Source organism: Acinetobacter sp. 102 (assembly GCF_037028485.1).
Lineage (GTDB): Bacteria > Pseudomonadota > Gammaproteobacteria > Pseudomonadales > Moraxellaceae > Acinetobacter > Acinetobacter higginsii.
In genome coordinates this window covers 1-57,671 of the sequence record NZ_JAZEZK010000001.1, presented here as the reverse complement: position 1 = coordinate 57,671, position 57,671 = coordinate 1, and the positions used below count along the sequence as shown (strand labels likewise).

Here is a 57,671-nt window from a genome sequence, read left to right as displayed (position 1 = left end):
TAGTGAATCGAGCAAAACTTGAAGTAAGCGTAAATATTCTGGATCTTGTTCAGAAAAGGGATGTTTGCGGATATGTTCGAGCAGTGCAGAAACCAAGGGTGCAGACAATAAGATACCTGCCTGCTGAGGCATGTTTTGACAGAGTGATTCATGCACGTACAAGGTGCAATGCGTGACCTCATTACGATTGATGCCACTGTGTTGTAAATGCGGTGGTAGCCAAATCCCATAAGGTGGTGGGGTTAAGTAATGAATTTGCTCAATATTGACTTCTAACACACCATCAAAAGCATAGATAAATTCTCCCCAAGCGTGTGCGTGTTGTGGGTAAAACGTCTCTGCAGGTGCGTCCCGAATCTGTAGCCATAATGGCGCAGGAATTTCATTGTAGGTCGAGATTGGCTGAAAATCTTGAATCCGTTGTGCTGATTTTTTCATAACATGAGAATTGCCTGAAAATACGCATCTATTGTCGTATTTTCACTATATCATGAAAATACGACAGTCTTATATTGGTGCTCAAACCATAAAATCAGGAGCGCGCAATGGATGAGCGTAAAGCATTAGATGCAACGGCATCGGGTCTGATGATCGTACTGTGTATGATCTGGGGACTACAACAAGTCATTTTAAAAATGGCAGCTCCTGATATTTCGCCCTTAATGCAAATCGCGCTGCGTTCGGGCCTTGCCGCCATACTGCTTTTACCCTTACTTTACCTCGATAAAACCAGTCAACTTTTCAATCGCCAGAATTTAAAAGCAGGTGCACTGGTCGCTTTTCTATTTTCTTTAGAATTTTTTTTATTGGCACAAGCTTTACAGCTAACCTCGGCTTCACATGCCGTGGTGCTGCTGTATACCGCACCGATTTTTGTCGCCTTGGGCTTACACTGGAAACTTCCTTCAGAGCGTCTCAGTCTGTTGCAATGGACAGGTATTGGGATTGCCTTTTTAGGGATCGTAGTGACGTTCTTACGTGCTAATTCAGGTGGATCGATTGCGGATCGACAGATGTTGTGGGGTGATTTGCTCGCTTTGGCAGGCAGTATTGCTTGGGCAGCGACCACGATTACCGTACGTTTATCTTCGCTTGCGCAAGCTGCCGTAACACAAACCTTGTTTTATCAATTGGCGGGTAGTTTTGTGCTGTTGTTTGGCGCGGCTCTGGTTCTTGGGCAAGGCACGATTCATTTCACCCCATTGGTGATGGGCAGTTTAGCTTTTCATACCTTGGTGGTTTCTTTCGCCAGTTTCTTGGCATGGTTTTGGTTGCTACGTAATTATTTAGCTTCCCGCCTTGGCGTCTTTTCCTTCCTGACACCTTTATTCGGGATGGCATTTGGTGTGTGGTTATTGGGCGAAAAAATTGAGCTGAACTTTGTGATTGGTTCTGCGTTGGTCTTGCTTGGCATTGTAGTGGTGAGTTTACAGGGCTGGTTAAGGAAATAAAAAAGACCTCGAAAGAGGTCTTTTAGTTACTTCTGTTCAAACAGAGTGGACAGTGGAATGGAAAGCTTGGCTGCTAAATAATCATTACTTTCAACCAAAGAAGGGCCGAGTCGTTCTATCCATTCATCATCCTGATGAATATGCTCAACATCGGGACGTAACGGGAGTGGATAAGGTAGAGCGGTGAAGAAACTCCAGAAATCCACTTGCGCCAAATTACGGACCAACACATATTCGTCTTTATCCGTGCGCATAATCAGGTTTTGGGCTTCCAGTTGCAAGATAAAAGACGGTAAGCGACCGAGTTCACCTCGACCAATAATATTTAACAACTCTTTTTCACTGACACTCTGTCCGATTTGCTGTTTTTTATAAAATAATTCCAGAATATCCAACATCATTAATATTGGATGACGCTTTTGTTCTTTACCTGAATGGAAGGCGGTGAGTGCATAACTGATTTCGACACCCAATAAGATAATGTTCCAAGACAAATATATCCACAGCAGGAAAATTGGGACCGCTGCAAAGGCACCATACACGATTTCATAACTGGTGAAGTTGCTCATCACCCAACCAAAAAAGCGTTTTAAAACCTCAAAGACTGTCGCACTAAAGCAAGCTGCGATGAAGGCAGAAAAAACAGGCACAGTTCGATTGGGAATGGTCCAATATAAAATAAAGAAACCGACAATGGTTAATAAAAATGAAATCAACCACAGAATAAAAGCACCATCGAGTTGATAACCCGCAAAGTTATTACTGAGTACATTGATTGATGCGACGGTCGAAGACAGGACAAAGGCACTGCCCAAAATAATGGGTCCCAATGAAATAATGGTCCAGTAACGCATAAAACCGACCAAGCCCGTTCGAGTCTCCTTAACGCGCCAAATCCGGTTAAATACATTTTCAATCGAGGTCAGCATCAGCACGGTGGTGACAAACAGGAACAGCACACCAATAATGGTCAGGTTACTGGATTTCTCGGTAAAAGCACTTAATGCCTTATCAATGGCAATGGTACTTTTCGGTAGAAAGTTACTATAGATCAGCTGTTGTAGTTGTTGTCTGGCAGGTTCAAGTGCTTTAATCGAGGAGATAATCACTAAAAAAACCGTCAGCATCGGCACGACTGCAAACAGGGTGGTATAGGTTAAACCTCCTGCTTGTTCCCGACAGCGATCGGCTTCAAAACGTCGTAACACAAATACAATAAATTGAAACCATGTTTCCTCTAAAAAAGGCAGTTTTTTTAGATAACGATTTAAGATCATGGGTTCTATCCTAGTTATTTTTAATAAAAATCCTGTCTAATCACAGGATTTACTACAGCTCAAAAAGTAAAAAATGTCGTATAGTGTCCTTTTTAACAAAATTCTTGAAAGTGATGCAACCTTACGTTCTTGTTCTTTATTACAGTAAATATGGTTCAACCAAGCAAATGGCGCATCTGATTGCCGATGGAATTGAAGCTGCAGGGGTGACGGCACGCATTCGTACCGTGCCGAATTTAGCCACCGTTGTGACTGAAGCGGCACCGAGTATTCCAGCAGATGGCGACATTTATTGCACTTTAGAAGATCTTAGCCATTGTTCGGGTTTGGCCTTGGGTTCGCCAACGCGTTTCGGCAATATGGCCAGTGAGATGAAATACTTTTGGGATCAAACCACTAGCCTATGGCTGAATGGTGCTTTGCATCATAAGCCTGCTTGTGTGTTTACATCTTCTGGTTCGATGCATGGTGGGCAGGAAAGCACATTGCTAACGATGTTACCGCCGTTGTTTCATCACGGCATGCTGATTATGGGACTACCTAATTCGATTCCAGCCTTGTCCAATACCAAAAACGGTGGAACACCGTATGGTGCCAGTCATGTTAGTGGGCCACGTCATGATCAGAGCTTAAGTCAAGATGAGAAAATCTTGTGTGAAGCACAAGGCAAGCGTTTAGGTGAAGTGGTGAAAGCGTTGGCCGGAAAATTTTAACTCAGCGAAAGTCGATATTTCCGCCCAGTTGCGACCAATCTCCAGAAAGTAAGATTATCAGTTGGATAGGGAATTGGAGCTAAGGCAGGATTCTGTAGTTGTATTTTTTCTGCACGTTGCTGGTCTGAGATTAAACTTGCATAGAGATAATCGAGTAGATCAACTGCGCTAAACACCTGTTTATAGGCATCTTGTAATTCGGTGTTTTGGTTGGCGAAACATACCTGATGCGGCTCATTGTCGTTGATGAAACTGAGTTCAAGTGATTTTTCGATTTTGCAGACCAGTTGCGGATTGAACTGTAGGGGAGAGAGGCTAAGAACCAGCTCATGCACTTTAAAGTGGGCGAGATGCTGACGTTGTTGCTGCATCGACTCTCTCCTGAAAGGAATAGAATCAATATACGCTGTTTTTGAAAGATTGATAAATAGCTTAAATTATTGGCCTAAAAAAGGGAGCATTCGCTCCCATTTTTATTATTTCTTTAACTGCCAGTCATAGATGTTTTTACGGTAAGCGTACCAGATCATCCACAGACCAATAATAATCATTGGGAAGCTGAGAATCTGGCCTTTGGTCATCCAGCCAAATAAAATGTAGCCTTGGTCTGCATCGGGTTCGCGGAAGAATTCCATAAAGAAGCGAGCAATACCATAGCCGACAAGGAATAGAGCTGAAACGGCCATACGCGGACGAGGTTTAGAGCTAAACCACCACAATACGATAAAGAGGATCAAACCTTCACACAGTGCTTGATAGATTTGTGAGGGATGGCGCACCAAACCGAGTGGATCTGTTGGGAAAATCATTCCAAATGGATAGCTTGGGTCTTGTACTGGGCGGCCATATAGTTCACCGCCAATAAAGTTACCAAAGCGGCCAAACATTAAGCCTGTTGGTACGCAGGGTGCAATAAAGTCCAAGGTCTGGAACCATGTTTTTTGGTATTTTTTACACCAAAACAGCATCGCAATCATCACACCGAGGAAGCCGCCGTGGAAGCTCATGCCTCCAGTCCAGACTTGGAATAACCACAATGGATTTTCTAAAAATTTACCAAATTCGTAGAACAACACATAGCCGACACGGCCACCGAGCACAACACCCAACGCGCCGTAGAAGACCAGATCTGACACCATGTCGCCTGTCCAGCCATCACGTTGTTTAGCACGATACGATGCTAAACCCCATGCGCATAGAAAAGCCAGAAGATACATCAGCCCGTACCAGTGCACTTTGACTGGTCCTAAGCTCAGCGCAACTGGATCAATATTTGGATAGGTCAGCATCGCTGCTCCTCAATTTTATATTTTGAGCAGATTGTAGCGGAATGATGTGAAAAATGTTGTACATTCAATGTGAAAGATCAATGTCCCAAAACGTGGGAGAAAAAGGACTTATGTGTATTGTCGCTTTTGCATGGCAGGTGTTGGATGAAATGCCGCTGTGTTTAATTTCAAATCGGGATGAGTTTTATCATCGACCAAGTGCTGCCTTGCATGCATGGCAAAACAGTAGCATTGTGGCAGGACAGGACTTGCAGTCTGGCGGGACGTGGATGGGCGTGACAGCATCAGGACGTTGGGCGATTGTCACCAATTTCCGTAATGGCCGCGATCAAAAAAGTTATACGACTTCTCGCGGGCATCTAATTCAATCTTTTTTGGAAAGTGATTTAGCCCCGATTCGTTTTGCTCGGCAATTGGAACAACAGCAACAGGAGTATGCGGGCTTTAATCTGTTTGTTGGAGATACTGAGCAAGCCGTTTATATGAGTAACCGAGGTGAAGCCCCACAAGTGCTTGCCAATGGCGTGTATGTGGTGTCCAATGGACTCATGTCAGAAGATTGGGAAAAAAACAGACATTTGCGTAAACGCTTTACTCAAGAATTTTTACCGATGTTGCAACAAGCACAAATTGCTGAATCCGCAATCGATGCTGCCGCTTGGGATATTTTGGAAGATGAGCGTAAAGTCATCGCCAATCTGTTACCCGATACGGGAATCAATCCAGAGATGGAAGCCTTATTGTCATCCACCTTTATTCAAAGTCCAATTTATGGGACACGATGTTCTAATTTCTTAAGATTAACGGACACTGAATGGCACTGGTTGGAGAAATCTCAACAAGGAGAGCAACAGGGACGAGTAGTTGACCTGCATGTCGACTTGAATTTTTAACTTGATATGTTATAACGTAATTATCTATATAAAACAACAAGATGAAATAATACTGTCATCAAGGTGACATAAAAGGGTCACCCAGCATTGTTATGGTGTAGCCAATCAAGTTACGTCCAAACAATACATCTGGGGATATTCTATGTTCTTATCAAAGACGGGCTTTTCCAAAAAGCTATTGGCGGTCAGTTTAATGGCAGTTTTGTCAGCTGGAATGACTGCTTGTAACGATAGTGATAACAATGAAAAAACTGAAGTACCAAAAACACCAACTGCAAAAAATGTAATTTTCTTCTTGGGCGATGGGATGGGGATTACCACCTTAACCGCATCGCGTATTTACTCTGTTGGCGAGGATGGCGATTTGACCATTGATACGCTGCCAGAAACTGCATTTGTCCGTACCTTTTCAGAAGATGGTCAAGTGACAGACAGTGCGCCATCTATGGCAGCCTATATGACAGGCGTGAAAATGAATAATGAAGTCATTTCCATGCAGACAGGCACCATCGCATCCCCACCGAAAGCAGATGGTACCAGTACCTGTGACGATGTTGCAGCCAATAAAGGCAAGAAACCAGCAGAAACATTGCTTGAACTTGCTAAAGCGCAAGGCATGGGCACTGGGCTTGTCACCACAACCCGTATTACCCATGCAACACCTGCTACGACCTATGCGCATGTGTGCCATCGTGATGCTGAGAACGATATTGCAGCACAATTGGTTCCAGCAGGTAAGGGAACAGGATGGGGTGCGTATAACACTAAATTAAACGATGGTGTGGATGTGGTCTTGGGTGGTGGCTTGCGCCAGTTTAAACCAACGACGGTATCGGGTGGTAAACGGGCAGATGGTCGTGATCTGGTCAAAGAAATGCAAGATCAGGGCTATAGCTTTGTTTCAAGCGGAAGTGATTTAACCAAAATTGATCCAAGCAAAACCAAGAAATTATTGGGCTTATTCAATGCCAGCCATATGAACTATGACTTGGATCGTACCAATAAGAAAATTGATGAGCCAAGTCTTGCCGATATGACCACCAAGGCGATTGATGTCTTACAAGCAAAAAACAAAAGCTTCTTCTTGATGGTTGAGGGGGGCCGTATTGACCATGCCCTGCATGACACCAATGCCAAGCGTGCCTTACAAGATACGGTTGCTTTTGATAATGCGATTAAAGCTGCAATTGATAAAGTTAAAAAAACCGATCCTGAGCTCAAAAATACCTTGATCGTGGTCACCGCTGACCATGATCACACCATGGTCTTGAATGGCTATGCAAAACGTACAGGTAAATATGTGAAAGGGGCAGAGACCAGTGTGCTCGGTTTAGTCAAAAACTATAACAAGGCAGGTTTCTCAACTGATGTGAATGGCAACCCATATCCAATTATCGGTTTTGGTACAGGTAAAAAGCGTTTAGACAATGACCGTATCGAAGCGCGTGGGGTATTGACCGATAACGACAGCTGTAATCCAGCCGTAGGTCCAGCGGGTAAATTTACCGATAGTCGTGGTACGGATATTGATAAAGAAGGTTGGTGTACAGGTACCGCTTCCGATGACTTCCAGCAAGAAGCTGTGGTGCAAACTGGTTTTGCGGATAGTGAAACCCATGGTGGTACCGATGTGTTTCTGGGTGCAATTGGTGTGGGGTCAGATAACTTCCACGGCAGCCTCGAAAATATCGAAGTCTTTAACTTAGTTCGCAAAGCCATTGGCCTAGATAAATAACAACAGACTGGAGAACGATGATGTTAAAACAATTTAAATTAGGTCAGTTTGGTATGAAAGCATCTGCTTTAACTGTTGCATTAGTTGCTGCAAGCACTGGTGCACAAGCTGCGGGCGAAGCCAAGAATATCATTTTTTTCTTGGGTGATGGCATGGGCCCAACCACAGTGACCGCAAGCCGTATTTATGGCTATGGTGAATCTGGCAAATTAACCATGGACACCTTGCGTCGTACTGTACGTATCAAGACCTATTCAGAAGATGGTCAAACCACCGATAGCGCACCATCAATGGCGGCTTATATGACGGGTAAGAAAACCCGTAATGAAGTGATTGGGATGACACCTGGGACGATCGCGGTTGAACCAAGTGCGGGTACAGCACCAGATGGTACTAAAGTATCTAATGCCATCAATAATTGCCCAACCCCAGGTTCGAGTGTGGCTGCGGGCAGCCCTGCAGAAACGATTCTAGAATTGGCCAAAGCCAATGGTAAAAAAGTGGGTGCGATTACCACCACAGAATTGACTCACGCAACACCTGCTGCGACCTTCTCTCATGTATGTAATCGTAATGCACAGTTTGAGATTGCACGTCAGGTGATTCCGGGTGGTGCAGGTTATAATACAAAACTGTTAGATGGCGTTGATGTATTGATGGGTGGCGGGCGCAATCATTTCACCCCTTATAATGCGACTGACAATAAAAAGGGTCGTGTTGATGGGCGTAACTTACTGAATGAATTAAAAGCTAAAAACTACACCGTAGGTGCAACCAAAGCAGAGATGGACGCAGCACCATTGAATAAAAAATACATCGGTCTTTATTCTGCCACTTCACATCTGGAATACGATTTAGACCGAGCACGAACAGCGCCAAACCAACCAAGTTTGGCTGAAATGACCGCAAAATCGATTGATTTACTACAAGCTCAAGATACTGCAGGCAAAGGCTTTTTCTTGATGGTGGAAGGCGGGCGTATTGACCATGCCCTGCATGGAACCAATGCCAAACGCGCATTGCAAGACACCATTGCTTTTGATAATGCAATTAAGACGGCATTGGATAAAATCAAGAAAACCGATCCTGAGTTAAAGAATACCCTGATTGTGGTGACCGCTGACCACGACCATACCATGACCTTTAATGGCTATACCGCGCGTACTGGAAAAACCACAACCACCAACCCGGGTATTTTGGGTTTGAGCTATAGCTATCAAGAAGCCAAAGCGACTGATGCTCGCACGCGTGTATTGGCTGACGGCAAGAAGCATGCACCGAATCTGGATGTCAATGGTAAAACCTCAACTACCTTGGTGTTTGGTAATGGTGGCGGACCACGTCCAACCTCACGTATTGATATTACTGACAATGAAGCGGCAGCAGATGATTACTTGCAAGAGGTTGGGATAAAGCTGGGCAATCCTGGTTCTGAAACGCATGGTGGTGGTGATGTATTGTTATTTGCTGAAGGTGCGGGTTCACAAGTATTTAAAGGTACACGTGAAAATGCATGGGTATTTAGCAAGTTAAAAGAAGCATTCGGATTTAAATAAACGCTTTATTGAAGATTTTCATCATATTGCAAACAACCTCAGTCACTATGACTGAGGTTTTTTTATGTAGGAAATAACATGCGTCTAGTGATGAGTGCGGTATTACTGAGCGTGGGAATGACGTCTTTGCATGCAGCCCCAGTATTAAGTGCCAATATTACCCGTGAGACCCAAACCATTGGCAATGATGGAGTGACACGTACCAGTGTGTTTCAGGAGCGCATGTATCGTAATACTCAGAATATTTGGATTGAACGTGTACTGCCTAAACATCACCAACATGGACATGAAAAGGGTGGGCATAAACATTTAGATTTAGCTGAAGCAGCCCAGCATTATTTTATTGATCAGAAAAAACAGCCCAAACTCAATTTGGTGCTGATGGAAGATAAAACCGTTGTACATTTGCAAGATGCCGATGTCGATATGTTAGGACTCAGCAACTGTTGGAACTGTGTGTATTTTTTGATTGATCCTAAAAGTTTAAAGGGAATGACCGTTAAGAAAAAAGACAGCAACAGCACTTGGTATGAAAGCCAGAATAAGAAAAATAAAATGAGCATTGAATGGGACAATCGCAATAATATTGCCAAACGGGTGGAAGTACGCAGTCTAGATGGTTTGCGCTATGACATTCTGAAAGCCAATATCCAACAGGTCAATATTGCAGAACCTTGGAAAAGCTACAGTAAATTCAGCAGCAAAGATTATTCAGACTTTGGTGATTAATTGCTAAAGCCGGATTGGCTGAATTGAGCTCCTTATTTAAAGGGGCTTTTTTATCAGAGAAATAGATCTGCTCTGTGGCCGCTGCCATTTCAATCTTTGAATAAAATAAGCCTGCTATTCGATTCGTTTTACATCAACACCAGCGCTAGCCGAATGATTAGATTGTGATTGATTTAGATAGACAAATGCCGACATGATGTCGGCATTTGTTTTTTTAATAGCGCTGAGATTTAAGCTTTTTTCTCAATTGATGGTGCAACTGGATCAGCGGTGATATAGCCGACACTTGCACTATAACCACCATTGTAGTTGGCTAATACTTTTGCTTTTAATTCAGCAGGAAGGCTTGAGCTATCACCCGCATGTTGGAAATTGCTCATGATATAGGTCCAGCCATTGACCGAATCAACTGCATGTAGACCAGTCGACTCTGCACCTGCTGGTGTAGACAGAATTCGGTCTAAAGACTTGGTCTCAACGTTATAAGCCCAAAGGAAGTTATTGGTATGGTTACCACTATCTTCACCGATGAACAAAGTACGTAAAGTTTCAGAGAATTTTAGGTTGTCTGGGCTGGCAATGTTATTGGGATCAGCCGTATTACCCAAGCTATCTACTGGAATATCTTTGCCCATCAGAACCATATGGCTTTGGTAAGGTGTCCATTCACTATTGATCACATTGTTTAAGTGGTCAACTTGGCTGCCTTTCAGGTCATGCGCAAGTACACCGCCTGCTTTCAATGTATTCTTGAATTTGACATTATGTGCAGCAACCCAGCTCGATTTACCCTCAATCATCGAGTCTTGAATATTGGCAAGTGCAGAATAAGCCACCTTGTCCTTGATATTCACGGTGGTTCCTTCCATCTTGGTGAAGGCCATACTACCGCCTTTGAGGGCTGCATAACGGTGCGTTTCGAGGAAGGCAGCAGCTAATTCGATTTCTGCTTTGCTGAAACCGTTATTGGCTTCTTTTAACTTGATCCAAAGCGTCTTCTTATCTAGGACAATCTGCGTATAACCCGTTAAGTCTGCAGGTGCCGTGGTTAAGCTCTCCATAATGTTTTCAGCTTTAATGCCGCGAACATTGACCAAGTCTTCAATGGTTTTACTGTCGGTATGACCCAGTTTGATCCATTTAATTGGCGCTGTAGAGGTTTCATTCAGCTCAGCAGTGTACTTTGCAACATATAGCGTTCCTGCAGATAAATCTTTTTCCTTATCTGCAACAAACATAAAGAAGCCGCCGTTGGTATAGTCATCGCCCATGATCACGGTACGGTTGTCTGGCATGACTTGAATTAGCTCATGTGAAATACGGCCTAAACAGTAGTGCTTAACTGCAGTACCACGACCTTTACCATCCAGAATGATTTCTGGTAAATGACCATAGTTATAGACATTGGCTGTATTTTCATTGCCATATAGATTTTTACTGTAGGCTCTTAATGTTGCTAAGGTACTACCGATTTGATCAAAGGCATCTGGTTCATATTCTTCACTTGAAAGGTGCGTATTCCAAGGTGAAAGGCTGGCGCCACAAGTAATCCATAGGCCATGAACTTTAGACATGTCGACATTGAAGTATTTTTTCAATGCAAGATGTCCGGTTTTTTGATCTTGGTCTAAAGTGAGTACGGCAATAGGAGAGGGTAACTGACCATACATACTTTGTTTGGCTAAGTTTTGTGTGGTGTATTCGAACTGAACCACATGGAAGACTGGGTTGTTGACACCGTCAACTTTTGCATCTTTGAGATGAATCATTGAAGAGCCATCTGGACAGTCAGAGAAGAATTGACGTTCTTGACCTGCAACCGATGTATCTCTGATCGCTTTGTTATTAATGTCGTAATAGCTACCTGCGATAATTTTGCCGCCGTTGATATTGTCAACTTCCATACCTGTGCGGAAAAATTCTTGATAACCTAATTTATATTCAGTGCTGGTATTGTCTTCCCAAGTCACTGTTAAACTTGATTTAACAGAAGTGGTGGCCATTTCTGCTGTGGTGGTTGGTGCCGCCATTGGCGTAAATTTGGCATTTTTAAATTTAACCAATTTTGCTGGTGGTGTAACAACGTTATTATCGTTGTCATCATTACAACCCGTTAAAGCTGCTGCTGTGCCCATTGCCCCTAGTGGTAAAAACGGAACACCCGCGAACCATTTTAAAATATCACGACGACTTGGCTGATTAGTATTGGCTGTCATAGTAAATCCGTATCTGTAATATATGGTAAATAAATCCTGATCGATTCTATGAAGCGGAGATGACAGTTTTCTGACAGTTTGAAGGCAGTTTAAAGACAATTTTTATTTTGTAAATAATTAATAAATATGGAATTAGAAAAATAATCCCTGAACTATTTTCAGGGATTATTCACCTATTTGAATTAAGCCGAGGCTTTTCTTTTTTCCAGTATTTTTCCGAGGAATAACCCTAGTTCGAATAACATCCACATCGGAACGGCCAGCATAATCATCGACAAGGCATCAGGTGGCGTCACAAACATTGCCACAAAAAAGCAGCCAACAACAATGAAACGACGCTTTTCAACCAGACTTTGGGTGCTGACTACACCAATTAAAATCAAAACTAAAGTAATAATTGGAATTTCGAAGGTAAACCCAAACACCAAGAATAATTTTAGACAGAAGCTTAGATAGCTGTTGATGTCTGTCATTGGTGCAACTGTTTCCGGAGAAACACTAATAAAGAAGTGTAAAATCGCAGGTAATGTAATGAAATAAGCAAATGCCACCCCTAAATAGAACAGCACAATACTGCCTAATAAGAGCGGAATGGCCAAATGACGCTCTTTTTCATACAGTGCTGGTTTGATGAATGACCAGATCTGATAAATGATATACGGCATTGCCAACATGAAGGCGACAAATAGATTCAGCTTAAACGGTGCCATAAATGTTGCAGTGACATCGGTTGCAATCATGGTGGAGGTTGCAGGCAGTTGTTGTCTTAATGGCTCAGACAACCATTGATAGGTGGTATTTCTAAAGGGCAATAAGCAGAAGAAAAGAAAAATCGTTACCCCAACAATCTTAAATAGATATTGGCGCAGCACAATCAAATGCTGCATCACAGGCATTTGCTGTAAGGGTTCATCAGTAGTGACTGAAGTCGATGGTAATTGGCTCATACGGCAATCTTTAATTCTGTATCAAACTGTTGAGTCGGTAGCTTCGGCTCAGGTTTGAAAGGTAACTGCTTTTGATATTCAAGACTGAAAGGAATGGTCGTTTGCTGAGAAAAAAGCGTATAGATGATCGGGGCTTTCGTCTCAGTTTTTACTTCTTCAACTTCAGAAGGCGTTTGTGTATTTTTAAGCGCGTCTAACTGTTGTTGCATCCTGCGTTCAAGTTCAGTGATTTTATCAATTTCTTTTTGCATTTCTTCGCGGAACTCAGAAAGGCGTAATTCTCGATCAATTTCGTTCTGAATGTTGTTGATAAACTTTTTAATTTTTCCATACCATTTGGCTACGAATCGTGCAGCTTCTGGCAATTTATCAGGACCGAGCACCAGCAATGCAATCACGGCAAAGCAAAAGATCTCGGTCATTCCCAAATTCAGCATAATCGTGCTCGCTTAGCTTTTTACTGAGCTTTCAGTATTTTTAACTTGAGCATCAATGGTACGAGGTTCATTTAAAGGTGTCGCAGCTTCTTCTTCTTTCATTGATTTTTTGAAGTCTTTGACTGCACCGCCAACATCTTTACCCAGGTTTTTTAGCTTCGATGTACCGAACAGTAGAATCACCACAATTGCAAAAATCAGTACATGCCAAATTGATAAACCAGCCATCATTCTATTCCTATAAAACTTTGGATATATCTCAACAGCTTGGCATGACAAAGATGTGACACTTATATTGCAGTTTTAAGACAACGCATTTACCCAATGGTAAATAGTGCTAGCATATGCAGCATATCAAGACATGATAAAAACAGATCGACATGACCTTTATTCTCCCCATCAGTGCCTTTATTTTCGGATTGTTGCTTGCTCAATTCAAAGTCGCGGAACAGGCGAAGAAAATCTTATCTTCATTATTGGCACGCTTATTTATTCCTGTGGTGATCATCTACAACATGGTGTTTTATCAGGCAGGTAGCTTTGCACTGATGGGATTTAGTTTCATTACATCGATTCTTCTATTTTATGGTTTTTTCTACTTTTCAAAGGATCGCTTACAAGCACTCTGTGTGAGTTATAGCAATATTGGTTGGTTAGGTTTTCCATTTGCCATCGCCTTATTTGGAGAGCAGGTCAGTGGAGCTATGATCGCGCTATATATCGGGGGTTCACTGTTTGGCAATATTTGGGCAGTTGCTGCCGTTTCAGAAGGGCCGACTAATTACGTTGCAACACTGCATAAAGTTCTTAAGTCACCACCGGTCTTGGCCTTGTTTGCAGCCTTAATTCTATGGTTATTGGGGGCTCATCATTTGCAGGGTAATGGGGTTGTAGAAGGACTGTATGATATTGCCAAATTTGGGATGAGCTTTGCGGGCATGTGTATTTTGGGAATGTGGCTGAGACATACCCGTGTACATATGGCTGATTTGTGGCTGAGTACTCGCACTTTAATGTTCAAGCTCTTGTGTGGTGTTGTGATCTGTACATTGACCTATTATTTTATTGCGATTCCGCAGATTGAATTATTACTCCCTTTGCTGTTTTTCTTATTTTGTTTGCCGCCTGCTGCCAATATCGTTGCTTTGGAAACGCATTATCAAGGTACAGGTATATCAGCTCGCTATATTGCTGCGGGAACCATGGTGAGCTGTCTGGTGATTGTGGTCTATGGTCTATTGCTGCATATAAAAAATGCCCTCATCTAGGAGGGCATTTTTGTGTTTTAAACCAAGCTGGCTTTAAACAGCTGCATGGCTTGACCGCGATGGCTGATCTTATTTTTCTCAGCTTTGCTCAGTTCAGCACTCGAAACATTGAGTTCAGGCAACCAAAATAGTGGGTCATATCCAAAACCATTTTCACCACGTGCTGCTTCTAAAATCTCACCTTTCCAGATGCCTTGGAAAATTTGTGGCAGTGGATCTTCTGCATGTGTGACCAGCGCCAATACGCAGACAAACATCCCTTCAATGGCTTCACCGTCTTTACGCAAAGGTGCAAGATCAGCCAGTAATTTTTGGTTATTGGCTGCATCATTACCGTGTTCACCTGCATAGCGTGCCGAGTAGATGCCAGGTGCACCGCCTAAAATAGGAACACACAGTCCCGAGTCATCTGCAAGTGCTGGTTTACCTGAAAGCTTAGACGCATGACGTGCTTTGATAATGGCATTTTCAACAAAGCTGAGACCATCTTCTATCGCATCTTCAATATCGAGTTTGCCTTGAGGAATAATCTCGACAGGAAGATCAAGTTGTTGAAACAGATGTTCAAATTCGACTACTTTACCTTTGTTATTACTTGCAAGGACAAGACTGCCTTGGTTGAGCCATGGTTGAGTAGACATGCTGAAAATCTCAATATTTTAAATAAAATGAATTGTACTCGATTTGGTGGTCTAAGTCGGTTGTATGTCTTTATGATTAAACGCCAATAATAGTGAAACCATCAACATCTTGTTCTAATCGATTGGTTAAGAAGCGTATAAGATCATCCAACATTTTGATCACATCTGTTTTGTATCTCGGATATTTTTTCTTAAAAAGTTTAGTTTCTTGTTTAAATAAAAGATGAACATTATCGTTATAGCGTAAATATTTTTTAGCTTCTAAGTAAATTTTATAGGTATTAAGTTTTGCAATAATTTGTGCTATTTCTTCTGCATCAAGATACGTATTTCCCCAATGTGAACAAGGGTTATCACTCCCTAAAAATAAGTGCTCGACTAAAGAAAATGCGATTTCATCAATGACAATTGAATGATCACAATTTGGATTTCGTTGCAAATCATAAGGAATGATTTGCATGTTAAGACCTGTATAAATTCCATCTGAATAGGGCGTAACTGTAAAAGAAAATTTCATGCTAAATTTTTTTCAAGATCAGTGTATGGAAATTCCAGAATTTCATTTTTCCGTAAGCATTTGGATGTTCTGTTCTAGTTTCTTGATTCAATAAAATTTCATAATCTTCAATGAACAGTTGTTCAATTTGCTGGCGATTAAATCCTTGCATGGTCTGAGACTGTTTTAATAACCAAGGGTCATCTTGACCTAAAAGTTGTATTAGTAAAATGCCGCCTTGAGGCAAGGCATGTTTCATCTTTGCGAGTACATGATCAATTTGGCTAGGGGCACAAAAGAACAGACTGAATAGGGCAACGATAATACTGGCTGACGGATATGAATAGTCTTCAAAGATATGATTTGAGAAAAAGAATTTAGGATGATTTTTAAATCGATGCTGACACACTTGTTGTGCTGCTTCAGAAGGGTCAAAAGCGTAAACCAGATAATCATGCTTGAGTAAGAAGGCGGCTTCATTACCTGCACCACATCCACAATCAATAGCAACACGAGGAAGGGTCGAATCAACATACGGAAGTGCATATTCCAAGATCGGACGATGTGGCTGATCTTGAGTGAGTTCAGCAAATATCTGAGACATGAGCGCTAAAAAATGAAGAATGTAATATAAATAACAGTTTAAGTTCTTCTTGTAAAAGTGAAAATTGGACTATATTTAAATCAATTTAGAATAAAAGCAATAAAAAACCGACTCTCACAAGTCGGTTTTTATATCACTCAATAGATCTAAACAAGATTATTGTGCTTGAATCCATTTATCAGCACGGTCACGTGCAGTACGAATCTGATCTTGAGTTAAGTTTGCAGCCAATGCTGTTTTCTTACCTTCAGAAAGACTGATCACTTTGGTATCCAACATACCATCACGGGTTGAAAGCTCATACCACTGATAAGCACCAACAAAGTTTTTCTTCTGCTCTTCCATCATCGCAAGATTGAAGCTGGCACGGTTGTCACCATTGCTTGCTGCTTTCTCGAAATATTTACGCGCTAAAGCATCGTCTTTCTTTACACCAATACCATCGGCATACATACGACCAACATTCAATTGTGCTGCAGATAAACCTTGATCTGCTGCTGCTTTGAATAAAGAAAATGCTTGTTTTTCATCTTTAGCAACATCTTTACCAAACTGGTAACGGGTTGCTAAGTAAAACTGTGCCCCAGCTTGACCAGATTTTGCCGCGCTTTGCAATTCATTGATACCCATCACTGAATAACGTGCTGCCTGTGTTGCAACCGATTGTGGTTGAGCAACATAGTCAGCATGCGCTTGTATACTGATCAGACCAAATAAAAATGTGCTGATTAATGTCTTTTTCATAGAGCGCTCACTCGATAAATTGCGACTTCACCAAATAGGTTCGGCATATGCTTACTGAGCATACTACCTTGTTGGTCACCATTAACGGCAAGTCGATTAATAATTTTAATCCGATTCTCAGCACATAAGGCTTCAAAGTCACGGAAAGTACATAAATGAATATTCGGGGTGTTATACCACATATAGGGTAAAGCTTCCGAAACAGGCATTTTCCCTTTCAAGGCAAGAAAAGAACGTGTCTTCCAATGCGCAAAGTTTGGAAAAGTAATAATGGCCTGTTTGCCGACACGCACCATATCACGAAGTAATACATCGGGTGCATCTACAGCTTGCAAAGCTTGTGCCATGACCACAGAGTCAAAAGACTGGTCGGCAAAACGACTTAAACCAAGGTTTAAGTCCTGTTGGATAATATTTAACCCCCGACTGATGGCAATTGCAATCTTTTCTTGATCAATTTCTAGACCATAGGCACGAATATTGTGCTGTTTGCTCATATGAGCTAGCAATTCACCATCACCACAGCCTAAGTCTAGCACGCTAGAGTTCGGGTTAATCCATTTTTCGGCGAGTCGTTGATCTATACGCATTAGTGCTGCTCCTGCGATGTCGATTGCAACTGTTGTTCTCCACCTAAAAATGCGCGTAGCGTTTTTACATACAGTGGAATAGGAAATAAGAACGAGTCATGACCTTGTTCAGCATCAATATCTAAGTAGCTGACAGGCTTATGATTATCAATCAAAGCATCCACCAGTTCTTGAGAACGGCTTGGACTAAAGCGCCAGTCTGTAGTAAATGAAATCACCAAAAATTGGCACTTCGGTTGACTCATTGCCTTCGTCAAAGAATGTTCATATTCACGCGAAGGGTCAAAATAATCCAAGGCCTTGGTCATAATCAAGTAAGTATTTGCATCGAAATTGCGGCTAAATTGTTCGCCTTGGTAACGCAAATAGCTTTCCACTTGGAATTCGACATCAAAACCATACATAAATTTGCCCGATTTTAAATCGCGACCAAATTTCTGTTTCATGGCTTCTTCTGACAAGTAGGTGATATGACCCACCATACGCGCCAAAATCAAACCACGTTTTGGATAACTGTCATTTTCTAGATAACGTCCATGATGGAAATCAGGATCAGATAGAATCGATTGGCGTGCAACTTCGTTAAAGGCAATATTTTGGGCTGATAATTTGGGTGCACTAGCGATGATGGCGCATTTTTGTAATCGGTCTGGATAATCCAAAGACCATTGTAGAGCTTGCATGCCGCCCAGAGAGCCGCCAATCACAGAATACCAAACTTTAACGCCTAAACGGTCAGACAGCATTGCTTGAGTTTTGACCCAGTCACGCACTGTGACTAATGGGAAGTCAGGACCGTAAGGGCGATTTTCATTTTCAGGATTGGGTGAAGTCGGGCCAGTTGAACCACTGCATCCACCGATATTATTTAAGGAAACAACAAAGAAGTGATTGGTATCAATCGCTTTTCCAGGGCCAATACAGCTGTCCCACCAGCCTGCCTTCTTATCATCTTCATGATGATAGCCTGCAGCATGGTGATGTCCTGACAGCGCATGGCAAATCAGAATGGCATTGGATTGATCTGCATTGAGGGTTCCATAGGTTTCAACCATTAAATCGAAACGTGGCAATACGCGGCCACATTCAAGTTCTAAGGGTTGTTCAAATTGAAACTTTTGTGGTGTGACTAAACCCACTGAATCCGATGGAAAAGACACTGGAATGATTCGCCCTATAATAAATCATTAATAATAAAAGGATACCAATTCAGGTATCCTTTCAAAAGTCATTTTTTCTGATATTACAACTCAGCTTTACTGACGATTATGTGATATTTCACCTATCTAAACGGCTGCAGCAGCCACTTGATCGGTGGTTAATACACCTTGTTCAATTAAACGATTGGTACATGCAATAATGGCTTCGATTGATGAAGTCACGATGTTGTCATGTACACCCGCACCAAATGCGCTCTTACCTGTGCCTTTCACTTGAAGCTCAATCAAGGCAAGTGCTTTGGCATTGGCACCTGAACTGATACTGCGCTCTTCATAGTTCACCACATCAATTGGTAACTGTAAGGCATTCAACATAGCTGAGATCGGGCCATTTCCTTCTCCGCGGAGACGTTGAATTTCACCGTCAATTTCAACGTCTAATTCAATGATTTGTGTACCATTGATATCCGACAATTGATAATGTTTGGTTTGATAATGGCTGTTCTTCACATCGACATAGGTATTTTCGAATAAAGTCCAGATTTCATGTGCACTGATTTCTGTGCCATTTTCATCGGTATGCTGCTGTACGATCTGACTGAATTCGATTTGGACACGACGTGGTAAAGCAACGTTATAATTCGATTCCAACAAGTAGGCGATACCGCCTTTACCTGATTGGCTGTTGACGCGAATCACCGCATCGTAGTCACGGCCCAAGTCTTTTGGATCGATTGGTAAATATGGCATATCCCAGATGTCTTCGTTTTTCTGGAATTCGAAGCCTTTTTTAATCGCATCTTGGTGTGAACCAGAGAACGCGGTAAAGACTAAATCACCTGCATATGGATGACGAGGATGCACTGGTAAACCTGTACATTCTTCAACTGTTGCAATGATTTCATTGATATTTGAGAAGTCTAAGTTTGGTGCAACGCCTTGGGTATACATGTTCAAGGCAATCGCAGCAACGTCCACATTACCAGTACGTTCACCATTACCAAATACACAACCTTCTACACGGTCAGCACCCGCCATAATCGCCAATTCAGAGGCTGCGATACCACAACCACGGTCATTGTGACAGTGAACAGAGATAATCACGCCATCACGACGCGCCAAGTTACGGTGCATCCATTCGATTTGATCGGCATAGACATTCGGTGTAGACACTTCAACTGTTGCAGGTAAGTTCAAGATGACTTTATTGGTTGGTGAAGCTTCCCAAATTTCAGTCACAGCATCACAGACATCTTTGGCAACTTCTAATTCAGTTGCAGAGAAACATTCTGGGCTGTACTGGAAAATCCAGTCTGTAGCAGGATATTGCGCCGCATATTCTTTGACTTTTGTTGCTGCGTTAATGGCAAGTTGCTTTGAACCATTGGCATCGACGTTTAAGACTTTCTGACGGAAGGTTGGAGAGTTTGAATTATAGATATGCACAATGGCACGCTTTGCATTAACCAACGCTTCAAAGGTGCGTTCAATCAAATGATCACGTGCTTGCACCAACACTTCGATATACACATCGTCAGGAATCAAATTTTCTTCAATCAATTTACGAGTAAAATCGAAGTCAATTTGAGAAGCTGATGGAAAGCCAATTTCGATGTGCTTAAAGCCGATTTTAACCAACATGTGGAACATTTTTAATTTTTGATCCATATCCATCGGTTCAAAAATCGCTTGGTTCCCATCACGAAGGTCGGTACTCATCCAAATCGGTGCTTGATTGATTTCATTATTCGGCCATTGACGATCGGGTAAATCCACTCGTTGATACATACGGCGGTATTTTTTGCTTGGGTCAGCCAACATCATGAGAAAACTCCTTGTCGTAGCATGGTTGCTGAGTCAAATAAAAGGCAACGTGCTACAGATATATATGGTGTCTATAAGAATTAATTTAAAGCGAATTCGGGGATCGAGCGCCTAAAAATGTAGGCGAAAAATTTATACGCGCGCGAGGCGCAGCATCAGGAGAAGTGCAGCGAGATGTGTTGTATGAGACGGGTGGGTAAAGCCGCGATTTGTTTTCATCATCTACCATTCATATTGGGTATTTAATTTTGCAGTTATATTAGCCATCTAACGATATTCAGTCTAGGCGAAAATACAGACGACTGCAAAGGTCTATAAAACATTTTAATTGGAATGGATGGAAAATATTTCCCTGTTTTTTGCACTATTTAAATTTTAATGGGAAAAATTTCCCGTAATTTTATCAATTAGAGATAAAAAAGTTGTTTTTATCTCTAAGCTTTGAAAAGTATCCGAATTATAGCTCAGCCCACTTTCGCATGAGGTTGTGATAAAGATTGGTCATTTTAATCACTTCTTGATGAGTATCACCAAGCTGCATACGCAGATTTTGGATCGTCTGATCCAGTGTAAATAACATATTACGTTCAGCATCATTACGGATCATGCTTTGTACCCAAAAGAATGAAGCCGTTCGACACCCGCTGCTGATTGCAGTCACTTCATGCAGACTAGATGAAGGGTAGAGCACCATATCGCCCGCAGGTAATTTGGCTTCATGATAGCCGTAAGTATCTTCAATGACCAACTCACCGCCTTCATATTCATCAGGTTCTGATAAAAACAAAGTGCAAGATAAATCGGTACGTAAGCGTTCTTTCGTGCCACGAATTCGACGGATTGAATTATCAACATGGAATCCAAAAGATTCCTGATTTTCATAACGATTGAAAAGCGGAGGGATAATATCCAGTGGTAAAGCGGCTGAGAGAAATAGGGGGTGTTTGCCCAGTTCTTCTAAAATGATGTTACTGAGATGGTGGGTTAAAGGATGATCTTCAGGCAGTTGCTGATTATTTTTCACGGTAGCAGACAGAGTGCCTGCCGTAACTTTTCCATTGGTCCATTCGATTTTATCCATTTCTTCGCGAAAGTACTGAACTTGTTCTTTGCTTAATACATTTGGAATATGGTGGATCACGATAGCTACCTTTGTGGAAACAATGAATGATAAAAAATAGCCTCATTATGAGGCTATTTTTGCAATAAAATCCATAATTAAACTATGGGTTTTATTGAGGGTTAGTATTTGAAGTTGACAGACAATACTGCACTGCGTCCTTCCGCTTCAGTTGCATAGTGCGATGCATAGGCTTTCGTGAAATAACGTTTATCCGATAAATTATTAATGTTTAGTTGTAGGTCAACATTTTTATCAACGTTATAACGAGCCATTGCATCGTAACGAACATAGCCTGGAACCCATTTGGTATTCGCTGCATCACCATAGACTTTATCCATCGCTACTGCACCAGCGCCTAAAGTCAGCTGTGGTAAAACTTTATAGGTTGTCCAAAGTGTTGCTGAGTTTTTCGCAACGTTTTGAACTTGGTTACCATTATTTGGACTTGCTACATATTTACCACTGCTGTCCTTAACGAAGCCAGCATCTACGATTTCACTATCTAAATAGGTATAACCAGCCGATACCGCCCATTTATCTGTGATATAACCATTCGCACCAAGCTCAATACCATCAACACGTGTTTCACCAATGTTTCTGGTGAAACCATCCGTATCTAAGGCACGTGTATTCTCTTTTTCAGTACGGAAAATAGCAGCAGTTAAATTCAATTTATCATTCAATAAATTCCATTTAGTGCCGATTTCATATGTTTTAACTTCTTCAGGTTTTAGGTTGTTAATCGCACGAGACTGTTCATCCGTTGTATTTCGGCCGGGTACGCTAATACCTTCTGAACCGTCACCCGCATCAACACCGACAGGGTTTGCAGAGGTTGCATAGCTGATATAAATCGCACCGTTTTCAGCTGGTTTGAATGTAAGGCCAGCTTGATAATTGAAGAAATCATGACTTGAATCGTACTTTGTTCCAGCTTTGATTGAACCTGAATCCTTGTTGTACTTCATATCAGTTTCAAATTTGTCCCAACGTACCCCGAGGTCAAGTAACCATTGTGGGGTAAGGGTGATATTGTCTAGAACATACACTGATTGCGTTTTTGAGGTGATATTTGTGACATTAGGATTTGCTTTGATATTACCTAACCATGCATCACCTGCATGAGGGTTGTTTAGATCGGTACACCAACCATTGGAACTGCTTAACGAACAAGCATTATTTGCACCGCTACCACCAATTTTTGCAGTGTTTGGATCAGTAACAATATTGGTTCCACGATCTGAATCTTGCTTAGAATATTCAACGCCCGTATTGAAACTATGTTTAAGTGAACCTGTATTGAACTTACCCGTTAATGCCAACTGATCTGTAAAGGTATCTGTATTGGTTAAATTGGTATTGACTCGGCGCCAAACTTGACCATTTACAATATTGCCTTGGCTGTCATCTGGTTGAGTCCATAAATAATCATTTTTAGATTTGCTATAGACGGCTGTATTACTTAGGGTTAAATTTTCGGTTAAATCATGTTCTAACTTGATGGTACCGATCTGATTTTCTTGTTTTTGGAAATCACGATCTTTCCAACCGTAATAGATACCTTGCTTAACATCTACAGGTTTACCAGCAGTTGCTTTTTTGGTCGTATCATATTGATATGGAATACCAGAATCTGGTTCATCATTAGTTTTTAAGTAGTAATAACTTAAGGTACCACGTGTCGCTGTATCTAGACCAAAGCTAATGCTTGGTGCGATACCTGCACGCTTATATTCAGCACCCTCATGTTGCCCAGCTTTTTCATTTTGGTGGCCCATGACCACAACACGGCCTGCAACACCATTACCAAAATCTTTATTCCCGTCTAAAGTAATTCGGGCATAGTTGTCTGTACCACCAGAAATCGAACCTTCTAAAGCATCGCCTTTTTTAGCAACTTTAGAAATCATGTTGATGCTACCGCCTGATGTACCTGCACCACCTAAGGCAGACGCAGAACCTTTGGTTACTTCTACTTGTTCAACTGCAAACATTTCGCGGTTTTGAGATGTTGAACTACGAACACCGTCAACATACATTGAGCTTTCAGAGTTATAACCACGAATAAATGGGCGGTCACCGTTTGGGTTACCACCTTCACCTGCACCGAGTGTAATACCTGGAATAGTACGTAATGCATCACTTAAGGTCGTAACCTGAGTGTCTTCAATCAGTTGTTTAGAAATCACAGAAACTGATTTTGGAGTATCAAGTAGAGGAGCAACAAATTTAGTATTTGCAGATTTATCTACTTTTAGACTTTGTTCTTTTTCAGCTTGAGCATGAATTGTTGGAAGCTGAACTGCCTGATCTTGTGCAATCGCTGGTACTGCAATTACTGAGAGTGAAGATGCAATTGCAGAAGAAACGAGTTTCTTCCGTGATTTAATAAAAGACATGGGGCACGCCTAACAGTGTAAAAATTTATGCAAAGGATAATCATTGTCATTTCTATATTCATTTGTTTTGGATTGTTTTTTTCAATTGTTTCTAATTATTACAATGGAAACTTAAATAATTTTTCATCCTTAATTGTTCAATAATGTTGTTAATTTGTTGATTTTTTTATTTAATCTAAAAAAACGATTGTTTTTTAAGGTTTGACTTTTAATTTGGATAAGTGTTTCACTAGCCATTAGATGATTTCTAATGACTAGTGAAAAGATTGTGTTTAGAAAGAGAAAGTTGTACTTAATTGAACGCGACGACCTTCTTGGGTATTGCTGTAGCGGTTATAATAGCTAGTACCAACACGCTCATAGTCATTGAAATTCTTATCAAAAACATTATACAACGCAACGCCCAAGTTCCAGTTTGGTGTGATATTAAAATTAGAGCCTACATGTAATAAGGCATATTCTTTATAATCACCTAAAGCATCGTAAGCATTTTTTTCTGCAGTGCTCATATTTTGATAAGTTTTGAGGTAGCGAGCCCTTTCACTACGGTATTCACCACGAGCCCAAAGTTGAATATTGTCATCTGCCTGCCATTTAAGTGAAGCATTTGCAATATGTTCAGGCGTATCGTTAAGTGGTGGATTTCCAATGCTCTTATCTTTAATCTCTGTGTTTGTCCACGTGTAGTTGATACCAAATTTCCAATCAGGTACAAACTCCCAGTTAAATCCTGTTTCTATTCCATAAATTTCAGCTTTTTCAGCATTGGTTGGCCGTGTAACGTTCCATGAGCGAGTACCTGTATCTCCATTTTCCATTAGCCAAGGTGTGCCAACGCTTGCCATAAAGTTTTCACAGGCAACTTTTCCTCCGAAAGCATCACTACTGGCAGCATCACAAGTTCTTTCAATTGCCCCAGTTACGATTTTGTCTTTAACTTGGCTATAAAAAGCCGTCATATTGGCATCAAAATTAGAGTCATTACTAAAATATGTTCCGATTTCGAAGTTATTACTTTTTTCAGGTTTTAAATTTGGATTTCCAAAGAGAGGAGTTCGGCCTTGTCCACCAACGTTATAGATACCATCAGTTAAACGCTCAAGTCTTGGTGCTTTGTAGCCCTCGTTATATCCACCTTTAAATGTCCAGTTGTCATTCGCATTCCAGACTAGATAAGCACGTGGAGTCCAGAAGTCTCCAAAGGTATCATGGTCGTCGTATCGTAAACCAAGTGTAAGTGCCAGACTATCTGTGATTGACCATGTATCTTCAGCGAAAAGACCTAGCTGTTTAAAGGAGATTTCTTTATTGGCACGTAAACCATCTTTGATATTAGCTTCCCACCATTGGCCACCTAGAGTGATTTTATGACCCGAGAAATGTTCAGTCGTAAATTTGGTATCAAAAGTTGTATCTTCACTTTCTAGAAGTCTTGGAGTAATGGCTTTAGATCCGTTTTGCGCGCGAGAAGGAATTAGACGACCAATAGTTTCGGTCTGAATATTACTAATACTGGATTCTAAATTACCAAAATCGCTTCTCCATGTATGCGCTAAAATATATTTTTCACGATTATATTTTTGAGACTCTGCATAGCCTCCATTGGCACCTAAAGTACCCAGTTGTCCCTTGCTGTTATCGTACCATTGCTGTGTTTGCTCGTATTCCACTGATAAATCATGGTTATCTGTCGGGGTAAGAGTTAAGCGTGCACCAATGGTTTCAATATCGGATTTGGTTGGGTTATTTCCCATATTCAATGATTCATCAGTTGACTCATCATCCTTTCTAACAACATTGGATTGGTCTCTCTCCGCCTTTCTGCCTCTTAATTGTAAACCTAGTAGATTTTTTATAAGTGGACCCGTAATAAATGCATCGACAGAGCGTTGATTACCAAAATCAGATGAGTTAGGTAGAATTGTGCCTTCTAAAGTTACTGAGCCTGTCCATTCATCAGTTACTTTTTTAGTAATAATATTGACTACGCCACCCATAGCATCAGAACCATAAAGTGTAGAAGCAGGCCCTCGAATTACCTCGATTCGCTCAATTGCAGATATTGGGGGAATAAAACTGTTATTGGATTCACCAAAACCATTTGGCGTAATGTCGCCTGTACTGTTTTGTCTTCTACCATCTACTAATACAAGTGTGTATTCAGAATCCATTCCTCGAATACGGATATTCAAACCACCTGTTTTACCTGCTGTTGGGCTGATATCAACGCCTTCTACATCAATTAATGCATCTGCAATGGAATTAATTCTTTTATCTTTCAAATCTTGAGCAGTAATGACTGTGATACTTGCTGGTGCATTTTTAATATCTTGTTCAAATCCAGCGGCAGATACCACAATAGTTGCAAGTTGGTGTGTGTTGGTATTTTCAGATGCTGTCGTCGTTTCTGCGAAAGCGGATGTGGTCATTGCCCCAAGGAGTGCAAATGAAAGGGGATTCAAATTAAATTTACTCATAACTAGAGTTCCAAAGCTGGACGAGAAAAACAGAACAATTGTTCAAAAAGAATGCAAAGTATAGTGATAATACTTATCACTAACAACAAAAAATAACGTTTGTTTTAAGATTCATTTAAGAAAACTATGATTTTGGTTAAAATAAGAAATATATTTGCTTTTTTAGCATCCGATTTTGTATATCCAGAAAGTTGTCATATAATGTGGCACTTTAAAAATTGTTATTACTAACTAATATCGAGGAAGCCATGCAAGTAACGACTGAAGCGGTTTCGGGCGTTGCCCGTCGTTTAAATGTTTCTGTACCGACGAGCCGTGTTAACGAGCAGTTTGAAGCTCGCTTACAACGCACTGCCAAAACTGTGAAGATCAACGGCTTCCGTCCAGGTAAAGTGCCTTTGAACGTTGTTCGCCGTGAATATGGTGCGGGCATTTATCAAGAAGTTGTGAATGACATCATTCGCGACACAGTATTTGAAGCAATTCAACAAGAAAAAATCAATGCGGTCGGTATGCCGAACATTGAAAAAGTTGAAAACAAAGATGATGCTTTAGTTTTTGAAGCGACTGTTGAAGTTTATCCAGAAGTAGAAGTGAAAGCTTTTGCTGACTTGGAAGTTGAACGTAAAGCATCAGAAATCAACGACAAAGACGTTGATGTCATGATCGAAAACTTGCAAAAACAACGTCAAACTTGGGCTGTAACTAAAGGTATGGCGAAGAAAGACATGCAAGTAACTTTCGACTTCGAAGGTACTGTTGATGGTGAGAAGTTTGAAGGCGGTGCTGCTGAAGACTTTAAACTTGTACTTGGTTCAGGTCGTATGATCCCAGGTTTTGAAGACGGTATCGTTGGTATGAAAGCTGGCGAAGAGAAAGTTATTGATGTGACTTTCCCAGAAGATTACCAAGCTGAAAACTTGGCGGGTAAAGCTGCTCAATTCAAAATCACTGTGAAGCAAGTTGAAAAAGCAAAACTTCCAGAAATCGATGCTGAATTCTTAAAAATCTTTGGTTTAACTGAAGAAGAAGGCTTAGACAAGTTAAAAGCTGACGTTCGTAAGAATATGGAACGTGAAGTTCGCAACGGTCTTCGTAACCAAGTTAAACAAGCTGCATTTGATGCGCTTGTTGCTGCTAACGAAATCGAAGTTCCTGCTTCAATGGTTGCTCAAGAAATTGACCGTCAACGTCAACAAATGATCCAGCAATTCACTCAACAGTTTGGTGCTCAAGGTGCAGGCGCATTTGACAGCAGCATGCTTCCTGATGAATTGTTCAAAGAACAAGCTGAAAAATCAGTTAAGCTTGGCGTATTGGTAAGCAAAGTATTGGCTGACGCTAAACTTGAAGTTGATCAAGCACGTGTTAATGCTTACATCGATGACATGGCTTCTTCTTATGAAGATCCAACAGAAGTTGTTGAATACTTCAAAAATGACCAACAGCAACGTGCTCAAATCGAAGCTGTTGTGTTAGAAGATCAAGTTGTTGATCACATCTTAGCTGCAGCTAAAGTGAAAGATGTTGCGATCAGCTATGAAGACTTATTGAAAGAACAACAAGCTCGCCGTGGCTAATCTTTTAAAAAGTTGATTCAAGAAAAAGGCGCTTAATGCGCCTTTTTCTTTAGGGTTTAGAATTTTGTATTTCATTCTGATTTAAAACAGTAAGACTTTGGCTTGCAGAGCTTTAAGCATAGGTGTGAAATTCCATAAACCATGCTGTGCATCATCAGAAAATCTCCCTTGCTTAAAGTATCGATGTAAAGTCTGCAAACCCTCTGTTAGCAAAGTGTTAATTTGTCGAAAAATTGCCAGATTTTAGTCTAAATAATCGAATATTTCAGATTGAACCTTTTGCAATTTCGTTGATTATCCCTCATATTGTTGGCATAGATCGAGTCACAATAATTTAGGAATAAGTAAACGTATGTATGTTCCAACAATTGAAAATGCTTTAGTTCCTGTTGTCGTTGAACAATCATCTCGCGGTGAGCGTTCATTCGATATTTTTTCACGTCTATTACGTGAGCGTGTTATTTTCTTAACGGGTGAAGTTGAAGATAACATGGCGAACTTAATCGTTGCGCAGATGTTATTTCTTGAAGCAGAAAATCCAGAAAAAGATATTCACCTTTATATCAATTCACCAGGCGGTTCAGTAACTGCTGGTATGGCGATTTACGATACCATGCAGTTTATCAAACCAGATGTTGTGACCTACTGTATGGGACAAGCAGCATCAATGGGTGCATTCTTATTGAATGCGGGTGCAAAAGGCAAACGTTACTGTCTTGAAAATGCTCGTGTGATGATCCACCAACCACTTGGTGGTTTCCGTGGTCAAGCTTCTGATATTGAAATTCACGCACGTGAAATTCTGTTCATTAAAGAGCGTTTAAATCGCTTAATGGCTGAACATAGTGGTCAAGATTACGAGACCGTTGCACGTGATACAGATCGTGATAATTTCATGACGGCACAAGCAGCCAAAGAATATGGTTTAGTCGATGAAGTGCTAAGCAAACGTCCCTGATTTTTTAGGACCTAAGTTTAAGATTTAAGTTGTGGAGTAAATATGTCCGAACATCCTCAAGGACAAAAACATTGTTCATTTTGTGGTAAGACGCAATCTGAAGTTGGAAAATTGATTGCTGGTGAGGACGCATATATTTGTAATGAGTGTGTAGATGTCTGCTTAGATCTCGTTCAAACCAGTCAACAAGTTGAAGCAGGTGATTGGGCAACTAAAGCCCTGCCAAAACCACACGAAATACGTGCTGCCTTGGACCAATATGTGATTGGACAAGATGTTGCGAAGAAAACCTTATCTGTTGCGGTCTATAACCACTATAAGCGTTTAAAAGTAGGCCAGTCGACGCATGGGCATCAAGAGATTGAAATCGCAAAAAGTAATATTTTGCTGATCGGACCGACAGGTTCAGGTAAAACATTACTTGCACAAACACTTGCGCGTTTGCTTGATGTTCCATTTGCGATGGCAGATGCAACCACTTTAACCGAAGCTGGTTATGTGGGTGAAGATGTTGAAAACATCGTGCAGAAGTTATTGCAAAAAGCTGATTATGATGTAGAAAAAGCGCAAAAAGGCATTATCTATATTGATGAGATTGATAAGATTACCCGTAAATCTGAAAATCCTTCAATTACCCGTGATGTATCTGGTGAAGGCGTACAACAAGCATTATTAAAAATGATTGAAGGTACGGTTGCCTCTATTCCACCACAAGGTGGTCGTAAGCACCCGCAGCAAGAATTCATCCAGATTGATACAGCCAATATTCTGTTCATTTGTGGTGGTGCATTCTCTGGTCTGGAAAAAATCGTACAGCAGCGCCAAGAGAAAGGTGGGATTGGTTTCACTGCAGATGTGAAGAATAAAGATGACAGTAAAAAAGTCTCTGAGTTGTTCCGTCAAGTTGAAGCAACGGATCTAGTTAAATTCGGTTTGATTCCTGAATTTATCGGTCGTTTGCCAGTGATTGCAACTTTGGAAGAGCTGGATGAAGAAGCATTAATGCAGATTCTGACAGAGCCTAAAAATGCATTAACACGCCAATATCAATACCTATTCACCATGGAAAATGTAGATCTTGTCTTTGAAGAGTCTGCATTACGTGCCGTGGCGAAGAAAGCACTTGAACGTAATACCGGCGCGCGTGGTTTACGTTCTATTCTGGAAAACGTATTACTTGAAACGATGTATGACTTACCAAGTCGTACGGATGTGGGTACTGTTATTTTGAATGAAGCTGTCATTAATGGTACGGCTAAACCAACATTCAAAGCAGAGCGTTTACCACAAGTGGGTACGCCAGAAGCAACTGAAAAGAAGGATTTGAAGGTGATTGATTCTAAATCAGCCTAATTCTCATTCATCTAAAAAAGCATGAAAGGCTTGGCTTTTCATGCTTTTTTTATTTGCAATTAGGCGTTGAGATGTTAATCTTAAAAAATTGAAAAAATGTGCATAGTTTTGCGCTGTTAAAAATAAATCCAAGAAAACGCCTTGAGGGATGTCATGCGTTATTTAATATTGTCATTATGTTGTGCTGGGGTATTGGCTGGCTGTCAAAGTCATAAGACAGTTGAAGAAAAACCAACCGCACTGACTGCAACCTTACCAGCTGTCGATACTGAAAAAGAACCAGGTCTATTTGATCAATATCATGTGGGTGGCTTCTCTGTTGGTGGTTGGGTTAATCAAAAGTTAGGCCAATATTACGCACCAATCAAACCGCAAAATGAACAAGCTGCGGTGGTCTATTTATATCGTCCAGATACACGTTGGAACCGTCAGGAAATTGCTGCGGCCAATTTATTTATCAATGGGCATCGTATTCCGAGTTTATTACATAATCATTATTACTGGGTTGAACTGCCTGCTGGAACTTATCGTTTGAGTGTAAGCCGTCCATTGGCTGGATTACATTTCCAAAAGCCGAAATATCTCGACTTTACAGTGGATGCTGCACAGACCTATTTCATCAAATATGATGAGGAAAATAAGATTTCTCGTAGCGAGCATACAGGCCCATTTATGATTACGCCTGACAAGGTGGCGCATCAGGAAATCGCATTCACACGGTTAAAGTCTTCCAGCTATAACTTTGTCGCTCAAGATGCATCGGGCAAGGTTCGTTCAAAACCTCAAGAATTAAAACCAGAAAAGTACGATGAAAAGTCAGAAGTGCATTTGGTTAAGCCATTTAAGCTTTGGAATCCATTGACTTGGTAGGTTTGCTTGAGCAGTTACTCATCTTGAATTAAAGGTTTAATGATGGTGAGGAACTGCTCTTTTAATTGCGAGCTCTGTTCTGGATCATTTAGGGTTTTTTGGCTTAAATTACTCATGTACTGAAAAACATGGGTACTGATTTGCAATGTTTTTTGATTGATCGATTTACCTTCAGGTGTTTTTAAGAATTTCAAATAGGCTTGTATTTCTTCTTCGCTCAGGGTGTCTGCATAAATCTTCTCTATTGCCCGAATAGTCTCGGGGCGAGCAAAGACTTTTGAACTGGTTTCTTTTAATAATTGGCTCAATTCCAACACAGCAAGATGTTCTTGTGTTGTGGTGAGTGCTTCTTTTCCTAAGACTCGTAATAAAATATTTTCAGCTTCAAGATCAAGTGTCGGCTGCATTTCATCGAGTGAGGTATTTAAAACATTTTCGAGCTCGCTCAGTTTGATCAGTTCTTTGACGGATTTACTTTGGGCGGGAGTTGCAAAAGCACTTTGTATGCTACCGAGAAGGCAAAGTCCAATCATTAGGTTGAACATGTATTTATTCATCTATAGACCGCCTTATTGTTCTCGTCTTTTTTATAATTTAGCAGAAGCAGTAGGCAAAAAAATAGCCAAATACGATGATTCGGCTATTTGAATTGTATGAATATTATTTATGACGCAGCTGCATCAACCACTGGAATCTTACCGATTTTTGCTTGCCAGATTTTTGGTGCAGTGGCATGGATTGAAGTACCATTGACATCAACCGCAACAGAGACAGGCATATCTTCAACCACGAATTTGTAGATTGCTTCCATACCTAAGTCTGCAAAAGCAACCACTTCAGCCTCACGAACTGCTTTAGACACGAGGTAAGCAGCACCACCCACAGCCATCAAATAAGTTGCTTGATTGTCTTTGATCGCTTCAATTGCAGCAGGACCACGATCCGCTTTACCAATCATACCGAATAAGCCAGTTGCTTCTAACACTTGACGAGTGAACTTATCCATACGGGTTGCAGTTGTTGGGCCTGCAGGACCAACCACTTCATCACCCACTGGATCAACTGGACCCACGTAGTAAATGAATTTACCTTTTAGATCGACTGGAAGTTCTTCACCATTATTTAACATGTCGACCATGCGCTTATGTGCAGCATCACGACCTGTATAAATCGTACCATTCAATAATAATGTATCGCCTGGCTTCCAAGCATTCATTTCTTCTTGAGTAATGGTATCCAGATTTACACGCTTCGATTGAGAAGAATCCCACGTTACAGCAGGGTAGTCTTCAAGTTTTGGTGCTTGAATATGTGCAACACCAGTACCATCTAACTGGAAGTGCGCGTGACGGGTCGCAGCACAGTTCGGAATCATACCCACTGGCTTACCTGCTGCATGACATGGGTAATCCTTGATTTTAATATCAAGAACTGTGGTTAAACCACCAAGACCTTGTGCGCCAATACCCAACGCATTCACTTTCTCGAAGATCTCGATACGGAGTTCTTCCATTTTGCTTTGTGGGCCACGACGAAGTAATTCGTCCATGTTGATTTCTTCCATAAGTGCTTCTTTTGCAAGCATCATGGCTTTTTCAGCAGTACCACCGATACCAATACCGAGCATACCTGGTGGACACCAACCTGCACCCATGGTTGGAACAGTTTTAAGTACCCAATCCACGATTGAATCAGATGGATTGAGCATCGCAAGTTTAGATTTATTTTCTGAACCACCACCCTTCGCTGCAACGGTAATATCAACTTTATTACCAGGAACGAGTTTGTAGTGAATCACGGCAGGCGTATTGTCTTTGGTATTTTTACGACCAAAAGCTGGATCTGCTAAAACAGAAGCACGCAGTACGTTTGAGTTCTCTAGGTAACCTTGGCGTACACCTTCGTTGACTGCATCATCCAAGCTCATGCTTAAATCAAATTTAACATCTAAGCCGACTTCAAGGAAAACGTTAACGATCCCTGTATCCTGACAGATTGGTCGGTGACCTTCAGCACACATACGTGAGTTGATAAGGATTTGGGCAATAGCATCTTTTGCAGCTTTGTTTTCTTCACGATCATAAGCACGGCTCATCGCTTGGATGAAGTCTTGTGGGTGATAGTAAGAAATAAACTGCAGGGCATCCTTGATTGATGTAATCAAGTCATCTTGTTTGATGATCGTTGTCATATCAAATTTCTCTTGAGCGGGCGATTAGCTGGCGGGCTAAATTATATGACAAAAAGGAATGAATGTGGGAGTTTTAGCTTAGATTTGGCTAAAGGTCTAAAGTGATTTTTCGATCTAAATTGCAGCAACAAAAGATGTGCTTTGGATTTTAGTTTTTTCTCAGTTGAGATGGGCTATAGCCAAACTGTTTCTTAAAGCGATGGCTAAAATGGCTGCTTGAGCTAAATCCATATTGCACTGCGATCTCAGTCAGATTCGCTGCGGTCTGTTCAAGTGCTTGATGAGCACGCTCAAGACGGCGTTGCATCACATATTGATGCGGTGGCATCTGCATCGATTGTTTAAACATATGCGCAAAATGATATTCACTGAGTTGCGCTTGCTGAGCCAGATCAGATAAGGTCAGACTCAAATGGAGATGTTGATCAATCCATTCTAATAACTGCTTAAGTACATAAGGCGAGAGCCCCCCTTTGACTTCAGGTGCTTGCCATTGCGCATGACTATAATTTTTAATTAAATGGTTGAGTAATAGCGTTGTCGCCGTACTCATTTGCAAATGGTTTTCACGTTCTTGCCATGCACCATTGAGTAAAAAATGCCGATAGATCATGGAAATTTGTGGGTCAGCCACAAAAATTTGTGGGTTTAAAATGATTTGGCTCGGTTCCCGATCCCAAACTTGTTCCGCCACACGTTGTAAGTGCTGTTCAGTATAGTAAAGATGTACAAAGGTGAGTGGATCACGTAAGTCCCAAGTGGACTCGAAATCTTGTGGCATCAGGCACATACGGTCAGGGCCACCGCCATTGTGCCAGCCTTGCTGGGTTTTTTGATAGCTTTCATAACCGCCCTGAATATACATACTCAAAGTGTGGTGATTGCTACAGACGCTGACACGGTCTTGGTTATTGTGCCACATGGCCAACTGCATACCCGAACCCAGTTCTACCGAGTCGAGCAATTGCGCTTTATATTGCTGTAATTGATCTAGAATCTGATATTTCATCTTCTATACGCAGTGCCAAATATGATCCAGTTTAGTGTAGAACTTTCAGCCAGTTTTGTCATCTGGTCAAAAAAAATCTAGAAAAACGCAAATCCATGACAATCACCGCAAGATGGTGCAAGTAATCATGACCGCAAAAGCAGCAAAATAGTCGTCGAGGTAATTGAGTTTGGTTCTAATGATATGAATGCGCTGTTATATGCTTTGGTTGTGGTGATTTGGGGCACCACATGGATTGCGATCAGTCTGCAACAACAAAGTGGGATATCAGCCAGTGTTGCGGTGTTCTGGCGTTTTTTTATTTCTGCAATGGTACTATTTGTTTTCGTCGCTTTGAGCCGAAAGTTGCAGAAACTAGCAGGCAAAGATCATCTGTTTTGTATGTTACAGGCCTGCTGTATTTTTGGCTTTAACTTTGTCTGTTTTTATTATGCGGTGCAATATATCAGTAGTGGTTTAGAGGCCGTGATTTTTTCCATGGCGGTGATTTTCAATACCATCAACGCTAAGCTCTTCTTTGCCCAGCAAGTATCAACGCGCTTTTATCCTGCGGCATTATTGGGGGTGCTCGGGATTATTGCCTTGTTCTGGCATGACGTGGTGGGCACCACTTTAAACAGCAATACATTGATTGGTATTGGACTATGTATTTTAGGGACTTATGGTTTCTCTTTGGGCAATATGATCAGTACACGCCATCAAAAACATGGGTTGGATATTTTTACCACCAATGCTTACGGTATGTTGTATGGCTCACTGCTGATGGCCTTGATCTCATGGTTTAGACAGGATGAGTTTTTTCCAAGCATGCAATTCAGTGCAATCAGTGCTTTACTGTATCTCGCGATCTTTGGTTCGGTGATAGGTTTTACCGCCTATTTCTATTTGGTCGGACGGATTGGTGCAGGTAAAGCGGCCTATAGCACCTTATTATTTCCTTTGGTCGCACTGGTGATTTCGACGGTATGGGAGGATTATCACTGGCACATGAATGCGGTGATCGGGGTGATTTTGATCCTATGTGGGAATGCGATTTTCTTTGTAAAAGGACCGCAAACCAAGAAAATTCAGACATTAAATAAGCCAGAATCTTGTTAAGATTTTGCTCAATCGCTTTAAAAAAAGAATGACTCATAATAGGCAATGACATGGTACAGGAACATCTAGCGCAGCATATTATTGAACTCTACCAGAAGCATGCTCGTGAATGGATTGAATTACGAGGAAAGCTTCTGTCTGAGAAGGTCTGGCTCGATCGTTTTCTCAGTCTGCTGCCAAACTCGGCGCATATTTTAGATTTGGGCTGTGGTTCAGCGCAGCCGATTGCTGCCTATTTTATTGCTCAAGGACATCAGGTAATAGGTGTTGATGCTTCGGAATACATGATTGAAATGGCACGGCAGTCTTTCCCTGAACAGGTCTGGGTGCAGCAAGATTTTCGGGAGTACTTTACTGAACACAAGTTTCAGGGGATTGTTGCGTGGGATAGTTTCTTCCACTTCACCCAAGATGATCAACGTAAGATGTTTAAACGTTTTGCCGAATATGCACAATCAGGTACTGCTTTAATGTTTAGCAGTGGGCCTGCACAGGGCGAGGCAATTGGTGAACTCAGTGGGGAGCCACTGTACCATGCCAGTCTCTCAGCAGAGGAGTATCAGACTTTGCTGCAAGACAATGGGTTTAAGCTGATTAAAATGATTGCTGAAGATGTTGAATGTACCGGACATACGATCTGGTTGGCTCAATACCGCTAATGAAAAAGCCCTTTCAATCTAAAGGGCTTTTTTATTTCAATCGAATAGTGAATTTAATCCTGCTGCTTCGCCTGAATCGCAGTCAAGGCAATGGTGAATACAATATCATCGACCAAAGCACCACGAGACAAGTCATTCACAGGTTTATTTAAACCTTGTAGCATTGGGCCGACACTCACCACATTGGCAGCACGTTGTACCGCTTTATAGGTGGTATTACCTGTATTTAGATCAGGGAAAATAAATACATTGGCACGTCCTGCTACTTGCGAGTCCGGTGCTTTTTGGCGACCGACACTTTCAACCGAGGCAGCATCGTATTGTAATGGCCCATCGATGAGTAAATCTGGACGACGTTGTTGTGCGATTTTAGTCGCTTCAGCTACTTTCTCGACATCTGCACCAGTACCAGATGTGCCAGTAGAATAGCTGATCATGGCAATGCGTGGATCTAGACCAAAGGCCTTGGCTGAATCTGCCGATTGAATCGCAATCTCAGCAAGTTGTTCTGCATTCGGATCTGGGTTAATCGCACAGTCACCATAGACATAGACTTCATCAGGCAACAACATAAAGAAAATGGATGAGACTAGTGAGTAATTCGGAGCGGTCTTAATCAGCTGGAATGCTGGGCGTACGGTGTTGGCAGTGGTATGAATCGCACCAGATACCAAACCATCGACTTGATCGAGTGCCAACATCATGGTGCCGAGTACCACGGTATCTTGCAATTGTGCTTTGGCTTGTAGTGCATCAAGCTTACCTTTACGCAGTTCTACCATCGGTTCGATATATTGATCACGAATAGTATCCGGGTCAATAATTTGTAAATCATCGGGCAACTGAATACCGCGTGCTTTCGCCACTTCGGCAACCGATTCAGGCTTTGCCAATAAAATACACTGTGCAATGCCGCGGGTTTGACAAATCACAGCCGCTTGTACGGTACGTGGTTCATCACCCTCTGGCAGGACGATACGTTTTTTTGCAGCAATGGATTTCTGTACCAACTCGTAACGGAACGCTGAAGGCGATAAGCGCGGATGTAGGTTGTTCTGGGTATGTTGATCCAGCCAATTGCTATCCAAATGACTCGACACGAAACGGGTGACTTGCTCTGCACGTTCAGTATCATCAATTGGAATTTCATTGCCAAAGCGATGCAGCAGTTGTGCTGTTTCTAAGGTATCTAAAGGCGTGTGTAAGATTGGGAGCCCTTGCTTAATCGCACTTTGGCAGAACTCAAGCACATTGCTTGCTGGCGCAGCTTGCTCGGTTAAAACCAGACCCGCGAGCGGCGTACCATTACTGCTGGCAAGACTGGCTGCCAAGATCGCATCGGTGCGTTGTGATGCGCTAATAATCAATTCACCCGCAACGAATTTATGCAGTTCAGACTCGATATTCGAGGCAATTAAACTGGTATGCAAAATACGCCGTTGCTTCGCTTCACCTTGATGTAACCATGTACCATTGATGATCGAAGCAATATCTAAACTACGTGGCACGCTGAGGGTATTGCTGAATGGCACCAATCCAATAATCGGGAGTTCATCGGTGCCCATAAAGCGGTTATAACGTTGTAATTCTAAGGCAAAAGCATCGATGTGCTGGTCTAGGCGTAGACTTGGATCAAGTGTGACCGGAATTTCGGCCGTGCCCTCAGGCAAGCCTTTGGTTCGCATAAACAACACGCCTGTGGTGCGTGCCGAAGCTGCACCACCAAATTGACGTAAATGTGCATCGACTCTTTCTGCGGTTTTACGTGGATCAGCTAAATCTGCGGTGCTGACCAAAACCACTTGTGCATCCAGTGCTTGTGCGAGTGCAGCATTGATTTCACTGACAAAATGATCTTGTCCATTCGGAACCAAACCTTCAACGATAATCACATCATGATCAGCTGAAATTTGACGGTGTAGTGCAACGGCCTCCTCAAGGAGCTCATCTGTTTCGCCCAAGGCAATCAGTTGAGTCAGTCTTTCGTAGGTGATTGGCTCGGCAGATTTATGCTGAAATAAATGACGATAGAGTGTCGTGGTACGGTCAACCGTAGTGTCTGCTATTTGAGAATAGGGTTTTAAAAAACCCGCATTGATCCCTTTGCAATCTAGTGCATAGATCATACCTAAGCAGGCTGAAGTTAAGCCAACACCTTCACCTGTGGGGATGAGTAAAATCGTATTCATAGTGACCTTAAATTTTTTTAATAGGTTGATTAAGCTGTTGGTTCAAGTACTTGACGGGTTTCTTTGGCAATACGACCTTCTTCATCAGTCGGAATCACCCAAATTTGTGGACCTGTACCATCGTCGATACGACCTTCACTACCGCGAGCCAAGGCATCATTTTTCTCTTTACTAAATTGAAAACCGAAATGTGCTAAATAGCCTAAAGTCTTTTCACGGACATAAGCCGAATTTTCACCAATACCACCTGTAAAGACTAAACCATCCAGATGGGGTAGACCGCAACTCATCGCTGATAACGATTTGGCGAGGCGATAGCAGAATACTTCAATGGCAAGGGTTGCACCATCATGACCATTTTCAGAGGCTTCAACCAAGGTGCGCATATCATTGGATAAACCAGATAAGCCCAATAAGCCACTTTCTTTATTGAGCATGCTGTCAATTTTTTGGATATCCCAGCCGAGGTTACTGGCAAGGAATAAATGTAAGCTTGGATCGACATCACCGCTACGCGTACCCATTACCACACCTTCAAGTGGCGTCATACCCATAGAAGTATCGACACTATGACCATTCCATACTGCACAAGTCGAACTGCCATTGCCCAAGTGTGCACTGAGCCAGCCACCTTCATTTTTATGACCTGCCAATTCGCTGGCACGTTCGGTCACATAGGCATGGCTAGTGCCATGAAAACCATAGCGACGAACTTGGTGTGCTGTATATAAAAATTGTGGTAGGGCATAGCGATAGGCACGCTCAGGCATGGTTTGGTGGAAGGCGGTATCGAATACAGCAACCTGAGGCAATTGAGGGAATAAGCGCATGGTGGCTTCAATTCCAATCAAATGGGCTGGATTGTGCAGTGGTGCAAGAGGTGTCGCTGCTTCAATACGCTCAACCAGTTCTGGCGTGAGTAATTCTGCTTTGGTGATGTCGCCACCGTGAACCACACGGTGTCCAATCGCCTGCGGGTTATAGTTCGCTAAACGAGCCAATAATGTTTCAAGGGCTTTGGCGTGATCTGCATAGGGAATTGAAAGTTCCAGTGGTTCGCCACCCAGTGTAACCCCTTTAATACGGGCATCTGCAGCGCCCAGGTTTTCTGCCAAACCATAAATACGGTCTTCACGACGTTCCGAGACGAGCGCGTATTTGATTGATGATGAACCACAGTTAATTACTAATACAGATATAGCCACGTTTGAACACCTAACAGATTTTAAATTTTATGATGAACACTTTGATCTTGCTGCAACGCATGAGGCAGGGGAATCAAGCGCAATGTTTTAACATGGGATGTCGTCTTGGCGAAGATAGACTTTAGCCTATACGACCCGTTTATAAATCAACCTATTCAGTATAATTAGGAAATGAGTCGTTGTTTTGATTGATCTGTTGGTTTTATCATTATTTTTGTATGCAAATATATAAAAACACGATAAAGATCAAGTGAATGGCCTTTATCGTGTTGTTGTGTTCAAGTCGTCAATGCTGTTATTGACGGATTTGACCATCACCAAAAACGATCCATTTCTGTGAAGTTAAGCCTTCTAGGCCAACTGGACCACGGGCATGGATTTTATCGGTTGAAATGCCGATTTCTGCCCCTAAACCATATTCAAAGCCATCAGCGAAGCGGGTTGAAGCATTGATCATCACCGAACTTGAATCCACACGCGCCAAGAACTCACGGGCTAGACTAAAGTTTTCAGTAATAATCGCATCGGTGTGGTGTGAACCATACTTATTGATATGCTCAATCGCTTCATCCATACCAGTGACCACTTTAATCGCAAGAATTGGACCGAGATATTCGGTATACCAATCCTCCTCTGTCGCCGTTTTCACGGATACACCTAAAATACGTTGGGTTTCAGCGCAACCGCGTAATTCAACCTGTTTTTCAGCATAAAGTTCGGCAATGCGTGGCAAGAATTCCTCAGCAATCGCTTCATCGACCAATAAAGTTTCCATGGCATTACACACACCATAGCGATGCGTTTTGGAATTGAGCGCAATCGGTAAGGCTTTTTGCAAATCCGCTTGTGCTTCAACAAATACATGGCAGTTGCCATCTAGATGTTTAATGACTGGAATACGTGCTTCATTGCTGATTCGTTCGATCAAGCTTTTACCACCACGGGGTACAATCACATCCACGAATTCAGTCATGGTAATCAGGTGACCCACTGCCGCGCGATCAGGGGTATCAATCACTTGAACCGCATGTTCTGGCAAGCCTGAAATCTGTAGACCATGTTGGATCGCAGTTGCGATGGCCTTATTGGATTCAAGTGCTTCTGATCCGCCACGTAAAATAATCGCATTGCCTGATTTTAAAGCCAATGATGCTGCTTCAAGGGTAACGTTCGGTCTTGATTCATAGATCATGCCAATCACGCCTAAAGGCACACGCATTTTTCCAAGTTGAATCCCTGACGGACGATAGGCAAGATCGGTAATCTCTCCAATCGGATCAACCAAGGCAATCACATCTTTGAGCCCTTGCAGCATACCTTTAAAACGAGCAGGGGTAAGTTCTAAACGATCGAGTAAAGCAGTGTCCAATTGACGTTGGCGACCACTGTCCATATCGATTTGATTGGCTGCTAAAATTTGTGCTTGATTATTTTCCAAAGCCGTATAAATTGCAGACAAGGCGTGGTTTTTCAAATGGGTCGATGCACTCGTTAAAACACGAGACGCTTGACGCGCTTGAGTACCAACCTGTTGCATGTAGTCTTGAATAGAGTCTTGCATAGCATTTTGATATTTGCATGTATTTATAAAGATAGTAACAGTCAAATGCTGAACAATGAATAGGCTGAACTGACAATTCAAAAAATTATCAAGCGTTAATTGGCACAAAAGTTTTTATTTTAGTGCGATGAAGATATTGAATATAAAGCCAAGATTACATATTTTGCAAAAGATTAGTGCTTTAAACAAGATAAGTGGTTAAGGAAATGATTGCGTATAAAACGTGCATATGTATAGAATGAAAAAGTATAGGATAAATGTAATACAAATTTTATAAATTTGTTAACTTGCAAGTTGAATTCGCTGAAAATGAGATGCTTGCAACAAAAAAATAAACAAGGATGGAGGAAGGACATGAATTCCATTATCCAAATGGACTCGGATATAAATCATACCTACACAGGCTTTGGTTTTTTCGACATTTACAATAAAAACAGTTTTAAACAGCCAGCGCGTACCACGTGGATCGATGGTTGGAAAATTGAATATATGGCAATTGCAGATCCGAAAACGATCTACAACACGCCGATTGTAATTGTCGGGGGCGCATTTCAAAATTTTAACTCTTATAAGTATTGTGTTGAGCAACTCTTTGAGAGTGGTCCCGTTATTCTCATCGATTTACCGTCAATGGGAGCGAATCAACAGATTCGTAATGTTGATACAGGTGAATCTGCTGGAATCTTGGAGCTGCCTGAATTATCTAAAATGCTTGGTCAATGGCTCGATATTGTTGGACTTGAGAAAGTTTCAATGATGGGGATGTCGCTAGGTTCGGTGGTTGCATCGTCATTTGCACACCAACGTCCCGAATTGATTGACCGTATGGTATTGATGGGTGTGATGCAGAAGACGCGTAAAAGTTGGCGGATGCTGCTGGAAGAATCATTGCATTTAATGCGCGAAGATCGCATGGATGAGTTTGGTCAAGCGGTGATCCTATATTTAGTGAATCATGCCAAGCTTGATAAAACTCGCATGTCGCCAACAGCAAAGCGTTTATTCTTTAGGCAAATGGCAGAATTTAGTGCAACTGAACGTGAGCGTTATGAAATTAACTGCAACCGTTTATTGCGTTTAAGTGATGTGCCAGTACCCCAATGTAAAACTTTGGTGGCTGCTGGACAGTACGACAGTTTTACTTTACCGCATGAAAATGCTGATTTTGCTTTGCAATGCCAAGACATGCAGTTTGCTTTAATTGCAAATGCAGATCATGTACCACAATTGCAGCGCCGTAAAGAAACCATGAATTTGTTTACCTCATTTTTGAAAGGGGAATCTATCGATAATCTGGATGGTATTATCCCGATGACGCGTGAACAAATGCAAAAAATTGAACGTCGGGGTGAAGAACGTATTGCTGTGTTGCAACCACAGACTAAATTGACTCACCGTCATTTAGTGACTGAAGTGGCAGTGAATGTTGTCGATATCACCTTCTTTGGTGTTTATTTAAAACTTAATGATCTTGAACAGCTTGATTTTGTTCGCCAACATCCTCGTGATTTAGCACTACATTTAGCTGATGAAGAAGGTGAGTTTAAAATTGAATGTTTAAACTTTGATGCAACTGAGCAAGGACTGCGCATCTTGTTTAAACATGGCAGTTTTGAGATTGCTGATCGTTTAACGCGTTTTATTGAGCGCCAAAAACAAGCTTAATGAGAACCTAAGATTTGAAAAGGGAAGTGGTGATTAACCACTTCCCTTTTTTATGATCCCTATTTATTGCTCGCCTGAATCACCCAGACCAAGTCACCTAAATGCTGCTGCGTATTTTCTAAAGTTGCTTGTTCAAAAAATTGTTTCGGTTGCAGAACTTCAACTTGATTAAAGCCTGCTTCTTGAAAGAAATTCTCGACCTCGGCTGGGTTTTTAAAATGAAAACTAAATGCACTGCGTGACATCCATTTTAATAAACGGCTGCTGTTCCAGATGATCGTTGCTAGTTTGTTTTGGGTGGGTTCTGGGTAGATGTCTGTTAAATAATGCAGCTCTTTAAAGTTTTGACCGTAGTTGGCAATGGCTTGAATGAGTTGCTGTAACATTGGTTTTTCAAAGTAATTGATGAGTCCTTCACTAATAATCACCAATGGGCGTTGAGGATCAAATACTTCAAATGCAGCAGCAAAGGCATCGGTAAATAAGTCGACAGACAGAACTTCATCCACATGACTTTCAATTTGTTGTAGTGCAGCTTGTTTGGCCGCTGCCATATCGGGTAAATCCAGTTCACGGTATGTGATATTTGGATAATGTTGTCTAAACCACCAACCGCGTGGCGATAGACCACATGCAATTTCAAGCACTTGTAAATCAGGATGTTGCTCAATTAATTCTTTTAAGTGGCTATCCAACATGCGGTGTCGTTGTTTTAGTGTGGTACGCATGCTACCGCCGACATATTTTTCTGCCCAGCTTTCAATTGGATGAACTAAGGCTGCCAGTGTTTTTCCTTTTGCTGTTGCCAGTGCTGGGTGTGAGATCCCCATTTGATACCAGATATAGCCAGTGTAGTGTGCGGTAAATGAAATGTGGCGATGTTTCGAAAGTTGTTGTGTCATCTGTCCTAGACTCTATTTTTCCTAATTGGGATATATAAAGTTAATCTCTTTTTTAAAAATTGAGATTTTTCTACTAAATCCGATTTTAGGTTTGTTATTTACTACCGTAGGGCGGCATGGATGCCGCCGTTGGGCTGGGGTTACAAGGATGTACCCTCAGCCTAACAAAGGATTTTTGCTTACTTTTCATCCCTGAAAAGTAAGTCGAGCCGAAGGCAAAATCTTTCAATCAGATGAGCACTCGGCAAGATTCCATTATGCTAATAAAATAATGAAAAAATCTAAGTAAAGTTAGAACGAATTTTTAAACTCTTCAATGACTTTTCTGACGCTATGCCAGTTTTCATCGTCTAAAGTCAATGTGGTACCGACCTGAATATTTGGAATTTTACCGCGCATACGTTCTAAACGTTGTTGGTTTGGTAACGCTAATGTTTGGATTCCATCTAACGCGGTACATGCAGCTGCACGGTCATTGCAGACTAAGCCCATATCACAACCTGCATTTAAAGCGGCTTGAATACGTGCATCGGCACCACCTGCAACACACGCAGCTTGCATACTCAAATCATCTGAGAATAGTACGCCATCAAATTTAAGCTGCTGACGTAAGATTTCTTGTAACCAGAACGGTGAGAAGCCTGCTGGATTTGGATCGACTTGATCATAGATCACATGGGCTGGCATGAGCGCATCAAGCTGAGGCATCAACTTGATAAAGCTTTGCATATCTTTGTCATAGATGTCTTGATAAGAGCGGCTGTCAATTGCTGCTGCAACATGCGAATCCGCTTTGACTGAACCATGCCCAGGGAAATGTTTGCCCGTCGTTGCCATACCTGCTTTTTTCATACCACGCATAAAGGCATCAGCTAGTGGCACGATGTCTTGCATGTTTTTGGCAAAACCACGATCACCAATCACATCACTCACGTCATTCAGGTCCAAAACAGGAGCAAAGCTAAAATCAATCCCGACTGCGAGGACTTCAATCGCCATTAACCAGCCACATTGTTCAGCCAGTTCAATCGCTTGTTGTGGTTGACTTAGGTAATGTTCACCTAGACGTCCCATCGCTGGAAGTAAGGTAAAACCTTGTCTTAAACGTTGTACTCGGCCACCTTCCTGATCCACCGCAATGAGGATCTCAGGACGAATTTGACGCATATGGTCGGTTAAGGCACGGACTTGTTGAGGGGATTCAATATTCCGTGCAAATAAAATCATGCCGCCGACTTGCGGAGCTTGTAATAGTTCAATATCTTCTTGAGTAAGTTCTGTGCCAGCAATATCTAGCATCAACGCGCCGATCATAAGGATTCCGTTAGAATTTTGATGAAAAATTTGGTGAAAAAAACGATAGCTAAATTGTGCAATGATTTGCTACATTTTGTCAGTACAGAATATGATAAAACTACATGATATTGATGATAAGTGCTTGTTGGTTATTTATTTATAATGACCGATGAGTTTTACCTGTAGCGAAGTGGTTGAGTGAAATATATTCATCTTAATCACATCTGCATGTAATAATTGCCATATCCAAGGAAGTACCAAAATTTTATGAAACTTCAAATGATAGCGTGTGCAGTTGCAATCGCGACTGGTGGTTTATTTTTCTCTCATACCATAAATGAGGCATTTGCGGCGACTGAGGCACCTGTCGTTTCAACGGTAATCAAGCCATCACAAGAGCAGGCATTGGTTGCACGTCAGTTAGCCACATTGGTAGATCGTCAACACTATTTAAATATGCGCCTAGACGCAGCAACTTCAAACCGTGTTTTGAATATGTATTTGGATAGTCTTGATCCAGATCATTCATTATTTCTAAACGGTGAAGTTGAAGAATATCAAAAGAAATATGGTTCGAATTTTGGTAGTTCGTTAAAAGCGGGTAACTTAACTGGACCTTTCGCGATTCATGCGCAATACCGTGATCGTTTGAAACAATTTTATGAGTTTATGTTGGCAGAGTTGAAAAAGCCGCAGAACTTAAATCAAAAAGATGTCTATCTCGATACCGATCGTGAAAAAGCACCGTATTTCAAAACAACGGCTGAGCAACAACAACATTGGCAGCAAATGCTAGTGTCGCAGTTGATCAATTTAACCATTAGTAAAGAAGAAGAGCAGGCGAAGCAAAAAGCTTTAAAAGCAGATCCATCGCTGGCGAATGGTCAGGATTTGACTGGACCTGAAGATCTAACACCAGTGCAAACCTTAACCAAGCGTTATACCCGTCAGTTAGAGCGTATTGGGCGTGTGAAAAGTGATGACGTGTTAGAGAAAACATTGAATGCAATGTTGGCGACTTACGATCCGCACAGTAACTATTACCCACCGATTGATGCGATGGAGTTGAATCGTCAGACTACACTACAATTAGAGGGAATTGGTGTTTCGATCCGTCCTGAACGTGGTAATGAAGACTACACCAAAATTGAGACCATCGTTGAGGGTGGGCCAGCCAGTAAATCAGGTCAGGTGAAATCAGGAGATCGTATCATTGGCGTCGCGCAAGATGGCGAGAAAATGGTGGATGTGATTGGTTGGCCGAGTTCGGAAATCGTCGGGTTAATTCGTGGTAAACGTGGTACCAAAGTTGTGGTCCGCTTATTGGGTGCGGGTGCATCGATGAGTCAAGCACGTAATGTGACTTTAACCCGCGATATTATTCAAGAAGAAGATGCGGGTGTGCGTTCACGTACGGTTGAAATCACCCGTGATGGTAAAAAACATCTGTTTGGGGTGATTGAAATTCCATCGTTCTATTTTGACTATCGCTCTCGTCGTGCAGGTACTGAATACCGTTCAGTTTCTGAAGATACAGCCAAAGCATTAGATTCACTTAAGGCACAAAAAGTAGAAGGTATCTTGGTTGATTTGCGTAATGACCCAGGTGGTTCTCTAGAAGAAGTTGCGCGTATGCTCGGTCAGGTGATCAAGTCTGGTCCTGTGGTGCAAATCCGTGACGGCAACGGTAATGTCAATGTATTTGAAGATACCGATGGTGGTGAGCAAATCTATGCAGGCCCAATGGCGGTATTGGTTAACTTAGCATCGGCTTCTGCAAGTGAGATTTATTCTGCGGCGATTCAAGATTATGAGCGCGGGATTATCATTGGTAGTACCACGACAGGTAAAGGGACAGCACAAGTTCAATTAGACTCTTTGGCTTATGGTCAGGCAACATTGACGCAACGTAAGTTCTATCGCATTACGGGTGGTAGTACCCAAAATAAAGGTGTGATCCCAGATATCAAGTTGGTTGATATTTACAATGAGGAGTTTGGTGAGCGTAAAGCGAAAAATGCCTTGAAGTGGGATACCATTCCAACAGCACCATTCAAACGTGAAGGTTCAGTGCAACCGTATGTTGCTAAATTGGCTCAATCATCTGAACAACGTGTTGCGGCAGATTCTCAATTTAAATATTTAGAAGCACGTAAAGCAATTGCCAAGAAAACTTCGGATCAAAAGAAAGTGGTGCTCGATATTAATCAGCGCCGCGCCGAGTTGATTGATCTTGAGAAACAAACCTTGAATGCAGAAAATCAACGCCGCACTGCAACAGGTTTAGCACCGTATGCAAACTGGGAAAGTTATCAGGCATCTATTGATGCATTGGTTGAATCTCGTGCCAAAATGAAAGCACATTTGCGTCCACCATTGCCTGAAGAAGAAACCTTCATCAATGAAGCGGCAAATGTCTTGTTAGATTATTCGAAGTTGCAAGGTCGTTAAGCCCTTCATCATTCAATCAATAAAAAGCCCTGTATAACAGGGCTTTTTATTTTTGTATCAACTTAATTGACCCGAATCCAGATTTGGCTACGGCCAAGTACAGAGACGCCAACATAGCCACGTAAATGTAAGCGTTGCCCATTGCTACTGAGTTTTGCAGTCAAGCTATAGACACGACCACTGTTCGGATCCAAGATTTTCCCACCTGTGTAGGTGAGGTCCTTTTTATGTTTTAGCTTGGTAATCGCATTTAAACCTAAAATTGGCTTATTGGTATAAGGTGCAGGGCAGCCCGTACATAATTCTTTGGGGGTATAGCCTGTACGTGGGGTAATTTTGATAATTTTACCCGTATAGGAGCCATCGGCTTCTTGTATGATTTCAACCTGTCCTTTGGGGGCACCTGTTACATCATCAACGCTTTGCCAAATCCCAGCAATGTCTTGAGCAAAAGCAAAATGACTGAGTGTAAATAAGAAGAGAGAAGAGATCAATTTTGTCGACATGTTCATGTTAAAGCCTCCTTGCTGCCATGGCTGTCCTGCTATTATTTCGGATTTCTAATTCGAGATTCAATCATTATTTTACGGTTGTATATTTTTAATATTTGAAATTTCAATTATTTTTTATGTTGAAATTAAAAAAGCTTCTTCACGATATGAAGAAGCTTTTAGCTAGAACCGAGATCAATTTGATCAGAGAGAAGTGCGTCTAATGGCTCTAAATTTTATTGATTTTACTCAGCACGAATCCAGATCTGATTACGACCCAATGCCGATACACCGAGATAACCACGTAAGTGCAAACGCTTACCATTGGCGCTGAGTTTGGCTTTCATACTATAAATTTTGCCTGAATTTGGATCGAGAATACGACCGTTGGTATAGTTCAAGCCTTCGCTATATTTCAAACCTGTTACCACGTCTAAACCAATGATTGGCTTATTGGTATAGGGTGCAGGACAATCCACACAGGTTTCTTTAGGTGTATAACCTGTACGTGGCGTAATTTTAACTACTTTGCCCGCATATGTTCCATTCGTTTCTTTACGAATTTCAACCAATGCTTTAGGCGCCCCCGTCTTGTCATCAATACTTTGCCAGAGCCCCGTAATATCCTCTGCAAAAGTAAAACTGCTCACCGCAGATAAAAGTAACGCACTTAATAATTGTTTGCCCATCATTAAAAATCCTTTTAACGTTTAAGCTTACATTATGGCGGATATATGACAACTAGTTCAATCTTTATGTGATATCTGCGGCAAATTTTAAGATAAAGATAGAATAAAGGTCGGTAGCCAAATGGCTGTAAATACACCATTTACTGCCATACCAAAGGCTGCATAACGACCTGTGACAGGACCGCGTTGCCATGCTTGAGCTGTACCAATTGCATGCGCAGCTAAACCTAGCGCCAGACCAGAAGCACGTTCGTCATGGATATGTTTTAAAATCCAAGGGGAGAATGCCGCACCAATCACACCTGATAAAATCACAATCAGTGTCACCATCATCAAAGGAGCATGCAGTAGGGTTGCGATGTTCAAGGCAATTGGAGTAGTCACAGCACGCGTTGCAAAAGCCATAATAGTTGGCTCAGACATGTGCAGTAAATAGGCCAGTCCCATTGGTAGGGCAACCGCACTAATACTGGCAAAGCATAAAATCCCAATCATCGATTTTAGCGGTAGATCATCATAGCGCATTGCGGCTAAGGGAATTGCCAAAGCAACCGTGACATAGCCGAGTAGATGGTTGAAAACGCCATTCACGTTATCCATATACTGTTGGTAAGGAATGCCGAAGATTGCCAAGAAAGCAATCACAATAAACATGCCAAACACAATCAGTGGAATTTGTGGGAATTTTTGATTCAGTGGTTTGGCAAGAAGATAACTAACGAAGGTAATGATGAAGCCATAGATAACCATTGACATAGATCAGCTCCTTATAACCAACGTTTCGCCATTTTGGCATAAATCCATAATGGCAATAATGTACTGAAAGTTAGAATAAATAAAAATGCAGGAATTTCTTTGCCCATATGTACCAGCATGATTAATGAACCTGCACAGATCGGTAGAAAAGCAAATGCACTTTCTTTTAAGATTTTGTTGTTGGTATCAATCAGGCGATTGGAGATTTTTCTAAAACGTCTCCAGATTAACAATGTTGCTAATAAGCTAATCAGCCCAGCCAGATTGCCCAATTCAGGATGACCAAAAGCTTGCGTGATTGCGACAGCTCCTTCACGATAGACGATAATTAATAAAATCGTGCCAAACCAAGCTGTCCAATCAATATTTTTCATTTTCTTTCTAACTCTCGTTTATCGGAACGATGGCTGATCGTAATTATAGGGACGGATGATCTATTTCAAATTCTTCCAAAGGGCGTTGAAATAAGGAAGCTTTTTTTCCAAGAATTTCGTCTAATGGTAAATGGGCTTGTTTAATGATTTGTTCCAGTTTATGAGGGGCAATACACACCGACAAATGCAGATCACCTTGCTCATCATACTGTTCCGATTGAATCACGTTCAGCGTATAAAGTTGTGTGCGTAATTTACCGTAAGCGGGTTTTAGCACTAAGTCAAACTGTTGTAATTGTCCCATCAGACATTGTTGTACGGCTTGACTGAGTAATTCAAGTCCTTGAGCTGAATGGGCGGATACATAGACACGATCAGGGACGTCAGATGTTTTATAAATGATTTTGGCGGCATCACCGCTGAGATCAATTTTATTGTAGACATGCAAAATCGGGGCATCGGCACCGATTTCTTTCAGTACTGATTCTACCGCTTCAATCTGTTCAGGCATATTCGGACTGCTGCTATCAATGACGTGTAGCAGCAAGGTCGCTTCTAATGTTTCTTCTAAGGTGGCTTTGAACGATTCCACCAAATCATGTTGCAGGTTACGAACGAATCCAACGGTATCTGCCAGCACAACGGTACCAATACCGTCCCAATCTAAGCGACGTAAAGTGGGATCGAGGGTCGCAAACAGTTGATCGGCAGCATAGACATCGCTTTTGGCTAAAATATTAAATAAAGTCGATTTGCCCGCGTTGGTATATCCCACTAGCGAAATTGTTGGAATGGCAGCTTTTTGGCGTGCGGCACGTCCCTGTAAACGAGTTTGCTGTACTTTAACCAGTTTGTCTTTGAGTTGAGTAATACGCACTCGAATCAGTCGGCGGTCTGTTTCCAGTTGTGATTCACCAGGGCCACGTAGGCCGATACCACCTTTTTGTTGTTCTAAATTGCCCGTAAAGCCACGAATTAAACGGGTGGATAAATGTTTAAGTTGAGCTAACTCAACCTGTAATTTCCCTTCATGGGTACGTGCGCGGAGCGCAAAGATATCCAGAATCAAACCAGTACGGTCAATCACTCGACACTTGAGAATTCGTTCTAGATTACGTTCTTGCGCGGGCGAGAGTGAATGGTCGAAAATCACCAATTCCGCTTCGAGACTCTCGACTAACTCGGCAATCTCATCGACTTTCCCTGAACCGATAAAAAATTTCGGGTCAGGCTTATTACGTTGCACAATGAGATGTTCAAGGATTTCAGCGCCAGCAGATTGAGCGAGCAATCGAAACTCTTCAGCATCAAGATCGTCGAGGAGCTGGACAGACACACTGACTAAAATTGCCCGTTCACCGCTTTGACGCTGCTCAAAATTTTCCACGTGCTTATGAAATCCTTATATTTAAAGCCTTATTCTAGAATAAACTTTAACTAAAGGGCAAAGCCTTCGCGGATTTATATGACATTACGACGGATCAGCTCAATGAATCCGACTAATGTGCCCATATACAAAATAGACCATCCCAAAAACATTCTTAAAGCATAGCCATAAGGAATGGTGGTTTGGGTTTCAGATGTCGTGCTTTGCGGGTTCATCACATCACCTTTTAATCTGTAAATTCGATTTATTTATAATATTTGATCTGATAAATCTTTTAAAATTGAAAAAATTTATGCTCACATTCGTTTTTTGTTATCAAGGAAACTTCTATAAGGCAATATCGACATGATATAACAGAGTTAATTCAATGCACATGTGCATCTATGCGTACGGTTTTAAGAATTTATGACTCAACAAGCAACAGCAGTAAATAACACACCTTTAAGTTTGTTTTCGAAATTCAGTTTATATAGTAAAAAATTAGCCGCAGGTTTAGAAACCATTGGTGAGGGCTTCTATCTTATTTACCGTCATGGTTTATATAAAGATCCAAATAATCCTGTAAATACCCGTTATGTGCAGTATTTCTGTCGCCGTTTGTGTGAAGTCTTTAATATTGAAGTCCAAGTTCATGGCACCATTCCTCGTGAGCCTGCCTTATGGGTGAGTAACCATATTTCTTGGTTAGATGTGGCTGTGTTGGGCTCGGGTGCACGCATCTTTTTCTTGGCCAAAGCCGAAGTTGAAAAATGGCCTATTTTAGGGAACTTGGCAAAAGGCGGTGGCACTTTATTTATTAAGCGTGGTTCAGGTGATTCGATTCGCATTCGTGAGCAAATTACTGAATTCTTAAAACAAGATATTCCTGTACTGTTCTTTCCTGAAGCAACCACCACCGATGGCAGTAAAGTCAAAAAAGTACATGGCCGCTTATTAGGTGCTGCAATTGAAGCGCAACGACCTGTGCAGATTTGTGTGATTTGCTATGTGAATCAACAAGGTGAACTGGATTTGGTTGCGCCGTTTATCGGTGAAATGACATTTGCGGAGCATGTGCAACGTGTTTTGGAGATGCCTCAAGTCACCGCACATTTAATGACATTACCTGCCATTCCAGTCGAAGGGCATACGGTAGAAACGCTAACCAAGGAAGTCGACCGCCAAATGCGTGCTGGTCTAGAGCGCTTACAGCGAAAAGTATTGTCCGTACTACCAGAAAGCGTGGAAACTACATAAATCCTTCAATCGGGAGCCATGAAATCACTTTCATGCCTGCTCTTTGCCACCATTTCATTTTGGGTTCTTTAGTATAAATCAAAGGACCTTGTGGTGTTTCACGTTGCCACGTAATTTTCTTGTTGGCATCTAAAACCAAGCGATAGGCGTAAGTCTTTAGGTTCTGATCCATGGTCGCATGTACTGCTTGTGCCAATGGCGGGCTATTCAGTAATACGCCAATCTCGGTGTTCAAATAAGCGGAACGCGGGTCAAAATTAAAAGAACCAATAAAGACCTGTTTTTCATCGAGTGCCATCAGTTTGGCATGTAGACTCGAACGACTTAAACCTTTGATATTGACCTTGGCTTTTTTGGCCAGCTCTTCAGTGTGTTTATCTAAATCACTTTTATCAAGTGCAGGTAAAAACTCATATAGTTGTACGCCATTTTCCAGCAGTTCTTGGCGGTATTTCCCATAAAAAGCATGTACCACTGCTACGTCATTGGCTTTAAATGAGTTGGTCAATACTCTGACTTCGATACCATCTTTTGCCAAATCACTTAAAATTTTTGTTCCTTTCTTTTCAGGAACAAAATAAGCAGAAATTAAATCGATATTTTTTTCTGGTTGTTCGAGGTGGTTAATTAACTGGAAGTTGAGATGTTCTTCTTTTTTAGCTTTAGATTTGATTTTATCAGGTGAGTCTTTGACCACTTCTGCTTTGACCCAATCGAGTGAAATATCCCGATCCATGAGTGCGTCGACGGCTTGAGAGTGGCTGGTTAAATCAACATAGTTTTGTACCGTGATTCGTTTATAGTGCTCATCAAGTTGCTCTTTTAAACTTTCATAGCTTAAACGGTGAGTACTTTGTTTAACCACTTCTCGGACATCGTAGGCATATTCATGATTCCAGTAATCATCAAATGATTTGGAAATATCATTTACAGCGGTACCGAATAGCATCACATCCACGTCAGAAAACTGATAGGTATCACTGACATTGTAGTATTGGTTGGTCATATTGCGCCCACCAATCAAAGCCACCTGATGGTCGGCAATAAAGCTCTTATTATGCATACGACGGTTAATGCGCTTTAGATCCAGTACCATATCAATTGCACGATATTTTCGGAAACGGTAAGGATTGAATAGTTTTACCTCGATATTGGGATGTTGTGCCAAAGCTAAAAAAATACCTTCGGTATGCTTGGCATTATTATCATCAATCAATAGTCGAACGCGAACACCGCGATCTGCAGCACGGATCAGTGCATGCAAGGCCAAAGCCCCAACTTTGTCATTGTCCCAAATATAGTATTGTAAATCTAAGGTTTTTTCGGCTTTATCAATTAAACGCAGTCGAGCTGCGAGTGCTTCTAGTGGCTCATACAAAACGTGATAACCCGTGAGCTCGGGGTGCTGTTCTTGTAGGGGGCGAATCACTTGTGCTAAAGATGTTTGTGAGGTGTCGATTTGTGTGGTTGTTTGAATGACAGGTTCAATTTTATGTTTAGGTAAGGTACTGCAACCTGTAACGGTCAGTGCAATTGAACAATAAATCGCAACCATACTTTTATTGTAAGTACTTGTACTTATCTTTGTATGTTTGCTATTTAAATGAGAAAATTGCGTCATAATCGTTACTGATTAAAAGTTGGGCTCGAGTATACCACTTCATCGAAAAAGATAAATATAAGATGAGATGTATGTCCCTAAGGTAAAGTTAATGAGGGCTGTAATGTCGAATTCGGATACTATTATTTTTGGTTTTTATCTTATTTTTGCCGTTCTGGCATTTTGGGCATTGATTCAAGCTTGGGTTCATCAAGCACGTACAGAAACCATCCATCCATTTAAAGCCTTTGTACATTTATTGGCGTTTTATCTGTCTTATTTATTAGTCCCACTCTGGTTTTTTAGTATTTATGCTGGCTGGGTTGGATATTACAGTCTTCATCAAGCAGGATTTGTATTTTTACTTAGCAGTGTGTTGATCTATGCGCGTTTTATTGAGCCACACAAAATTCATCTTCAACATCATCAGTATCGACTCAATTCAGAACGTGAATTTACCCGACCGATTAAAGTCGCTTTAGTTGCTGATATGCATGTGGGTTTATTTTCAGGACATGAGCGACAATTAAAAAGCATTGTAAAGAAACTCAATCAAGCGCAACCTGATTTGGTTGTGGTTGCTGGTGATTGGACCTATGAACCTGAAAATCGCTTGATACAGGAGCTTGAGGTTTTAAAGCAAATTCAGGCACCTGTTTATTCGGTACCAGGTAATCATGATGAACAATATCCAGGTCCTCCAATTCAGGCATTATTGAGTCAGGCACTCGAACAGAACAATGTCATAGATATTGAAGGGAAAATTGTTGATTTTGATGAGTTCCGTTTGATCGGGATTGGAGATTTGTGGGCAGGGAAGGCGAATATGCGTTTTATGCCAGATTTACCACAAGATAAGCCTTGGTTGATTTTGTCACATAATCCCGACACTGTAGATATGGTGCCTGAGTTACCAACGCGCCCATTAATGCTATCGGGACATACACATGGTGGGCAGATCGAATTACCGTGGATTACCAGTTATATTATGAAACGCGTTTCAATTTTGGGACACAAGAAAGGTTTCTATACCCATGAACATGCGGATGTTTTTGTCACGGTTGGAACGGGGATGGTTGGTGTACCTTTTCGATTTCGGGTGCCACCAACGATTGATATCATTGAACTGATTTAAATAAAAAAACCGACTTAATAAAGTCGGTTTTTTTTCGTGATGAGCATTTATGGGATAATGATGACATTCACTCGACGGTTGCTGGCACGGTTTTCATCTGATGTATTGGCTACAAAAGGTTGGCTTGAGCCGCGACCCACTACAGTTAGGTTATTTTGCTTAAAGCCTTGAGCGACAAAAATTGTTGAAACACTTTGAGCACGTTCTTCAGAGAGTTTCTGATTGTATTCTGGATTACCAATATCATCGGTATGACCAACAATTTTTAATTTTTGTAGGTCATATTTATTTAATTGCGTGGCCAAACGAACAATCTCTTTTTGATGTTCAGGTTTGATCTCTGCCTTATTAAAATCAAATAATAAACGTTCAGGTAGGCCCAGTGTCCAGCCTTCATCTGTCAATACGAAACCTTCTTTCTTCAGCATCTTGACCTGACGATATTTCAACGGGCCAAAACTCAAGCAGCCAGCCAATGTTAGGCAGAGCAACGCAATAAATGAAATTTTAATGGTGTGAGTGCGCATAACATGTCCTAAATTTCTGGTTTATAAAGAAACCAATGTGGGTTTAAATTTTTAGCTTTATACATGGCTTGATCGGCTTGCATAATTAAATCCTCTGGATTCTCTGCAAACTGAGAAAAAGCAACCCCTAAGCTAAAACCGAAATGAATCATTTGTCCGTTAAACGCTAAAGGCTGCTCACAACTTGCGAGAACGCCTTCAGCGATTGTTGTTAAATGATCAGTGTGATGGATTGCATGTAGAATGATGGCAAACTCGTCACCACCTAAACGCGCAATAAAATCCTCATGGCGGACCGATAGCCTTAAACGAGACGCCATTTCTTTTAAAACCGCATCACCGGCTAAATGCCCATACTCATCATTAATCATTTTAAACTTGTTATTGTCGATAAATAATAAGGCCGAGTTGTGACGATATTGCGGGTTTTCGAAGATATTGAATAATTCTTGATAAAAATAATGACGATTTGGCAAGCTCGTCAGTTGATCATGGTGGGCTTGGAATGACAGTTGACGATTTTCTTTTTGCAAATGAGTATGCCAAATTTGGATTTCTTCTAACAGTTCATTAAATACGGTATTTAAATTTTGAAATTCGTGAATATGGTTGTTGGGGAAGCGTAAGTTATAGGCCTTTTGATCACTGACCAATTGTGCAATATGGGTGAGTGGCTTTATTGCTTGCATAATTTGGCGATAGGTAATATTCACCGACCACAATAAAGCAATCACAATGAAGAACATTGAAATTGCAAGACCAATAATAATGGTCTTTAAAAAGTGCAAAATATTCTCGGAGCTACCATAGAGCACCAGTTCGCCTACTTTTTTCTTATGATGGACTACCATGAGTTTAACGGGATCATGTAAAAACCAACGATCCATTAAATCTTGCATCACTGATGTATGTGCAACTTTTTTGGTACTTTCAGCCAATAGTTGTTGCTGTGGATCATAAACATGAATACTGCGGATAGCATGTTCACTGGTGTAATCATCAAGGATCTGATCAATTGCACCTTTATCTCTAAACACCACTGCAGGTTGAACACGTTCCAGAACCGTTTGGCTTAATAACTGTAAATTTTGTTTCGCATAGGTTTCCATAGTGAACATGGAAATTGTGGCGAATGTAAAAGAACAAATTACGAAAGTAATTGCAAAGATCGCAAACTGCGACTTACGGAATAAAGCGTGTAAGGACGTTGATTGATATAAATTAGAAATCATCCTGTTCACCCTGCATTCTTTGCTAAAAGTAAAACACGAGGATCAATATGCACTTTGGAATAACTTAACGCATCCAAATTTACCTTAAAAGTAGAAAAGGTCTTCTTGTTATATAAACAGAAAATACTGCCAATTTCACAGGCTGGGTTATTGGTACTCAATGAAAGCAACGATCGGGACGGATAGGCTTGAATCAAGTTTTGCTGTTGTTGCGGTGACGTTGTTGTGAAATAGGCAACATGACATTCTGTTTTCGGGAAGTCTTTAGCGCTGACTGCCTGAACTTGATATTCATAAGCAAGCTGACGAATATTGCTTTGGAACTGATTCGCAGCATCTTGATTGTCTATGACACAAATGGTTGGCCGATTTGTATTCGACCATTTGCTATAACTTAATATTGATAAAGCCAATTCATAGAAGTTATGCGTTGATATGGCATAGCAAAGCGGGCTCGCAGCAAAAGATGCAGCAAGCAATAAATATCGAGCCTTTTTACCAGCAAACCGTATTTTCAATCAAAAGTGCCAAAAAATGTGAAGCAAGAGACATATTCTACTGGACTTAATTGTTTAAAAAAAGTTCTTAAACACAAAGGAAAAGCATTAAAAGTAACTGTTCAGTTCAAAAAATAGGCGGTCGAAGCAATAATTTAAGATAATTTGAAAAATGGGGTTGTGTTGGGTAG

General features: G+C 41.4%; 53 protein-coding genes (1 of these 53 running past the window's edge). 17 read left to right on the top strand and 36 right to left on the bottom strand.

What is annotated here, in order from left to right:
- Positions 1 to 438: the 5' portion of an AraC family transcriptional regulator gene (locus tag WA352_RS00265; RefSeq protein WP_033134141.1), read on the bottom strand. It extends 363 nt beyond the left edge of the window; only the first 438 of its 801 coding nucleotides appear in the window; the start codon lies at positions 436 to 438; the stop codon falls past the left edge of the window.
- Between the two features lie 107 nt (positions 439 to 545).
- Here WA352_RS00265 and WA352_RS00260 point away from each other — a divergent pair, with 107 nt between their 5' ends.
- Positions 546 to 1,451, top strand: a complete 906-nt coding sequence (locus tag WA352_RS00260) for a DMT family transporter (RefSeq protein ID WP_033134140.1) — start codon at positions 546 to 548, stop codon at positions 1,449 to 1,451.
- Positions 1,452 to 1,477: 26 nt separating this feature from the next.
- Here the strand turns inward: WA352_RS00260 and WA352_RS00255 are convergent, their stop codons facing one another.
- A complete protein-coding gene (locus WA352_RS00255; RefSeq protein WP_033134139.1) occupies positions 1,478 to 2,728 on the bottom strand; it encodes a YihY family inner membrane protein in 1,251 nt (416 codons plus the stop codon).
- 113 nt (positions 2,729 to 2,841) lie between these two features.
- Between WA352_RS00255 and wrbA the strand changes: the two genes are divergently transcribed.
- Positions 2,842 to 3,441 carry an NAD(P)H:quinone oxidoreductase gene (gene wrbA, locus WA352_RS00250; RefSeq protein ID WP_033134138.1) on the top strand — a complete coding sequence of 200 codons (600 nt, stop codon included), beginning with the start codon at positions 2,842 to 2,844 and terminating at the stop codon, positions 3,439 to 3,441.
- Here the strand turns inward: wrbA and WA352_RS00245 are convergent.
- Positions 3,438 to 3,812 carry a hypothetical protein gene (locus WA352_RS00245; protein ID WP_033134137.1) on the bottom strand — a complete coding sequence of 125 codons (375 nt, stop codon included), beginning with the start codon at positions 3,810 to 3,812 and terminating at the stop codon, positions 3,438 to 3,440. The genes wrbA and WA352_RS00245 overlap by 4 nt on opposite strands.
- 105 nt (positions 3,813 to 3,917) lie before the next feature.
- Positions 3,918 to 4,730, bottom strand: a complete 813-nt coding sequence (gene lgt, locus WA352_RS00240) for a prolipoprotein diacylglyceryl transferase (RefSeq protein WP_004657788.1) — start codon at positions 4,728 to 4,730, stop codon at positions 3,918 to 3,920.
- 110 nt (positions 4,731 to 4,840) lie between these two features.
- Here lgt and WA352_RS00235 point away from each other — a divergent pair, with 110 nt between their 5' ends.
- From WA352_RS00235 to WA352_RS00220, 4 genes are all read left to right on the top strand, one after another.
- Complete coding sequence (locus tag WA352_RS00235; protein ID WP_033134136.1) at positions 4,841 to 5,623, top strand: NRDE family protein; 783 nt, start codon at positions 4,841 to 4,843, stop codon at positions 5,621 to 5,623.
- 142 nt (positions 5,624 to 5,765) lie between these two features.
- The gene (locus WA352_RS00230; protein WP_033134135.1) at positions 5,766 to 7,358 is read left to right on the top strand and encodes an alkaline phosphatase; all 1,593 of its coding nucleotides are present in this window, start codon (positions 5,766 to 5,768) and stop codon (positions 7,356 to 7,358) included.
- A 20-nt stretch (positions 7,359 to 7,378) separates the two neighbouring features.
- The gene (locus WA352_RS00225; RefSeq protein WP_033134134.1) at positions 7,379 to 8,914 is read left to right on the top strand and encodes an alkaline phosphatase; all 1,536 of its coding nucleotides are present in this window, start codon (positions 7,379 to 7,381) and stop codon (positions 8,912 to 8,914) included.
- Between the two features lie 78 nt (positions 8,915 to 8,992).
- A complete protein-coding gene (locus tag WA352_RS00220; RefSeq protein WP_033134133.1) occupies positions 8,993 to 9,643 on the top strand; it encodes a hypothetical protein in 651 nt (216 codons plus the stop codon).
- A gap of 230 nt (positions 9,644 to 9,873) precedes the next feature.
- On the opposite strand, the gene WA352_RS00215 is transcribed toward WA352_RS00220, so the two are convergent.
- The 4 genes from WA352_RS00215 to tatA form a co-directional block, all read right to left on the bottom strand.
- Positions 9,874 to 11,859 (bottom strand): PhoX family protein, encoded by a 1,986-nt coding sequence (locus tag WA352_RS00215; RefSeq protein ID WP_033134132.1) that lies wholly within the window; start codon positions 11,857 to 11,859, stop codon positions 9,874 to 9,876.
- 182 nt (positions 11,860 to 12,041) lie between these two features.
- Positions 12,042 to 12,806: a twin-arginine translocase subunit TatC gene (gene tatC / locus WA352_RS00210; RefSeq protein ID WP_033134131.1), complete on the bottom strand. Its 765-nt coding sequence runs from the start codon at positions 12,804 to 12,806 to the stop codon at positions 12,042 to 12,044.
- Positions 12,803 to 13,243, bottom strand: a complete 441-nt coding sequence (tatB, locus tag WA352_RS00205) for a Sec-independent protein translocase protein TatB (protein ID WP_033134130.1) — start codon at positions 13,241 to 13,243, stop codon at positions 12,803 to 12,805. Before tatB ends, tatC begins: the two co-directional genes overlap by 4 nt.
- A 12-nt stretch (positions 13,244 to 13,255) precedes the next feature.
- Positions 13,256 to 13,471: a Sec-independent protein translocase subunit TatA gene (gene tatA, locus WA352_RS00200; protein ID WP_004678519.1), complete on the bottom strand. Its 216-nt coding sequence runs from the start codon at positions 13,469 to 13,471 to the stop codon at positions 13,256 to 13,258.
- A 152-nt stretch (positions 13,472 to 13,623) separates the two neighbouring features.
- On the opposite strand from tatA, the gene WA352_RS00195 reads away from it, so the two are divergent.
- Entirely contained in the window at positions 13,624 to 14,511 is an 888-nt protein-coding gene (locus WA352_RS00195) for a permease (RefSeq protein WP_033134129.1), read from the top strand.
- 17 nt (positions 14,512 to 14,528) lie between these two features.
- Here the strand turns inward: WA352_RS00195 and rdgB are convergent, their stop codons facing one another.
- The 10 genes from rdgB to WA352_RS00145 all read right to left on the bottom strand — a co-directional run bounded on the left by rdgB (position 14,529) and on the right by WA352_RS00145 (position 26,569).
- Complete coding sequence (rdgB, locus tag WA352_RS00190; RefSeq protein ID WP_033134128.1) at positions 14,529 to 15,152, bottom strand: RdgB/HAM1 family non-canonical purine NTP pyrophosphatase; 624 nt, start codon at positions 15,150 to 15,152, stop codon at positions 14,529 to 14,531.
- Between the two features lie 76 nt (positions 15,153 to 15,228).
- Positions 15,229 to 15,669: a hypothetical protein gene (locus WA352_RS00185; RefSeq protein WP_033134127.1), complete on the bottom strand. Its 441-nt coding sequence runs from the start codon at positions 15,667 to 15,669 to the stop codon at positions 15,229 to 15,231.
- 1 nt (position 15,670) lies between these two features.
- Positions 15,671 to 16,252, bottom strand: coding sequence for a class I SAM-dependent methyltransferase (locus tag WA352_RS00180; RefSeq protein ID WP_033134126.1), 582 nt, complete (start codon positions 16,250 to 16,252; stop codon positions 15,671 to 15,673).
- A 156-nt stretch (positions 16,253 to 16,408) separates the two neighbouring features.
- Positions 16,409 to 16,996, bottom strand: coding sequence for a tetratricopeptide repeat protein (locus tag WA352_RS00175; protein ID WP_004804208.1), 588 nt, complete (start codon positions 16,994 to 16,996; stop codon positions 16,409 to 16,411).
- Entirely contained in the window at positions 16,993 to 17,586 is a 594-nt protein-coding gene (metW, locus tag WA352_RS00170; protein ID WP_016651551.1) for a methionine biosynthesis protein MetW, read from the bottom strand. Before metW ends, WA352_RS00175 begins: the two co-directional genes overlap by 4 nt.
- A complete protein-coding gene (gene metX, locus WA352_RS00165) occupies positions 17,586 to 18,746 on the bottom strand; it encodes a homoserine O-succinyltransferase MetX (RefSeq protein ID WP_004804212.1) in 1,161 nt (386 codons plus the stop codon). The genes metW and metX overlap by 1 nt, the downstream gene beginning before the upstream one ends.
- A gap of 126 nt (positions 18,747 to 18,872) precedes the next feature.
- Entirely contained in the window at positions 18,873 to 20,570 is a 1,698-nt protein-coding gene (gene leuA, locus WA352_RS00160) for a 2-isopropylmalate synthase (RefSeq protein ID WP_033134125.1), read from the bottom strand.
- Positions 20,571 to 21,027: 457 nt separating this feature from the next.
- Positions 21,028 to 21,711 (bottom strand): Fe2+-dependent dioxygenase, encoded by a 684-nt coding sequence (locus tag WA352_RS00155; protein ID WP_033134124.1) that lies wholly within the window; start codon positions 21,709 to 21,711, stop codon positions 21,028 to 21,030.
- A 101-nt stretch (positions 21,712 to 21,812) separates the two neighbouring features.
- Positions 21,813 to 24,092: a TonB-dependent receptor gene (locus WA352_RS00150; protein WP_033134123.1), complete on the bottom strand. Its 2,280-nt coding sequence runs from the start codon at positions 24,090 to 24,092 to the stop codon at positions 21,813 to 21,815.
- A 272-nt stretch (positions 24,093 to 24,364) separates the two neighbouring features.
- Positions 24,365 to 26,569, bottom strand: a complete 2,205-nt coding sequence (locus tag WA352_RS00145; protein WP_033134122.1) for a TonB-dependent receptor domain-containing protein — start codon at positions 26,567 to 26,569, stop codon at positions 24,365 to 24,367.
- A gap of 248 nt (positions 26,570 to 26,817) precedes the next feature.
- On the opposite strand from WA352_RS00145, the gene tig reads away from it, so the two are divergent.
- The 4 genes from tig (at position 26,818) to WA352_RS00125 (ending at position 31,330) form a co-directional block, all read left to right on the top strand.
- Positions 26,818 to 28,149 carry a trigger factor gene (tig, locus tag WA352_RS00140; protein WP_005318089.1) on the top strand — a complete coding sequence of 444 codons (1,332 nt, stop codon included), beginning with the start codon at positions 26,818 to 26,820 and terminating at the stop codon, positions 28,147 to 28,149.
- Between the two features lie 352 nt (positions 28,150 to 28,501).
- Complete coding sequence (gene clpP, locus WA352_RS00135; protein ID WP_004775790.1) at positions 28,502 to 29,107, top strand: ATP-dependent Clp endopeptidase proteolytic subunit ClpP; 606 nt, start codon at positions 28,502 to 28,504, stop codon at positions 29,105 to 29,107.
- A 42-nt stretch (positions 29,108 to 29,149) separates the two neighbouring features.
- The gene (gene clpX / locus WA352_RS00130) at positions 29,150 to 30,460 is read left to right on the top strand and encodes an ATP-dependent Clp protease ATP-binding subunit ClpX (protein WP_004804224.1); all 1,311 of its coding nucleotides are present in this window, start codon (positions 29,150 to 29,152) and stop codon (positions 30,458 to 30,460) included.
- Positions 30,461 to 30,613: 153 nt separating this feature from the next.
- On the top strand, positions 30,614 to 31,330 hold the full coding sequence (locus WA352_RS00125; protein WP_033134121.1) for a DUF2846 domain-containing protein: 717 nt from the start codon (positions 30,614 to 30,616) through the stop codon (positions 31,328 to 31,330).
- Positions 31,331 to 31,344: 14 nt separating this feature from the next.
- Here WA352_RS00125 and WA352_RS00120 read toward each other — a convergent pair whose 3' ends face one another.
- The 3 genes from WA352_RS00120 to WA352_RS00110 all read right to left on the bottom strand — a co-directional run bounded on the left by WA352_RS00120 (position 31,345) and on the right by WA352_RS00110 (position 34,530).
- The gene (locus WA352_RS00120) at positions 31,345 to 31,887 is read right to left on the bottom strand and encodes a DUF2059 domain-containing protein (protein WP_033134120.1); all 543 of its coding nucleotides are present in this window, start codon (positions 31,885 to 31,887) and stop codon (positions 31,345 to 31,347) included.
- A gap of 107 nt (positions 31,888 to 31,994) precedes the next feature.
- Entirely contained in the window at positions 31,995 to 33,521 is a 1,527-nt protein-coding gene (locus tag WA352_RS00115; RefSeq protein WP_033134119.1) for a fumarate hydratase, read from the bottom strand.
- A gap of 148 nt (positions 33,522 to 33,669) precedes the next feature.
- Positions 33,670 to 34,530: an AraC family transcriptional regulator gene (locus WA352_RS00110; RefSeq protein ID WP_033134118.1), complete on the bottom strand. Its 861-nt coding sequence runs from the start codon at positions 34,528 to 34,530 to the stop codon at positions 33,670 to 33,672.
- Between the two features lie 183 nt (positions 34,531 to 34,713).
- On the opposite strand from WA352_RS00110, the gene WA352_RS00105 reads away from it, so the two are divergent.
- On the top strand, positions 34,714 to 35,628 hold the full coding sequence (locus WA352_RS00105; protein ID WP_033134117.1) for a DMT family transporter: 915 nt from the start codon (positions 34,714 to 34,716) through the stop codon (positions 35,626 to 35,628).
- Positions 35,629 to 35,678: 50 nt separating this feature from the next.
- Positions 35,679 to 36,287, top strand: coding sequence for a class I SAM-dependent DNA methyltransferase (locus tag WA352_RS00100; RefSeq protein ID WP_033134116.1), 609 nt, complete (start codon positions 35,679 to 35,681; stop codon positions 36,285 to 36,287).
- A 53-nt stretch (positions 36,288 to 36,340) separates the two neighbouring features.
- Here WA352_RS00100 and pta read toward each other — a convergent pair whose 3' ends face one another.
- From pta to WA352_RS00085, 3 genes are all read right to left on the bottom strand, one after another.
- A complete protein-coding gene (gene pta, locus WA352_RS00095) occupies positions 36,341 to 38,476 on the bottom strand; it encodes a phosphate acetyltransferase (protein WP_005201102.1) in 2,136 nt (711 codons plus the stop codon).
- Positions 38,477 to 38,505: 29 nt separating this feature from the next.
- Complete coding sequence (locus WA352_RS00090) at positions 38,506 to 39,681, bottom strand: acetate/propionate family kinase (RefSeq protein WP_033134115.1); 1,176 nt, start codon at positions 39,679 to 39,681, stop codon at positions 38,506 to 38,508.
- Between the two features lie 295 nt (positions 39,682 to 39,976).
- The gene (locus tag WA352_RS00085; protein ID WP_033134114.1) at positions 39,977 to 41,242 is read right to left on the bottom strand and encodes a glutamate-5-semialdehyde dehydrogenase; all 1,266 of its coding nucleotides are present in this window, start codon (positions 41,240 to 41,242) and stop codon (positions 39,977 to 39,979) included.
- A 354-nt stretch (positions 41,243 to 41,596) separates the two neighbouring features.
- On the opposite strand from WA352_RS00085, the gene WA352_RS00080 reads away from it, so the two are divergent.
- Positions 41,597 to 42,907 carry an alpha/beta fold hydrolase gene (locus WA352_RS00080; protein ID WP_033134113.1) on the top strand — a complete coding sequence of 437 codons (1,311 nt, stop codon included), beginning with the start codon at positions 41,597 to 41,599 and terminating at the stop codon, positions 42,905 to 42,907.
- A 59-nt stretch (positions 42,908 to 42,966) separates the two neighbouring features.
- On the opposite strand, the gene WA352_RS00075 is transcribed toward WA352_RS00080, so the two are convergent.
- Positions 42,967 to 43,809 carry a class I SAM-dependent methyltransferase gene (locus tag WA352_RS00075; protein WP_033134112.1) on the bottom strand — a complete coding sequence of 281 codons (843 nt, stop codon included), beginning with the start codon at positions 43,807 to 43,809 and terminating at the stop codon, positions 42,967 to 42,969.
- Positions 43,810 to 44,100: 291 nt separating this feature from the next.
- Positions 44,101 to 45,123, bottom strand: a complete 1,023-nt coding sequence (nagZ, locus tag WA352_RS00070) for a beta-N-acetylhexosaminidase (protein ID WP_033134111.1) — start codon at positions 45,121 to 45,123, stop codon at positions 44,101 to 44,103.
- 249 nt (positions 45,124 to 45,372) lie between these two features.
- Between nagZ and WA352_RS00065 the strand changes: the two genes are divergently transcribed.
- Positions 45,373 to 47,556: a carboxy terminal-processing peptidase gene (locus tag WA352_RS00065; protein WP_033134110.1), complete on the top strand. Its 2,184-nt coding sequence runs from the start codon at positions 45,373 to 45,375 to the stop codon at positions 47,554 to 47,556.
- A gap of 62 nt (positions 47,557 to 47,618) precedes the next feature.
- Here WA352_RS00065 and WA352_RS00060 read toward each other — a convergent pair whose 3' ends face one another.
- The 6 genes from WA352_RS00060 to WA352_RS00035 form a co-directional block, all read right to left on the bottom strand.
- Positions 47,619 to 48,068 carry a DUF2147 domain-containing protein gene (locus tag WA352_RS00060; RefSeq protein WP_033134109.1) on the bottom strand — a complete coding sequence of 150 codons (450 nt, stop codon included), beginning with the start codon at positions 48,066 to 48,068 and terminating at the stop codon, positions 47,619 to 47,621.
- Positions 48,069 to 48,292: 224 nt separating this feature from the next.
- Entirely contained in the window at positions 48,293 to 48,739 is a 447-nt protein-coding gene (locus WA352_RS00055) for a DUF2147 domain-containing protein (RefSeq protein ID WP_171248670.1), read from the bottom strand.
- Between the two features lie 84 nt (positions 48,740 to 48,823).
- Positions 48,824 to 49,492, bottom strand: a complete 669-nt coding sequence (locus WA352_RS00050; RefSeq protein WP_005201086.1) for an LrgB family protein — start codon at positions 49,490 to 49,492, stop codon at positions 48,824 to 48,826.
- An 11-nt stretch (positions 49,493 to 49,503) separates the two neighbouring features.
- On the bottom strand, positions 49,504 to 49,866 hold the full coding sequence (locus WA352_RS00045; protein WP_005201085.1) for a hypothetical protein: 363 nt from the start codon (positions 49,864 to 49,866) through the stop codon (positions 49,504 to 49,506).
- Between the two features lie 43 nt (positions 49,867 to 49,909).
- Positions 49,910 to 51,253 carry a ribosome rescue GTPase HflX gene (gene hflX, locus WA352_RS00040; protein ID WP_033134106.1) on the bottom strand — a complete coding sequence of 448 codons (1,344 nt, stop codon included), beginning with the start codon at positions 51,251 to 51,253 and terminating at the stop codon, positions 49,910 to 49,912.
- Positions 51,254 to 51,327: 74 nt separating this feature from the next.
- A complete protein-coding gene (locus WA352_RS00035) occupies positions 51,328 to 51,468 on the bottom strand; it encodes a hypothetical protein (protein ID WP_164467929.1) in 141 nt (46 codons plus the stop codon).
- A 190-nt stretch (positions 51,469 to 51,658) separates the two neighbouring features.
- Here WA352_RS00035 and WA352_RS00030 point away from each other — a divergent pair, with 190 nt between their 5' ends.
- Positions 51,659 to 52,489: a lysophospholipid acyltransferase family protein gene (locus WA352_RS00030; RefSeq protein WP_033134105.1), complete on the top strand. Its 831-nt coding sequence runs from the start codon at positions 51,659 to 51,661 to the stop codon at positions 52,487 to 52,489.
- On the opposite strand, the gene WA352_RS00025 is transcribed toward WA352_RS00030, so the two are convergent.
- A complete protein-coding gene (locus WA352_RS00025; RefSeq protein ID WP_374755512.1) occupies positions 52,482 to 54,044 on the bottom strand; it encodes a phospholipase D family protein in 1,563 nt (520 codons plus the stop codon). The two genes, WA352_RS00030 and WA352_RS00025, sit on opposite strands and share 8 nt — an antisense overlap.
- 169 nt (positions 54,045 to 54,213) lie before the next feature.
- On the opposite strand from WA352_RS00025, the gene WA352_RS00020 reads away from it, so the two are divergent.
- Positions 54,214 to 55,224 (top strand): metallophosphoesterase, encoded by a 1,011-nt coding sequence (locus WA352_RS00020; protein WP_033134103.1) that lies wholly within the window; start codon positions 54,214 to 54,216, stop codon positions 55,222 to 55,224.
- A gap of 47 nt (positions 55,225 to 55,271) precedes the next feature.
- On the opposite strand, the gene WA352_RS00015 is transcribed toward WA352_RS00020, so the two are convergent.
- The 3 genes from WA352_RS00015 to WA352_RS00005 are packed head-to-tail and all read right to left on the bottom strand — an operon-like array spanning position 55,272 to position 57,462.
- Positions 55,272 to 55,751 carry an OmpA family protein gene (locus WA352_RS00015; RefSeq protein WP_004804266.1) on the bottom strand — a complete coding sequence of 160 codons (480 nt, stop codon included), beginning with the start codon at positions 55,749 to 55,751 and terminating at the stop codon, positions 55,272 to 55,274.
- Between the two features lie 8 nt (positions 55,752 to 55,759).
- Positions 55,760 to 56,983: a diguanylate cyclase domain-containing protein gene (locus WA352_RS00010; protein WP_004804267.1), complete on the bottom strand. Its 1,224-nt coding sequence runs from the start codon at positions 56,981 to 56,983 to the stop codon at positions 55,760 to 55,762.
- Between the two features lie 5 nt (positions 56,984 to 56,988).
- The gene (locus tag WA352_RS00005) at positions 56,989 to 57,462 is read right to left on the bottom strand and encodes a YfiR family protein (RefSeq protein WP_004804270.1); all 474 of its coding nucleotides are present in this window, start codon (positions 57,460 to 57,462) and stop codon (positions 56,989 to 56,991) included.
- Positions 57,463 to 57,671 lie beyond the last annotated feature (209 nt).

Coding starts and splice junctions, on each gene's coding strand:
- WA352_RS00060 (WP_033134109.1), bottom strand. CDS start 48,068: ATGAACATGTCGACAAAATTGATCTCTTCTCTCTTCTTATTTACACTC.
- WA352_RS00105 (WP_033134117.1), top strand. CDS start 34,714: ATGAATGCGCTGTTATATGCTTTGGTTGTGGTGATTTGGGGCACCACA.
- WA352_RS00050 (WP_005201086.1), bottom strand. CDS start 49,492: ATGTCAATGGTTATCTATGGCTTCATCATTACCTTCGTTAGTTATCTT.
- WA352_RS00215 (WP_033134132.1), bottom strand. CDS start 11,859: ATGACAGCCAATACTAATCAGCCAAGTCGTCGTGATATTTTAAAATGG.
- WA352_RS00255 (WP_033134139.1), bottom strand. CDS start 2,728: ATGATCTTAAATCGTTATCTAAAAAAACTGCCTTTTTTAGAGGAAACA.
- WA352_RS00015 (WP_004804266.1), bottom strand. CDS start 55,751: ATGCGCACTCACACCATTAAAATTTCATTTATTGCGTTGCTCTGCCTA.
- rdgB (WP_033134128.1), bottom strand. CDS start 15,152: ATGTCTACTCAACCATGGCTCAACCAAGGCAGTCTTGTCCTTGCAAGT.
- WA352_RS00125 (WP_033134121.1), top strand. CDS start 30,614: ATGCGTTATTTAATATTGTCATTATGTTGTGCTGGGGTATTGGCTGGC.
- WA352_RS00085 (WP_033134114.1), bottom strand. CDS start 41,242: ATGCAAGACTCTATTCAAGACTACATGCAACAGGTTGGTACTCAAGCG.
- WA352_RS00115 (WP_033134119.1), bottom strand. CDS start 33,521: ATGACAACGATCATCAAACAAGATGACTTGATTACATCAATCAAGGAT.
- WA352_RS00120 (WP_033134120.1), bottom strand. CDS start 31,887: ATGAATAAATACATGTTCAACCTAATGATTGGACTTTGCCTTCTCGGT.
- WA352_RS00030 (WP_033134105.1), top strand. CDS start 51,659: ATGACTCAACAAGCAACAGCAGTAAATAACACACCTTTAAGTTTGTTT.
- clpX (WP_004804224.1), top strand. CDS start 29,150: ATGTCCGAACATCCTCAAGGACAAAAACATTGTTCATTTTGTGGTAAG.
- pta (WP_005201102.1), bottom strand. CDS start 38,476: ATGAATACGATTTTACTCATCCCCACAGGTGAAGGTGTTGGCTTAACT.
- WA352_RS00025 (WP_374755512.1), bottom strand. CDS start 54,044: ATGGTTGCGATTTATTGTTCAATTGCACTGACCGTTACAGGTTGCAGT.
- WA352_RS00010 (WP_004804267.1), bottom strand. CDS start 56,983: ATGATTTCTAATTTATATCAATCAACGTCCTTACACGCTTTATTCCGT.
- wrbA (WP_033134138.1), top strand. CDS start 2,842: ATGCAACCTTACGTTCTTGTTCTTTATTACAGTAAATATGGTTCAACC.
- WA352_RS00045 (WP_005201085.1), bottom strand. CDS start 49,866: ATGAAAAATATTGATTGGACAGCTTGGTTTGGCACGATTTTATTAATT.
- WA352_RS00260 (WP_033134140.1), top strand. CDS start 546: ATGGATGAGCGTAAAGCATTAGATGCAACGGCATCGGGTCTGATGATC.
- WA352_RS00195 (WP_033134129.1), top strand. CDS start 13,624: ATGACCTTTATTCTCCCCATCAGTGCCTTTATTTTCGGATTGTTGCTT.
- nagZ (WP_033134111.1), bottom strand. CDS start 45,123: ATGATCGGCGCGTTGATGCTAGATATTGCTGGCACAGAACTTACTCAA.
- WA352_RS00145 (WP_033134122.1), bottom strand. CDS start 26,569: ATGAGTAAATTTAATTTGAATCCCCTTTCATTTGCACTCCTTGGGGCA.
- WA352_RS00055 (WP_171248670.1), bottom strand. CDS start 48,739: ATGATGGGCAAACAATTATTAAGTGCGTTACTTTTATCTGCGGTGAGC.
- WA352_RS00180 (WP_033134126.1), bottom strand. CDS start 16,252: ATGTCTCAGATATTTGCTGAACTCACTCAAGATCAGCCACATCGTCCG.
- WA352_RS00245 (WP_033134137.1), bottom strand. CDS start 3,812: ATGCAGCAACAACGTCAGCATCTCGCCCACTTTAAAGTGCATGAGCTG.
- WA352_RS00075 (WP_033134112.1), bottom strand. CDS start 43,809: ATGACACAACAACTTTCGAAACATCGCCACATTTCATTTACCGCACAC.
- WA352_RS00035 (WP_164467929.1), bottom strand. CDS start 51,468: ATGAACCCGCAAAGCACGACATCTGAAACCCAAACCACCATTCCTTAT.
- metW (WP_016651551.1), bottom strand. CDS start 17,586: ATGCGTATAGATCAACGACTCGCCGAAAAATGGATTAACCCGAACTCT.
- clpP (WP_004775790.1), top strand. CDS start 28,502: ATGTATGTTCCAACAATTGAAAATGCTTTAGTTCCTGTTGTCGTTGAA.
- WA352_RS00185 (WP_033134127.1), bottom strand. CDS start 15,669: ATGAAATTTTCTTTTACAGTTACGCCCTATTCAGATGGAATTTATACA.
- tatB (WP_033134130.1), bottom strand. CDS start 13,243: ATGCTGAATTTGGGAATGACCGAGATCTTTTGCTTTGCCGTGATTGCA.
- WA352_RS00065 (WP_033134110.1), top strand. CDS start 45,373: ATGAAACTTCAAATGATAGCGTGTGCAGTTGCAATCGCGACTGGTGGT.
- WA352_RS00020 (WP_033134103.1), top strand. CDS start 54,214: ATGTCGAATTCGGATACTATTATTTTTGGTTTTTATCTTATTTTTGCC.
- WA352_RS00235 (WP_033134136.1), top strand. CDS start 4,841: ATGTGTATTGTCGCTTTTGCATGGCAGGTGTTGGATGAAATGCCGCTG.
- WA352_RS00150 (WP_033134123.1), bottom strand. CDS start 24,092: ATGTCTTTTATTAAATCACGGAAGAAACTCGTTTCTTCTGCAATTGCA.
- WA352_RS00175 (WP_004804208.1), bottom strand. CDS start 16,996: ATGAAAAAGACATTAATCAGCACATTTTTATTTGGTCTGATCAGTATA.
- WA352_RS00225 (WP_033134134.1), top strand. CDS start 7,379: ATGTTAAAACAATTTAAATTAGGTCAGTTTGGTATGAAAGCATCTGCT.
- WA352_RS00110 (WP_033134118.1), bottom strand. CDS start 34,530: ATGAAATATCAGATTCTAGATCAATTACAGCAATATAAAGCGCAATTG.
- leuA (WP_033134125.1), bottom strand. CDS start 20,570: ATGATGTTGGCTGACCCAAGCAAAAAATACCGCCGTATGTATCAACGA.
- tatC (WP_033134131.1), bottom strand. CDS start 12,806: ATGAGCCAATTACCATCGACTTCAGTCACTACTGATGAACCCTTACAG.
- tig (WP_005318089.1), top strand. CDS start 26,818: ATGCAAGTAACGACTGAAGCGGTTTCGGGCGTTGCCCGTCGTTTAAAT.
- WA352_RS00100 (WP_033134116.1), top strand. CDS start 35,679: ATGGTACAGGAACATCTAGCGCAGCATATTATTGAACTCTACCAGAAG.
- tatA (WP_004678519.1), bottom strand. CDS start 13,471: ATGGCTGGTTTATCAATTTGGCATGTACTGATTTTTGCAATTGTGGTG.
- lgt (WP_004657788.1), bottom strand. CDS start 4,730: ATGCTGACCTATCCAAATATTGATCCAGTTGCGCTGAGCTTAGGACCA.
- WA352_RS00080 (WP_033134113.1), top strand. CDS start 41,597: ATGAATTCCATTATCCAAATGGACTCGGATATAAATCATACCTACACA.
- WA352_RS00230 (WP_033134135.1), top strand. CDS start 5,766: ATGTTCTTATCAAAGACGGGCTTTTCCAAAAAGCTATTGGCGGTCAGT.
- WA352_RS00220 (WP_033134133.1), top strand. CDS start 8,993: ATGCGTCTAGTGATGAGTGCGGTATTACTGAGCGTGGGAATGACGTCT.